This window comes from Clostridium oceanicum (assembly GCF_039521385.1).
GTDB lineage: Bacteria > Bacillota > Clostridia > Clostridiales > Clostridiaceae > Clostridium_F > Clostridium_F oceanicum.
Genome location: NZ_BAAACG010000019.1, coordinates 403,701 through 461,371 on the forward strand (window position 1 = coordinate 403,701; position 57,671 = coordinate 461,371).

Sequence of the window (57,671 nt, forward strand, 5' to 3'; positions counted from 1 at the left end):
TGTAATCTTTTGACCTTTAAATGTTAGTTGATTTAAAAGACCTACAGCATCTTTAGCTTTTTTTTCAGATATAAGATTTATAAGATCAAATATATCATCATCATTCACAGAATTATCATACATTATATTTATATGCTTTTTTTCTATATCTTTTTCTAATGTATATGAACAAATTTTTTCTACTTCATTTTCTATAATATTTAAATTATTATCTTTCATATTATGTACAAAACTTTTTAAAGGTACTCTTTCTATATTTCTCCCTCTACTACTAAACATCTTTTGAATTTTCTGTTCTAGTTTTGCACCTTTTATATTATCTACTTTAACTACTGTACATTTTTTATCCAATTTTTTTATTTTGCTTCCAATTTTATCTCTTTTATTATTCATAACTAAATACATTATAAAAACACAATGACTTGGTAATTTATCTATATATTTATTTATAGAGTTATATAATTTTGTTGTTTTACTGTCTGATTTATTATCACTTAAAAAATTAGCTCTATAAACTAAAACTATTTTCTTTTCACTCATAAAAGGCATTGTTTCACAAGCATTGTAAACTGGATCAAATTCTTCTAAATCTCCACCATCAAACTTAATGTAATTTAAATCTTTAAATTCTTTATCTAAACATTTGTTCATAATAATTTTAATATTTTCTTTCATAGTATACTCATCTTGCCCTACAAATATATATGAATTATTAATCTCTTTTTTCTTTATACTACTTTTAAAATCTAGTATATCTATCAAGTTTTCCACCTCTTTTATAAAACCTAAAACATTATAAGATATATACTATAATATCACAATATATAACTTATAATAAACTTTCTATTTAAAAATTAGAATTATAAAATTTACCTAAAATAAGAACATATTTAGATTGAAAATATGTTTTATCATCTATATTACTAGTCTTTTTTGATTTCAAAGGTCTCTTAAAATATTTTTCATAGCTTATAGGAATTCTATAATTTTTATAATATAAAACACTATTAACATTATATTTATTTTTATTAAATACTTTTATTTTAAAATCTTTATTTAAATTTATAGTTTTTTCAAAAGAAGGATTAGTTATTACTTTTGTTGGTTTATTTATCTCCTTTAATTTTAGAACTTCTTTCCCTAACTCTAAATCATAATTACATATCATTGTACACTTACCTTTGTATTTTACAGATATACAGCTTACCCCTTTATCTTTATACAAATTTATTTTAGGAAAAACATTATAATTAATCACAAAAAATATGATAAACACATACATGGGAAAATACTTTATCTTTTTATACCCTCCTTTATATAATTTATAACTTATATATACCAAAATAAAAGATATACCTTCAAAATAGGATACTTCTATTATTTCTGGAAGTATATTATCTAATATAAGATTTATTCCTTCTACTATTGTTAAAATAAAATATATAAACTTTGATAAAATACTAAAAACAAAAGATATTTTAATTAAAACTAGAGATAAGTTTCCAATAAGAACTATAATTCCATATATAGGTACTAAAATTAAATTTCCTAAAATAAATCCTAATCCAAATTTTTTAATACTAAAACATATATATGGAAAAGAATAAACTTGAGAACTTAAGGTTAAACTTAATGATTCATTTAAAATTTTAGGTATTTTATAAAAAACTCTTTGTATTTTCTTATAATACAAAATTATACCTAAAGTTGATAAAAAAGATAGTATAAATCCTGCATTTAATATATAGTATGGTTTAATTAAAAGTATTATAATGGCAGCTAAACTTAAAGCAGATACACTGTCATATTCTTTAAAACATATCTTAGATAATTTTAATACTATAATCATAACAAAGGCTCTTAAACAGGATGGTTTTATACCAGTGAACATTATATAAATAAAACACATAGGTAATGCTAAAAAGCTTCCTAATATCTTTTGTAATATACCATAGACTATCCCTACATGTAATCCAGACACACTAAAAACATGTATTATGCCGAATTTTTTCATCATATCCTTTTGGTTATTATTTATATATTTTGTTTCTCCAAAACATAGTGCCATAACTATAGCTGACTTTTCTTCTCCTAGTTCTGATTTAAATTTTTTATATACTTTTTCTTTTATTTCTGTAAATCTACTTATTAAATCTTTATTTTTTAATTTATATGTATCTACCTTAAGATCTCCTATTATCCCCATACCGTACACTGGGCGTTTTTTAAACTCACAATGGGTATATATTCTATCTCCTTCTTTTACTCCCTTTAATTTGCCTGTAATGTTTATATTTCTACCTTCCCATTCTCCTTTATAGTAATACTTGTCTTTCTCTGTTATTCTTACTTCACATTTATTAGAGACTCTTACATTGAAATAATTAAAATATCCAAAGATTCCAAAGACAAAAAAAATCAAGGTAAAAATCATAAATTTTCTATCCATAGTTATAAAAAAGAATATGAAAAAAGATGCAGTAAATGCTGCACCTAGCAATCTATTATTCATAATAATTAAGGCGGAAACACATCCTAAACAAAGAGAAATACAATAATAAACTAAAGGTTTATTCATAAAATCACCTGTTTAAAATATGAGGGTAATTAATATTACTACCTTCATTTTCAAAGGATTTATTAATTTTAGCTGTAATTTTTACTTTATTCTCATAATCATCATATTCTATATCAACTATGTCTGGTATAATATCTTTACCTTTATTAGTAAAATAATCAGTAGTCAAATTACTAGCACTATCTTTATCTAATTCATGGTATTTAGAAAAATAATCTTCATAAGGAATATCTAAAAAAACAATATTACTTCCTTTAATAATAGTTCCAAATACATTATTAACCATAAAGCTTCCACCTCCATATCAATATTTTACCCACTGTAGGAAAGGTTTAATCAATGACATTTGTGGATTAAATATATTTTTATAGCAACATTACAATTACTATAAAGAATATGATTTATCTTCATTATTATAAAAAATAAGAATTAAAATCCATATAGTGGATATCACTCCTATAATCTTAAAATATTTAATACTAAAAATACTTAATAGCACATTACTATTATATATATAAATAAATATAGTTGAGATTATAATATTTAAACAAATCAATATATTTGAAATTTTGTTTTTAAAAAATAATGTTCTATTAAAGCCTAAAGGTAAAGTAGTAATAAAGAAATTAAAAATAAATATTGAAGATACTGTAGCTATATTTTCATTAGAATAAGCTAAAGTTAGATAATATGAAATTCCACTAATAAATAATGTTGTTAAAATTATTTTTATTTTATTATTAGAAATTAACTTAATTAAACTATAATTATTTACTATATTATAATCTTGAACTTCATAATCTAAAATCATAGCAATAGAGGCTAAAACTACAGTAACAATTTTTATAAAAAACAACTCATCATAAGTAACTGTACCTGTATTAAATACTTGTGTCATAGCTGTAAACATAAATATTGAAGATACAGATATTAATCCATAAAGAATAATATTTATCATTGATTTCAATATTTTTTTAGAATGTATTAAACTTACAAAGAGTTTTTTTAAGCTACTATTTTTTAAAATAACACTTGAAAATTTCTTTAAAATACCGCAATTTTCATTTGTAATTCCTATGTCTGAAACTTCTAAAGATGGTAAATCTGTTACTTTAGAACCTTCCATAGCAATAGTATATCCTTTTTTCTTATAAAGCTCTGCTATTTTAACTTTATGTTTATAGTTTATCCTTGAAAAGACTTTTATTCTATCTACAATTTTTTCTAATTCTTCTTCTTTTGTATTGTCTATTTCTACACCGGATATAACTTGATTCATCCTTTGAAGTATACCTATTTTTTTTCCTACATAATAAGCTGTAAGTTTATCATCTTCAGTAATCATTATTGGAGAAACACATAAATATCTTGACATACTTATACCATCATCTAAATCATCCATCAAAGGATTAAGAAAACCTACAATTCCTATAAAAACCAGATTACTTTCTATATTTTCCTGAGTGCTAGGTTCATATTTAAAACTTCTATAAGCTAAAGCTGTAACACACAAGCTTTTTTTTGACATTTCAATATGAGCAGTTTTTAATTTATCCCTATCTTCTTCTGTAATTTCTACTTCTATACCATTTTTCATAATATGAGTACATCTACTTATTATAGATTCTAAATCGCCTTTTACATTAGCTCTATAATTATTATCAATTCTATTTATTGTAGTCATTATCCTCTTATCATCATCATAGGGTATTTTAAACAATCTACTATATGTATCTTCAAGTTGATTTTTATTAATATTATTTCTTAATGCAAATCTAGCTAATCCTATTTCCATAAAATCATTTTTTACATTTGTAATTTTATCTATTTTAAAATCACTATCATTACATAAAGTACCTACTTCTGTAAGTCTTATAACATTTAAATCACTTCTAAATTCTCTATCTATTTTTAAAGTTTCTTCGTTTAAAGGTATAAATTTACCATTAGTATATATCTTATTAACTATCATTTTAGGTTGTGATATAATTCCTATTTTATCCACTATACATATTGATGTTTTACAAAATTTATATATAGAAGAAATGTCTTTAAATAGTATGCCCTTTTTACTAACTAATTTAGTAAATATACTTAAAATTGAAAAAATTAAAATCATTAAACTTATAGGTATATAAGCTAATAAAATTCTACTTATTTTATCTAAAACAAGACTTATATTATTATATTCTAAATACATAATATAAGATAAAACTATAGTAATACTTGTACAAAATATAATTAGAAAATTATACATTTTCTCTAATTTTTTCTTAAATTCATTCTTTTTAGATTTGTCTTCTGAAAATTTATTTATTATATTATAAACTTCTGTTTTAGAACCTGTAGCAACAACAATTCCCATACCATACCCAGAAATCACCGTAGATGATTTGAAAACTATATTTTTCATTTCAGAAGGTGATATATCTTTGTCTTCAATCTTAGTAGAATATTTATCTACAGTTAGTTCTTCTCCTGTAACTACTGATTCATTAACTCTAAGTCTTTCACTTTCTATAAGTCTTATGTCTGCAGGTATTATATCTCCTGGTTTTAACTTTATAATATCACCAACTACTAAATCATCAGAACTTATATTATGTATTGTTCCAGATCTTAAAACTACACACTTAGTCTCACTAAGATTTTCAAGTATTTTTATATTCTTTTGTTCCTTATTGTCCATATATGAAGCTATAGAAATATTACATATATTCAAAAACAAAATTATTAAAGAATATATTTTATCTCCATTAAACCAAAATAATAAAGAACTTAAAATTAAAATCATAACCCAAATATGACTAATTTGACCTAGAACTAACCTAATAAAAGCTTTAGGTTTATTTATATTAATTATATTGCTTCCATATTTTTCTCTATGTATATCAATTTGCTCTTTTATTAATCCTGAAAGGTCATCACTACTTAATTTTTTAACAACTTCTGTCCACGTTAAGTTATACCAATTAACCAAAGCATTTTACCTCCAAATATAAAATATGTTTTATTGGATTACTTTTTTATAATCGTATATATTTACCTACTCTTTAATTTAACACTTTTAGGAAATATATACTTATTCTATATACACTCCCTATAAATTTAAAAATCAATTATACTAGTTTAATTTTAAAAATGGAATTTTTTTGTTAGATAAGATTAATTATATTTATTACAAATAAGAAGTGAACTTTATATTTTTAATTAAGCATTTTTTCATTTAAATAATACTCTATTTATGTTTAAACTAATAAACTTATTCTTCTATAAAATATAATTATTTTTATAAAATAAAAATGTTTTGAAATAAATACTATATTATTTCAAAACATTTAACTGGCGGGAATATGTGGGAATCGAACCCACCCATCATGGTCTTAGCACGACAACTCGGTTTTGAAGACCGGTAGGCACACCAGCACCTATCTACTCCCATATTATTTGGGCTGTTATTTCGTTTACATATGACATTATATCCTAAAATCAGTCATAAGTCAATGAATTATTCTACAAAATATAATAAATTTATTTTGTATTCCCAAAAAATATAAGAATTAAAATAATTTAATTCTTATATTTAAAGGAATTAATTTTTAAAATAATACTCTTTCATCTTCGATTCTTTTTGTAAATTTTATACCATCAAAATATTCTAATATAGCAAAAGAATATTTTCTACTAGTATCCATTATATCTCTAAACTGTGCAACTGTTATACTTCCATTTTTCTTTATAAAATCTTCAACTTTATTTTTACATTCTTCATAATCTGATGATAATAATACACATTCTTCATTAACTTTATATAAAATTTTTCTTTCAAGCAAAGATTCATAAACTCTTTTAAATTCTTCTTTATCCTTACAATTATCTAATAAATCATTGTATTTAGGCGGAGTATATCTTCCTTTTTTATATTCATCTCTAATATATTTAGATATTTTTTCTTGATTATCATTATAAACTACAAGGAAATCATATTCTGATATATATTTACCATGAATCTTAATTATTTTTTTGTTTTCAAATACTTTTAATATCTCATCATATGTCTTTTGTTTCAAAGTTTTACCAAATACTTTTATTCTCATCTCTTCTTTAGAAATACCTACTTTTAAAGGATTTTTGCTATGAAATTCACTAAGTAAATTACTTGTTTTATCTATCTTTTCATTTATATAATTAACATGAAAATATACTCCATCTAATGATATTATTTTGTTTTCATCTACAAGCTCTTTAATCTTATCTTTTAACTCTATCTCATTTTTACCTAATGCTTTTAAAATATCTTTTTCATTAGGAAATGTATTACTTAACTTTTCAATAGTTTTTTCTAAAATATTAGATGTATCTCCACTTTCTTTTAATTTTAAATCTTCTACATAACTTTGATTAAATCTTTTAGCTTTAGTAGCTACAGGTTCTATTACAGAACCTCCTCCAATAGTTATCATTGGAGAATAAGTTCTTATAACATATCTATCATTTCTTTGTACTGTTATTGGTTTTTCTAACCTGAATTGTATATATGCTTCTTCTCCTGGATTAACTATTTCTTTATCTAGTATTACCGCTCTACATATTATTTCATTAGTTCCACTATATAATCTTACTCTTTGTCTATTTTCTAAAGGTCTTGATGCACTTTTTAAATAATATAGCTTACAATCTATCATCATAGAAGGTTCCATAAGATTTTCTACTGATATTATATCTCCTCTTTTTACCTCAGTTTTCTTTATATTAGATAAATTCAAAGCACACCTTTGTCCTGCTTCTCCTACTTTAACAGAATTGTCATGAACTTGTATTCCTCTTATTTTAGTCATCTTTTTTGAAGGATATATCTCAGCTATATCTCCTTCTTTAACATTTCCACTTATTATAGTTCCTGTTACTACAGTACCAAATCCAGTAACTGAAAACACTCTATCTACTGGTAATCTAAAATGTCCATGTACATCTTTTGAATGTATTTCCTCTGTTAATTCGTCTATACCCTCTATTAATTCTTTTACTCCTTCTTTTGTTTTAGAAGAAACTCTATATACTGGAGCATTCTGTAAAAAAGTATCTTTTAGTTCTTCTTTTATATCTTCCTCTACCATCTCAGACCATTCTTTTTCTACCATATCTGTCTTTGTAATAACTATGATACCTTTTTTAACATTTAAAAGTTGAAGTATTTCTAAATGCTCCTTAGTCTGTGGCATTATACCTTCATCTGCAGCTATAACCATAAGAACTACATCTATCCCACTTACTCCTGCAAGCATATTTTTAACAAATTTCTCATGACCTGGAACATCTACAATTCCAGCTCTTTTTCCTGATGGTAAATCAAAAAAAGTAAATCCTAAATTAATAGATATCCCCCTATTTTTTTCTTCTTCTAAAGTATCTGTTTCTCTTCCAGTTAAAGCTTTAATTAATGTAGTTTTTCCATGATCAATATGTCCTGCTGTTCCTATTATAATATTTTTCATTCATATCACCATTTTCATTTATTTTAATAACTTTTCAAATTCTTTTACTATTATATCAAAATCTTTATCAAATAAAGTTCTTAAATCTAGAATAACTTCATTATTGCTAACTCTAACTACTATAGGATTTTCAGATAACCTTAATTTTTTTTCTATTTTTTCTGGAGAGATTTTATCACTAAAAGCTTTTACAACATAAGTTTCTATTCTTTCTGTAGGCATAGATCCTCCACCTACCATTGAGTAATCCCCTTCAACTTTAAATGTAAAATCATCTACGTGATTTTTAAGTCTTCTTTTTAATCTTTGAGCTCTTTTTTTATGGATTTCTTTATCAGTTAATATCATATTTAAAGTAGGTATCTTTTTTATAGCTTCTTCTTCTTCTATATAACTTTTTAACGTTCCCTCTAAAGCAGCTAGTGTCATTTTATCTATTCTTAAAGCTCTTGTAAGCTGATTTTTTTTCATTTTATCTACATAAGATTTCTTACCTACTATTATTCCAGCTTGAGGCCCTCCAAGCATCTTATCACCACTAAAAGTAACAACATCTGTACCTTTTCTTAAACTAGATTGAACTGTTGGTTCATAAGTAAAACCATATTTTGAAAAGTCTACTAAAGTACCGCTACCTATATCTTCCATTACAGGTATCTTATGCTTTTCACCAAGTTCTACTAATTCCTCTAATTGAACATCTTCTGTAAATCCCATAATTTTAAAATTAGAAGTGTGAACTTTTAAAAGTACACCTGTATTTTCATTTATATTATTTTCATAATCATATAGATGAGTTCTATTAGTAGTTCCAACTTCTATAAGACTTGCTCTACTAAACTTCATTACATCGGGAACTCTAAAAGAACCTCCTATTTCAACTAATTGACCTCTAGATACAATAGCTTCTTTATCTTCACACAAGGTATTTAATGCAAGCATTACTGCAGCTGCGTTATTATTTACTACCATTGCAGCTTCCCCACCTGTTATTTTTGTTATCAATTCCTCTATATGACTATATCTTGATCCTCTTTTTCCTAATTTTAAATCATATTCTAAGTTACTATAATTTTCACTAACTTTAGTAACGTTTTCTATAGCCTCATTAGAAAGTATAGATCTACCTAGGTTTGTATGTATTACTACTCCCGTTCCATTTATAACCTTTTTAAAATTAGTTCCTTTACTATTTATTAATATAGATTTATACAAATTTAATATATCTTCCTTATTAAAATCTTTTATACTGTCATTTAAAATATTCTTTCTATAATAATCTATAGAAGTTCTTATACTATTTGTTATTAAAGTTCTAGAAGTATTTTTTAAATCTTCAACTACAACACTCTCTTTTAAAAATTCATCAATCTTAGGAAGCTTCCTTAGCAAATCCTTTTTATCCATAATTAAATCTCCATTCTATATAAATTTATTCTACTATTATATATTTATCTTGTTTCTTAATTACTTCTCCTATTATTGAAGATTTAAGCTCTAGCTTGTCTAATTCTTCCATCATGTCTCCTGCAACCTCTTTAGGACAAGAAACCACTAAACCACCTGATGTTTGTGGATCAAATAATATATCTTGCATATAAGTTGGTACATCTTTAAACTCAAAATTTCCTTCTATATAATCTTTATTTGAATATGCTCCTGCAGGTACTAATCCCATCTCAGCATAATCTTTTGCTTCCTGTACATAGGGTATGTTTTTATAATCTATTTTAAAGGATACTTCCGAGGCAGATGCCATTTCATAGCAATGTCCCATAAATCCAAATCCTGTTATATCTGTACAAGCTGTTACTGGATATTTAGCAACAATTTCACCTGCATATTTATTTAAAGTACTCATTATATTCACAGCTTCTAATTTAGCTTCTTTTGATGCTATCTCTCCCTTTATTGCTGTATTTACAATACCTATGCCTAAAGGTTTAGTTATTATTAAAGCATCTCCTTCTTTACAGCCATAGTTTCTTAAAACTTTATCTGGATGAACCGTTCCAGTAACAGATAAACCATATTTAGGTTCGTTATCATCTACAGTATGACCACCGATTACAACTGCCCCAGCTTCTAAAACTTTATCTGCTCCACCTTTTAATATCTCCCCTAATACATCTATATCTAAACAAGATGGAAAACAAACTATATTTAGTGCTACCTTCGGTTTTCCACCCATAGCATAAACATCGCTTAATGAATTAGCTGCTGCTATCTGTCCAAACATATATGGATCATTTACTATAGGAGTAAAAAAATCTAATGTTTGTATTATTGCAGTATCTTCGTTTATTTTATATACTGCCGCATCATCTGAAGTTTCTAATCCAACTATTAAATTTTCATCTTCCATTTTAGGAAGTTTTGATAATATCTTTGAAAGAACCCCCGGTCCTATCTTAGCCGCTCATCCTGAAGTTCTTGATAGTTCTGTAAGTTTTACAGGTTTCTTTTCTATACTACATGAATCTCCTTCTTTTACACCATTTATATTAACTGTCAAATTTAGCACCTCATTTCTTATATCTAATATAATCTAATTTTATCACAATATATAATATACACTACATATTATATATTATTTTGTAAAAATTTTAAATAATTATAATAGTCTCTATCTAACCTCTGCCTTATCTTTTATTTTTTCTAAAGTCTTTTCTCCTATTCTATCTATTTTCTTTAAATCTTCTATTTTAGAAAAATTTCCTTTTTCCTCTCTATAATCTATTATCTTTTGTGCTGTTACCTCTCCTATACCAGGAATTGATTTTAACTCTTCTTTACTGCCACTATTAACATCTATCTTTTCTTTTAAATTTTGTGATGAATTACTAATATTGTTGTTACTGTTATTATTTTTTTTCTTATCATCTTTATTCTCAACAAAAATATAATCTTCGTCTTTTAGTTTTTTAGCCAAATTAAGTTTTAATACATTAGCATTTTTAGTATACCCACCAGCTTTATTTATTAATTCTTGTAATCTACTATCATCCCTTAATTTATATACTCCTGGTTTATTTACTTCTCCATTAATATACACTTCAATATTAGTTGAATTTTTCTTTTTATCATTTTTATCACATTTTTCTATAAATATATCATCATCTTTAGATACCTTAGCTGGTTTTGAAATTTCATATCCTATTAAAGAAAATACACCCAAAATTATTATTATAACTATAGATCCTATTATTTTCTTATTTTCCTTCATAAATACTCTCCTTAAACTAATAAATTCTTCATTTAAATTATTGACACATTATAGAATACAATTCGTAAACTATAATTTTTTTTGATATAATTAAATCTGATATGTCAAATTTATTACTTATATAATGGGAGGGTAACTTAGTGGTAAAAAAAATAACTTTTATACTTATATGCTTAATTTTCGCATTTTCTTCCTTTAACTCAGTTAATGCGAAAGAATCTCCTCCGAAGGTTTCCGCTGACGGAGTAATATTAATGGATGGTAAAACTGGTGAAATCATATACTCAAAAAATCCAGACAAACCTTATCCTCCAGCTTCTACAACTAAAATAATGACTGCTCTTTTAACTTTAGAAAAAACAAATTTAGATGATATTGTAACTATAGGTAAAAATCCACCTAATGCAGATGGAAGTAAAATCTATTTATTTAAAGATGAAAAAATCAAAGTTAAAGATCTATTATATTCTCTTTTGTTAGCATCAGCTAATGACTCTGCTGAAGCTTTGGCTGAACACGTAAGTGGTTCTAAAGAAAATTTTGCTAAAGAAATGAATAAAAGAGCTAAAGAACTAGGAGCTAAAAATACTAATTTTGAAAATCCTAGTGGTTTATATGGGAATAATCATAGAACTACTGCAAGAGATTTATCCTTAATATTAAAAGAACTTATAAAACATCCAGAATTTCAAAAAATAGCAAAAACTTTATCTTATAAAATACCTAAAACAAATAAATCTAAAGAGGCTAGACCCTTATGGAATGAAAATAGACTAATGCAAAAATACTCTAAATATTACTACAAGGATATAATAGGCGGAAAAACAGGATACACTACTGAATCTAAACATTCTTATGTAGCCGCTGCTAATAGAGATAATCAAACACTTATTACTGTTCTTCTTCATGACAAGAAAAAAACATTTTTTCCTGATGCAATAAAATTATTAGATTATGGATATAAAAATTATGAACTTAAACCTTTATATAAAAAAGGAGATTACATAACTACATATAACTCTGATAAATTAGAGGTTCCTCTTTATGCAGAAAAAGATTTTTATTATTTAAAAGATAAAAGCTCAAACTCTAAACCTAACTACACTATAAATAATAAAGATTTGAAAAATGTAAGTTTTAAAAAAGGTGACAATATTTTAACTGCTTCAATTGTTTACAACAATAAAAATATAGGAACTTTAAATTTAATAAGTGGTAAAGACCATGAACTAATAAAAGTTTTTAATTTATACATAAATAAACGTTATTTAACTAAAAAATACGTAATACCAATAGCCTCTGCTATATCAGCGATAACATTACTTTTAATAGTATTAATAATAAAAAAGAAAAAAAACTGATACATTATTCAGTTTTTTTTTCTTTTATATAATTTTTAAGTTCTTTCATATCTTTTGGTATATCACTTTCTAAACTTATAATTTCTCCTGTTCTAGGATGTGGAATTTGAAGTTTATAGGCGTGGAGTGCTTGTCTTTTTATAAGATGGCTATCCTCTTCTCCTTTTCCATATAAACTATCTCCATATAAAGCATTGCCTAAACTTTCCATATGAACTCTTATTTGATGAGTTCTCCCAGTTTCTAAAGTAAGTTCTACCACTGTTCCCTCTCCAAGTCGTTCTATAACTTTATATCTAGTTATACTTCTTTGCCCTCTAGAATCTACTACTCTTTTTATAGAATCATCTTCTTTTCTATATATAGGAGCATCTATAACGTCTTCATCTTTTTCTATGTTCCCATGTACAATTGCAATATACTTTTTCTTAAATATTTCTTTATCCATATCTCTTGCTAATGCCATATGAGAAAATTGATTTTTAGCTATCAATATTAATCCTGAAGTATCCATATCTAATCTACTAACTAACCTTACTATACATTTTTCTCCATTTTCTTTGAAATGATATAAAACACCATTAGATAATGTATTATAAGGATAACTTTTAGTAGGGTGGACTACTATGCCTGGCCTTTTATTTACAACTACAATATCTACATCTTCATATACAACATCTATATCCATTTTTTGTGGCTCTATATTTTGATGTTCTTCTAAAGGCATATAAACTTCTACAATATCATCTTTAACTACTTTAGTTTTTTTATTAGTTTTTTTACTATTTACAAATATTCTTCCTTCTCTTAAGGATTTTCTTACAAATCTACTAGACAAATCTTCGTTTTGTTTTAAGTAATCTTTTACTAACATCTTTTCTTTACTACATACTTTAAATATTAGTTTATTATCCATTATAACTTATTTCCTTTCTAATCTATGTAAATTTCATTTCAAATATATAAAATTAAATACTTATAGTATTATAACTATAATACTATTTTTATGCAAAAATAAAGAGCTTATAATAAGCTCTTTATGTATATATGTTTATAGTGCTACAACTAATTCTATTTCTATTGGTACATCTTTAGGTAATTTTGCAACTTGAACGCATGATCTAGCTGGTGGATTTGAAGTAAAATATTTTCCATATACTTCATTAACTGATGCGAAATCATTCATATCTTTTAGGAAAATAACAGCTTTTACTACTTTATCAAAAGAAGTTCCTGCTTCATCTAATACTGCCCTTAAATTTTCCATTGATCTTTCAGTTGCTTTTTTTATATCATCAACAACAAGTTCTCCAGTAGCTGGATCTAAAGGAATTTGTCCTGATGTAAATAACAAATCTCCTACTTTTACAGCTTGAGAATATGGACCTAATGCTGCTGGTGCTTTTTTTGTACTTACTATTGTTTTTTCCATAAGTAAATCCTCCCCATTTCTAGTAATTATTTTATATAATCTTTTCCTACGTATACTATTATATCAAAATTACCAGAAGTTTGGTCATAAAATTGAACATTATTAATATTAAGTTTACTTTGAACTTCTGATGCAGAAATATTACTTCCTTGCTTAACTATCATTTTAGTAGTTTCTCTTTTAGGTCCATTCCCTACTACTATATTAGAATAACCTAATTCCTGTAGCTTTTTAGAATAAGTTGCTGCAAGTCCGCTAACATTTGTACCATTTAGTATCTTAATTTTGAAATTTTCTTTATTGAAAGATTTACTTTCGCTTCCACTCCCATTATCACCGTTTTTTATTGAATACATTAAATCTCTATTTTTTTCTCTATCATACACAAAATATGATACTCCACCTATATATTTTGCTTCTCCTTTTAATGTAGTCATATTTAACTTATCACTATCTAGTTTTGAAAAGATATATCCATACTTAAGTATATCTTCTGGAGACATATCGGTAGTTACATAATCAGGGACTGTTGACATTATTTTTGGAATTTTAGTCACTATACTAGGACTTTTAAATTTAGCTATAACTTTGTTTATAAACTGATGTTGATTTTCTATTCTTCCTAAATCCCCATCTTTAAATCCAGTTCCATTATTGTTTTTTCTCCATCTAAAAAATTCTTCTGCCTTTTTGCCATCTAAATGTTCTTCTGTGCCTTTATCAAAATGTATATGAAGATCTTGAGAAGGATCATCATAGTGCATATTTCTAGTTATAGTCATATCTATTCCACCTAAGGCATCTATAACTTTTCTAAAACCTTCATAATTAATTTTAGCATAATAATTTATTGATACTCCTAATAAATTTTCTACTGCAGATATACTCCCATTTACTCCATCTACAGCATGTGCTGCATTAATTTTCATATGTTTTCCATTTAACATAATACGTGTATCTCTTGGTATGGATACTATATTAACTTTCTTTGTCTTAGGGTTATAGTTTGCAAGCATAATAGTGTCAGTTCTTTTTGGATCATTTTTAGACTGAGACTTAGGATCTCCTATATCTACTCCCATTACAAGTATATTTACAGGCTCTCCACTTACAGTTTCTTTTGTGTTTATATTACCTTCTCCTGCTTTTGATGGTCCAAATCCTAAAAGATAAAGATAACCTAAAGTTCCTCCAAGTATTATAAGAGCTATCAAAACTATAATAACTTTAGTTAACCTACTTAAGCCTTTATTAGATTTTGATCTTCTTTTTTTATTCCCCATTTTTCCTATCACCTACATTTTATCGTTTATTAAACAATTTCTAGCAATTACAGTGTTAGTATGTAACAATTCTCCTTTATCTAAAACATATTTTATAGTACATTCTAAAGATTTTATTAATGCTTCATCTATATTTTCAAATGCCAGCTTTCTAATATCATGAACCTCTTTAAAATCTCTAGAAATTTCAATAACATCTGAAAGATAAATTATTTTTTCAAGCATACTCATATTAGCTCTACCGGTAGTATGGTATTTCACAGAATTTAATATATCTCTATCTTTTATTTCCATTTCTTCTTTCATTATTATAGAACCAATAAGCCCATGAGTTATTTGAATGTTTTTTAATGATATCCAATCTAAATTTAAATTATGGTCTTTTATTATATTAAGCAATTCTTTCTCAGACATATTTTTAGCACAATCATGACATAAAGCTGCTATTTCAGCTTTTTTCTTATCTACATTATATTTTTCTGCTAATTTTATAGCCATATCTTTTACATTTATAACATGGTCATATCTTTTTTTATCTAGTTTCTTTTTTATATAATCCTTTATTCTATCTTCAGTCCACACGTTATACTCCCCCAACGAAATACATTTTAAATTTATAATTAATCGGTATTAAATAAGCTTAATCTTTATTTTTTATATAAATTATTTTGAGCTATGAAATCATAAACTTCCATAGGTACATAATCATAAATTTCTTTATTTTCTCTTACACATTTTCTTATTTTAGTAGAAGATATATTCAAAATAGGCTTATCTATAAACAGTATTTTATCAGTATATTTTTTTATTATATTTTCCCTCTTATGTATTATTTCCGATTTATTTTCAAATTCCTGCCTGCGAAACACTACAAATTTACACCTATTAAATATTTCTTCTATGTTTTTCCATTTTTCTAAATAAGAAAAACAGTCCTCTCCAGTTATAAAATACCATTCAGTTAAAGGCTCTAGTTCATTAAAATATCTTAAAGTTTTATATGTGTAACTAATGTCCTTATTTTTTATCTCATAATCACTTACTTCAAAATCTTTTTCTTTACTAATTGCCATATTAACCATCTTATATCTTATATTACTATCAGTTTTATCTATACCTAGTTTATGAGGAGGATTTCCTGCAGGAACAAATATAACTTTATCTAAATTAAATATATTTAAAGCATCATATGCAACATTTATATGTCCCTTATGAATAGGATCAAAAGTCCCCCCAAAAATAGCCTTCCTAACCATGAAAATTCCTCGTTTCTAAACAATGTATTATTAAACTTGTGGTAGTTCTATTCTAGGCTTTTTCTTAGATTCTCTATATAAAACAAATTTACTTCCAATACACTGAACGCCATCGCATTTTAATTCTTTACATATAGCATCAGAAGCTTCTCTAGCTGTATAAAAGCTATTCTTAAGTATAGCCAGCTTTATAAGTTCTCTTGCTTCTAAAGCTTCATCTACTTGTTTTAAAAAATTATCAGTTATTCCTTCTTTTCCAACTCTAAATATAGGATCCATTTTATTGCTTAAACTTCTTAAATAACTTCTCTGTTTATTTTTTAACATTATTTTCCTCCTAGTAAGCCTAATTAGTTTTATTTATAGTAAGAATTCAAATTCAAAATCATTTAATCTAACCATATCTCCATCTTCTATTCCCATCTCTTTTAGTTCATCTAAAATACCCTTATTTTTTAAAACTTTATGGAAATATCTTAAATGATCTGAATCATTTACGTTAACTGCTGAAAGTAATCTATCAACAAAAGATCCTTTTATAATATAGGTATTTCCTTCTTTTGTTATATCATAAGTAAATCTTTTTTCTTCTGGAATAAATCTTTCATCATCGCTTATTTCTAAATCTGTTATAGGTATAGTACTTAAAAGTCTTGCTGCTTCTTTCATAACGTCTTGTATACCTTTTTTTGTAGCTGCAGACATTTTAAATACTTTATCATATCCTAATTTCTTTAATTTATTTTTAAATTCTTCAAATTTTGATTCATCATAAAGCATATCTACTTTATTTGCAACAACTATTTGTGGTCTATCATTTAATTTCACACTATAGTTTTTAAGTTCTTCGTTTATTTTTAAGAAATCTTCATAAGGATCTCTGCCTTCAAGGCCTGATATATCAACTATATGAATTAATATTCTTGTTCTTTCTATATGTCTTAAAAATTCTAATCCTAAACCAACACCTTCTGATGCTCCTTCAATTATTCCTGGTATATCTGCTATTACAAAATTACTGATACCTTCAAGATTTACTACACCTAAATTAGGTTTTAATGTAGTAAAATGATAGTTTGCAACTTTAGGTCTAGCTTTTGAAACTACAGATAATAAAGTTGATTTACCTACATTAGGAAACCCTATAAGTCCAACATCTGCTAAAAGTTTAAGCTCTAACTTTATTCTTCTCTCTTCTCCTGGCATACCAGGCTCTGCAAAGTTAGGAGCTTGCCTTGTTGCTGTAGCATATTTGTAGTTTCCTTTTCCGCCTTTTCCGCCTTTAGCAACAATATAAGTATCCTCTTTATGTGATAAATCCGTCATTATTTTACCTGTTTCAGAATCTTTTACAACAGTTCCAACAGGTACTTTTATATATAAATTCTGAGCATTTTTACCATATCTTTTAGAACCCATTCCATTTTCTCCAGGTTCTGATACATATTTTCTCTTATAAGTGAAATCTAAAAGAGTAGTCATATTAGAATCTGCTACTAATACAACATTTCCTCCATCTCCACCGTCTCCTCCATCAGGTCCACCCATGGCAACGTATTTTTCTCTTCTAAAATGTATTCCTCCGTCTCCACCTTTACCTGACTTAACAAAAATTTCAACTGCATCTATAAACAAGTTGTTTCACTCCTCGTATGTAATCTAGTTACATTTTAATTATATCCAAACTTTACACCTTTTAATAGTAATTCATGATAATTTAATGATTTTAAAAAAGCACCCTAATATAGGGTGCCTTCTTTATTATTCAGCTAAAACTTTTTCTACTTCTACAGGATAAATGCTTGCTTTTTTCTTGCTTTTTCCTAGTCTTTCGTATTTAACTACTCCGTCTATTTTAGCAAATAGTGTGTCATCTCCACCTTTACCTACATTTAGTCCTGGATGAATTTTAGTTCCTCTTTGTCTTACAAGTATGTTACCTGCTAAAACGAATTGTCCGTCTGAGCATTTAACTCCAAGTCTTTTAGATTCACTATCTCTACCGTTTTTAGAACTACCTACTCCTTTTTTATGAGCAAATAATTGAAGGTTCATAATTAACATTACATTACACCTCCTCTACTTTTACTTTTATATATTTACCGTAATTATATTCAACGCTTCTTAATCCTAATAACATAGTGTCCATAAGGACTTTACATCTATTTATATCTTCTTTTGAGCAAGACGTTAAATCTATGCTTAAAAAGCCATCATTTTCTTTTATGTAAGGATTAACTTTTAAAACTTCTGTGATACCATTAGCTACAGTAAGTGATATAGCCGATACAGCGGTGCACACCATATCATATCCTTGGTCAACTGAATTTGCATGACCTGATAGCTGAACTGATACCAAATTATCATTTTTTTTAATAAATCTTACTAAAACCATAATTATGCTTCAATTTTTTCTATTTGAACTTTTGTATATGGTTGTCTGTGTCCTTGTTTCTTTCTGTAGTGTTTTTTAGGTTTATATTTGAATACTACAACTTTTTTAGCTTTTCCTTGAGCTAATACTTTTGCAGTAACCTTAGCACCTTCTACTACTGATTTTCCAACAACAACTTCACCATTGTCTTTTCCTACTAAAAGAACGTTGTCAAATTCTACTGTTGAATCTGCTTCAACTGGTAATTTTTCAATATATAATACGTCTCCTTCTGAAACTTTATATTGTTTTCCACCAGTTCCTATAACTGCGTACATTACAAAACACCTCCTCATTCCAGTCTCGCCGTTAAGGGCACATGCAAAACATGATTTAATAACCCCTTCAGAGCGGTCTACAAAGGACATTTTAACATAACAATACTTCTTTGTAAAGAAAATTATCCGTAAAACTTAAATTTTTCAACACTTTTTGAATCATCTTCAAATATAATAGATTGTACGTCGTAAAAATTCTTCTTCTCTACAAATTTTAAATATACCTTTTTATCATATGCATTTATATCTTCTATAAATTTTTTCTTTTCATTTTCTATATGTTTTTTATACCTAGAATCTATTTCTATGTATAATTTATCAGTATTTCTTTTATCTTCTATTTTCATAATTAAATTTCTTATAAGTAATTTAACATAAGAAAATTTAAGCATATATGCATTTCCATTACAACAAATACAAGGTTCTTCTATATGTTCATAAATACTTTTTCCTTGTCTTCTTCTTGCTATTTGTAATAAATTCAATTCAGTAAAAGGATATATAACTGTTTTACTTTTATCTCTTTTTAAACCTTCATTTAATTTATCCAATATCTTAATTTTCTCATCTTCATCTTCCATATCTATAAAATCAATAAGTATTATACCACTTAAATTTCTAAGAAGAATTTGTTTTGTTATCTCTTCTGAGGCTTCCATATTAGTTGTAAATACTGTTTTTTTCATAGATTTAAACTTTGTATTTTTACCAGTATTAACATCTATAACATACATAGCTTCTGTTCTATCTATAGTTATATAACCACCACATTTTAAAAATACTTTATATTTGGTAAGAGAAAGTATCTCATTTTCTATTCCATAATAATCAAATAAATTTCTTTTTTCTTTATAGTAAGTAAGTGAATTAGTTAAAAAATAATCTTTTGAAAAACCTTTTATAAATTCATAATCTTTTTTATTATCAACATATATTTTATATTCTTTATTAAAAAGCTTATCTCTAAGTAATTTTCCAACAGTTCCTCCATTATCAAAAACCATTCCTGGGTTCAATTTGCAATTACCTTTTTTACAAATATCATTATATATGTTATACAAATTATCAATTTCTAAATTTATATCCTCAAGCTTCGTCTCAGTAGAATTAGTTCTAATCATTAATCCTACATCTTTTGGTTTTTTAATCTTTTCTTCTATAATAGCTTTGAATTTATCATCTTTTATTTTCTTAGAAAATTTTATATTTTTATTTAAAGTTTCAATAACTGTATATTTCCCTGGAATACTTATAGCATTAGTAACTTTAGGCCCTTTTTTATTTATACCTTCTTTTAGGATTTGTACTAATATATATTCTCCTTTTTTTATAGATAAATTATTAAATTTTTTATCCATATATAAATAGGCGTTTTTATCAGTTCCTATATCTATAAAAGCACTTTTTATACCTGGAACTATATTTTTAACTTTTCCTATATATATTTCCCCTACACTAGGGGTAATATCATTTTCTTCTATGTAAAGCTCTTTCATATCTTTATCATGTCTTACTGCTATTCTTAAAAGATCTCTTTGCCTTTCTATAAATATTTGCTTCATTTAAAGGCACACCCCTTCTATTTGAAAACTAAAATCAAACTTTTCTTATACCAATTTTGCATAATCATAAAGAGAAACTGCTTTTTTATTATAGGTTCCAAACATCTCTAATCTTTGTATATCTACAAAGGAATTTTCTTTAACACTACTAGTATTTTCTTTTATAAATTTTGCAAAAACCTCTGCTGATAAGTTTTCTCTACTTCCACAAGAAAGTATAACTCCAAATAATAGCTCTTCATTTTTAATGCTATATTTTAGATTTTTAACCATAGGTTTTATATCTACAGTCTTTTCACTCTTCTTACTTTTCTTAATAGTAAACCACTCTTTTAAACTCAATATATTTTTTATTTCCTTTTCTAGCTTAGAAGAATCAGTATATTTTATCTTAATAACATACTTTGCATTTGTAATAGCAGCCATAGATTTAAATACTTTTTTGTTAACATCATCTTTAATTTTAAGTGCTTTAAAATACTTTATTCCAGATGGTGCAGTATCATTTAATTTATCTATTATTTCTTTTTCATCTGTTTCCTCATTAAATCTTACATCCATATATTCTCCCTTAGAATACATGCCTACTGCTAAAGGTTGTGCTACAGACATTAATATATGAGGATTGAAGCCTTTAGAATATTCAACATTTAAACCACTTCTTTTAAAATTTCTTTGAATAGTTCTTTGAATATCTAAATGAGATACAAATTTTATATTACTTTCTTTTGAAAATTTAATTAAATATCGCACCTTCAAAACACTTCCCTTCCAAGTTCACATTAACTCCACAATTTTTGCATCCTTGCCTACAATCCGGTGTCAATTCAGCTTTTTTAGCTCTTTTATCTTCTTCTATTAAGAAATTCTTATTTACTCCTATATCTATAAAATCCCATGGCATAATTTCATCATATTCTCTTTGTCTATATGCATAAAACTCTCCATCTACATTGCATTCTTTTAAAGCCTCTTGCCATATATCAAAATCAAAGTATTGAGACCATCCATCAAACCTAGCTCCTTTTTCAAAGGCTTTAATTAAAACATCACAAACCCTTCTATCTCCTCTTGCAAAAATAGCTTCCATATAACTTACTAAAGATTCATGCCAATTATATGTAATCTGTCTACTTTTTATAGTGTCTCTAAGGGTATTTATTTTTTCTTTTACACTATCCATTTTATCTTGTGGTGCCCATTGAAATGGAGTAAATGGTTTTGGTACAAATATAGAGGTACTAACAGTTACCTTTAATCCTCTTTTTCTTATCTCTTTTGGAACTTCATAATATTTATCTACTACCTTTTGAGCTAAATCAGCAATTCCTTTAACATCATCTATAGTTTCATAAGGAAGTCCAAGCATAAAATATAATTTTATAGTAGACCAACCTTCTTCAAATGCACTTTTTACAGAATCCATAAGATTTTTTTCAGTTACACCTTTATTTATAACATCTCTCATTCTCTGCGTTCCTGCTTCTGGTGCAAAAGTTAATCCAGTTTTCCTAACCTTTTGAATTTCTTTTATTAAATCAACAGAAAAAGAATCAATTCTTAATGATGGAAGAGTTACCCCAACTTTTTCATTTTTATATTTCTCTATCATAGAAAAAACTAAATTTTGTATATCTGAATAATCACATATACTTAATGACGATAAAGTAATTTCATCATATCCTGTATTTTTTACTAGTTTTTCAGAAAGCTCCATAAGCTTATCTGTTTTCTTCTCTCTTACTGGTCTATAAATCATACCTGCTTGACAAAATCTACACCCTCTAGTACATCCTCTAAAAGTTTCTAAAACAATTCTATCATGTACTATATCTGTATAAGGTACTATTAAATTATCTGGATAATCCACATTATTAAAATCAGTTATTATTCTTTTCTTTACTTTTTTAGGAACATCATCATAAATTGGTTTAAATTCTTTTATTGTGTTATCTTCTTTATAAGTAACCTCATAAAGAGATGGAACATAAATTCCTTCTAAATGACTTACAGCTCTTAAAAATTCTTTTTTCTTACCCTTATATTTCTTATAAAGATCCATTATTTCATGCATTGATTCTTCTCCTGCTCCTAAGGAAAAAAAGTCTGCTATATCATAAAGTGGTTCTGGATTATAAGCACAAGGACCTCCACACATAACTATAGGTTCATCTTCAGATCTTTCTGAAGCTCTTACAGTTACTCCTCCTAAATCTAACATATTTAATATATTAGTGTAACTCATTTCATATTGAAGAGTAAAACCAATAAAGTCAAAATCTTTTATAGCATCTTTGCTTTCTAATCCATATAAAGGTATATTTTCTTCTCTCATAAGTTTTTCCATATCAGGCCATGGTGCAAATACCCTTTCACAATATGTATCTTTTCTTTCATTTAATATATAATATAATATTTTCATTCCTAGATGAGACATTCCTACTTCATATACATCTGGAAAACAAAAAGCAAATCTTATGTCTATATCTTCTGGTGATTTTTGGTATTCATTCAATTCTCCGCCTATATATCTAGCTGGTTTCTCTACTCTATATAATATATCATCAGATATTTTGTTCATTAAAACTCCTCCTATTGGTTTATCACATTATTACATTTTAACATATAAGCACGGATAAAAACAATTAATTGTTTTACCCGTGCTTATTTAAGATATTAAATATTTTTTTTCTTTAAAACAAACTGCTTTACGGTTATATTACCATAAATTTTAAGACCTTTTACTACTTCACTTTCATACACTGTATCTACAATCTCCATATTGTCATCTAATATTGAAAATACACTGTATTTATTTTTATCAACTAAGGAAATAACATCCAACAAATTCATATTATAGTATACTGAAATACTTCTATTTTCCATGTATCCTTTTTTAAAAAATTTAGATTTTTTCTTTACTATATGAGACATAATAACATAAGCTACCCTTTCTTTTTCTTTTAAAGACGATATTATTATAAATATAGAAACAATTCCTAGAGTAAAATTATTTTTTCCTTTCATAAATAAGAATATATATATAAACATAAAAAAAATACTTATTACTATGCTTACATTTATAGTTATTTTATTTGCTCTTCTTTCTAACATTTTAAAAGATAATATATCTCTTAAAATTCTTCCTCCGTCTAATGGAAATGCTGGTATAAGATTAAATATCCCTATTATTAAATTACTTTGAATTAACATGTATATATATATATTATTATACTTTGTATATATAAAGTAAAAAATTAAAGTTGCAATTATATTAAAAACAGGGCCTGATAGAGATATTATTAAATCTTGTCTATTAGTTGCATCTTCTAAATCATCTAGATTTAAAACAAGTCCAAGAGGTAGAAATTCTATATCAAATCCATTAAACCCCATTGAACCTGCAACTAAATAATGAACACATTCATGAAAAAATACTACAAAGAATGCTAAGAAAAGGTTTCCTCTATAACCTATAAAAAATAAAAATATAAGGTATGGAATAAAATACTTATTTATCTTTATCACATTATACCTCTATAAATTACTTACACAATCTAAAATATTCAATTATGTAAAATTTATTCTAAATATTTTAAAATTCATCAAAATAATATTGAGGATTTTTGCTTTCCCCCATATATATAAGCTCAAAATGCAAATGTGGACCTGTAGATTTCCCTGTATTTCCACTTTTCCCTATAAGTTGTCCTTTTTTTACTGATTGCCCTTTTTTTACTGAAATATCATTTAAATGAGCATATTTAGTTTCTATTCCTTTTCCATGATCTACAATTATATATTTCCCAAAATCTTTATTTTCTCCACAATCTTTTACTTTCCCTTTAAAACAAGATAATATTTTTGTATTTTCTTTTACACTAATATCTATGCCATTATGTTTCTTTTCCTTTCCAGTAATAGGATCTTTTCTTTCTCCATATTTTGAAGTAATTTTCCCACTTACAGGAATAACAAAGTCTTTACTTATATGTGTATATACTGTATTCTCACCAGTTATTTTTGATTTAAGATTTTCAATAACCTTTAATCCGTCCTCTTTTATATCCTCATATTTTAAATTTTTTATTTTTGAAAGCAAAGGCTTATAATTATAATTTTGATTTACAATCTCCTTAGAATAATTATATGCCATTTTTGTTTTAGGAGTAGAAATAGCTTTAACCCCTATAACTAATATAGCTAAAACTAATACTCCTACTAAATCTATCATTATTTTTTTTACAAAAAAATTAGAACTTTTCTTTTTATTATTTTTATCATATCTCTTGTATACATCATTAGAAAATCTTCTCTTTTTTAAAGAACTATAATAATCTTCATATTGTGATTTATACAAAATTAAACCTCCATAATTATTTATTTCTATATATTTATATTACTTTCTACTACTAATTTATGACTGAATATAGAAGAAGATATTATAGTAATTAATCCCATAAAAATAAAGAACCATGAAAAACATGGTTCTTTATTATATATACTTTTTATTTTTTATTATTTCAATACTTAAAATATGTAAAAATAATATTAAAAGTTTATTTTTTTTCTTCTCATACCTATATTTAAAACTAATGCTACTGCCATAAAATTAGTTAAAACAGATGTTCCACCATAGCTCATAAAAGGAAGTGTTATACCTGTTATAGGCATTATTCCTATTGCCATTCCTATATTTTGTAGTATAGAAAATAAAAATAAAGAAGCTACGCCTGCTGCGACCATTTTTCCAAATACATCCTTAGACCTTTTAGCAATTTTAATAAATTTATATATAAGTATAACATATAAAAGTAATAGAACAATTGCTCCAACTAATCCCCACTCTTCTCCTACTACAGCAAAAATAAAATCTGTTTGAGATTCTGGTATAAATCCTCCAGAAATTTGAGTTCCTTTCAAAAATCCCTTTCCAAACACCCCACCAGATCCTATTCCTATTTTAGATTGAACTAATTGCATACCTGCATTTAATTCATCTGCCTCTGGATTAAGAAATGAAGTAAGTCTAATTTTCCAATATGGTTTCATAAGTGGTGTATTCCATATTATAGCTACAAGCCCTACTAATCCACTTAATCCTCCTAATATAGCTTTCCAATTTAATCCTGCTATAAAAACTATTCCTAATACTGAAAAAAAACAAACCATAGTCATCCCCATATCTGGTTGTATTAGTATAAGAACCATAGGAATTACTGCATAAAAAACTAAAATAAAGAAATTTTTAAAATTATTTATGTCACCTTCCATATCATCAAGTTTTTTTGCAAGCATTATAATGAGAGCTACTTTAGCAAACTCTGATGGCTGAATTTGTAAAGGTCCTATTTTCATCCAAGAACCAGCACCATTAACAACTTGTTTAAATATAGTATCATTTAATATTAATAAAAACACACTAAACCAATAAAGTATAGCCGCATAATTTTCAATAATTATATAATCAAAAATTAGTATTAAATAAGTAAGACCTAATCCAGCTCCAAGCCATACTAATTGTTTTATAAAATAAATATTACCAGAACTTAAACGAGTGGCACTATATACATTAACAGCACTAAATGCCATAATTACTATTTGAATTAATATTATTGAAAAATCTAGTTGTTTTAACATTTTTCTATTTATAATAAATTTTTCTAACATATTCTACCCCCTTAATACAAATATGATTATACCACATAAAGTTTAAAAAGCTATGTATAAATTTATACATAACTTTTAAATATTTATTTAATATTCTTTTTAACTTTCTTTATTGGAATGCTTGCTATTAATGCCGGCGCACATCCTTCTACCTCTTCTGTACTTGTCATTTTAATGTCAACTTCATGATCATCAATTTCCAGATATTTAGATATTACCTCAAGCATATCTTCTCTTATAGATTCTAAAACTTTAGGAGATATAGAGTTCCTATCTTGTATCAATATTAATTTTAGCCTTTCCTTAGCTACATCTTTTGAAGAAGGTTTTGAAGAAAATAATTTAAATAAATCCATTATATCACTCCTAATTTAACCCTAGTAACCTTTTAAATGATTTTAAAAACCCATGATTATTATTATTACTAAAATCCATTATGGGAACTTTTTCTCCTGTTATCCTCTTCGCTATGTTTCTAAATGCTTTTCCTGATGCAGCTTTATCATCTAGCACAATAGGTTCTCCTTTATTAGTTGATACAGTTATACTCCTATCATCTGGAACAACACCTATAAGTTTTATAGCTAAACTATCTATTATATCGTCAATTCCTAACATTTCACCTTTTTTAGTCATTTCATAGTTCAACCTATTTACTACTAATTGATGATCTTCTATACCTTTTGAATCTAATTTTCCTATAACCCTATCTGAATCTCTTACTGAAGTTACTTCAGGATTTACAACTACTAAAGCCCTATCAGCTCCTACTATAGAACTTTCAAATCCCCTCTCAATTCCAGCAGGACAATCTATTATTACATAATCAAAATCTTCTTTAAGATCATTAATTATGTTTAACATATGCTCTACTTTTACATCTTCTTTATCTCTAGTTTGAGCTGTAGGTAACAAATACAAATTACTTAACCTTTTGTCTTTTATTAAAGCTTGTTTTAATCTACACCTTTTTTCTATAACATCAAGAAGTGTAAATACTATTCTATTTTCAAGTCCCATTAGGACATCCAAATTTCTTAATCCTGTATCACCATCTACTATTACTACTTTGTTTCCCATAGAAGCAAGTGCTGTTCCTATGTTAGCAGATGTGGTAGTTTTTCCAACTCCGCCTTTACCAGACGTAACCACTATACTTTCTCCCATTTTTTACCCTCCTTAATACATATATTTATTAGGTATATACGGCTCAACTATTATTGTTTTTTCCCTTATTTTTGCAACTTCTGGGTATCTAGGTTTTACATTATCTTCCGGTGATCTTGTCATTATATTAGATATTCTGAGAATAGATGGTTGAAGACAAAGAGCTGCTACAATAGCTTTTGAATTACCTCTAAAACCAGCATGTACATACCCTTTAAGAATTCCTAGTACTATTACATTGCCATCAGCATATACTTCTGCTCCTGAATTTACATTTCCTATAATAACTAAATTACCACTATAACTAATTACTTGTCCACTTCTTATAGTTTTTCTAATAAACTTAGTCTTCCCTTCATATATGCCATCGAAAAACTTTTTCTTTTTTTCTTTTCTATCTTCAAATACACAATCTTTTATAGAAAATTCATCAAACAAAACTGTCTCTAATTTTTTTAAATTTTTTTCATTTAAACATTTCAGGTCTATAATTACATTAATGCTAGCTCCCTTATAAAAATTTTTGCCTTTTGATAATCTATCCATAAGTGCACGTAGCATTTGGTCAAAATCTCTGAATTTATTCATATTAATTATAGCATTTAGTCCTTCTCTGTTTCCTTTGATTACTATACCGTCACCAAGCATATCCAACCTCCAAAACAACCCTTTAAAGCTACTACTTTATGTATATTTCAACATATTTTTATTAAATCCTTCTAATTGCAAAGAAATTTAATAATATTTTACCAAACTACTTCTCATATCTTTTTATTTTTCGGTTTTTTAAAACTATACTTTAAAATTTTTAATCTTTTTTACAAAATAAACATGACTGAAATTTCACAGTCATGTTTACTATATTTTATATCATTTACTATTTACATTTATTTATTATCTTTATTATAACAGTTCTCTAAATTTTCATATTTTATAGAATCACCATATTATTTACTTTTAGTATCAGCTTTTTTACCTTTGTTAAAATATTGCTCAAATATTGCCTTTGCAACAGGTGCTACATATCCACCATGCTGTCCATCAAATACAACAACTGAAACTGCAATTTTAGGATTATCTATAGGAGCAAATGCTATAAGTGTAGCATAAGATGTCCTTCCAAATTCCCCTTGATTTTCACTAATATCTGCAGATCCTGTTTTAGCTGCTACCTTAACATTAAAACTTTTAAAGGTATTAGTTGCAGTACCTGCTGCACCTCTAGCAACTTCAGTCATACCGCTTCTCACTGCCGCAAGATTTTCCTTACTTACATTTGTTTTTTCTGCTATTTCTGGTTTTATATCTTGAATAACATTTTTATCAGAATCTAATATTTTTTTTACTAAATGAAGATTATATCTATCTCCTCCATTTGCAATAGTAGCTACATAATTTGCTAATTGAAGTGGAGTAAAACTACTTATACCTTGACCTATAGATGCATTATACATATTAGCTCCAAGCCTTAACTGAGAGTTAGCATCTGAAACCGTAATATATCTAACAACATTTATTATTGTACTAATTTCCTTATCAGATATATTTTTATTTTTCTGGGCTGAATCTTCTGTTATTAATTGTTTAAATAATTTTTTATATTCTTCAGAATTAAATTTCTTACTTCCCTCTTCTATGGATTGTTTCACTAAATCTTTTATAGAAGTTTTTATTTCCTTTACTTTTTCAGTATCTGAATCTCTATCATATAAATCTATAGATGGAAATCTATTTCCTCTAGAATCTTTACCTTCTTTTAATGTAGACATAGTTTGCCATAAATACTGCCTAGCATATATCTTAGTCATAGAATACTTATTAAATACTTGGCCAAAATTTTCAGGTATTTCTATACCTGTTGCAGGTTTTACATCAGAATTAGGTGGTACTCCTAATCCAAATTTCCAAGCATACTTAGCTAATATATCATCTCCACCAGTTTCTCTTAGTTTCTTACCTACTGTCATAAAATATGGGTTACTTGATACCTCTAGAGCCTTTGTTAAATCTACAGGGCCATATGCTCCTACATCAAATTTTCTAATAAAATTTTTACCATCATCAAATACTCCGTTATCATCCATTGAAAAGCCTTGTCCTATGGCACCACTTTCTAATCCCGCTATTGCAGTCATAGGTTTAAAAGTAGATCCTGGTGGAACTACTGACATAGTGGCATAATTATATAGTGGTTTTGGGTATACATCGTGTATATCTTCTCTGATTGTTTTATTATTTTTTATACGTTTATCTAATGGAAATAATTCATTTAATTTTCCCTCTGTATCTCCGCCAGATAAGCCTTTGCTATTTATATAATTTCTTCCAAACTCAGCTAAATTCGGATTAAAAAATTCTTTGTACTTTTCTGGAGTTAACTTACCTGGTGTTGAAAATATATTAGGATCAAAACCAGGTCTACTTGCTAAAGCTAATATTTCTCCAGTATTTACATCTACTGCCACTGCCGCTCCCCTAGTAGCATTTCCTGCTTTAGGATAAGTTGCTCTTATATATTTCATATTATCATCTAAAGCCTTTTCAGCAGCTGCTTGTATATCCTTATCTATAGTAAGCTGTAATGTTTGACCGGGATAAGGCTCTCTCCTTCCAAGTTCTTCAACAATTCTACCATTTTTATTTAATTTTACTATTTTTCCACCTTTAGAGCCTTTAAGTCTGTCTTCATAAATTCCTTCTATTCCATTTATACCTATGTAGTCAGAGCTTACATCATATCCTTTTTCTTTATACTTATCTCTATCTCCACTTATCTTAGAAATATATCCTAGTGCAGCTGCTCCTACTTCTTTATTAGGATAATATCTTACTGGCTGAGTTGTAACATCTATTCCAGGAAGATCATTAAGTTTTTGAAGAAAAATAGTAGCTGTTTCTTTACTTATATCATTAGCTATAGTTACTGGTTTATATCCTGAAAAACGTTGCATTTTAGCTGTATCTTTTACTATCATATAACGTCTTTTATCTTTAAGAGAATATCCTTTTCCATCTATTTCATACTGTTTAACTAAAAAATCAAAAACTTCTTTTGGTGTTATTTTAGCTAACTCTTCATCAATTTTCTCTTTATCTTTATCTGTAAGTTCTTCTTTATGTTTACCTTTAAAGAATTTTTTTCTTACTTCCTCATCAAGTCCTCTATCCTTTTTAAATCTAAGTTCTAAAACTTTTTTTACTTTAGGATCATCAGATTTAAATTCAAATCTATATGGATTTATTTTAAGTTCAAAATCATCTGTTTGTTCTTGCTTTCTTTCATCTAAAATATCAAAAACTTTATTCATAGTTTTAAAAAAATCTTTTTTACTTTCAGAGGTTTCATTATACACAAGCATATAATTTTGTTTATTAGTCGCAAGTACATTGTTATTTCTATCTAAAATTTCGCCTCTAGGAGCTGCCTCTGGTATTTCTCTTATAGATCTATTATTAGCTTTTTCTTTAAATTGTTGAGAATTTAAAACCTGAAGGTAAACTAACCTTGAAATAATTCCAATAAAGACCAAAAATATAATTATTACAAATGCAGTGAACCTGGTAAATTTTTTATTTTTATCTACTCTCATTAATTAAATCACCAATCCTTCAGAACTCATACTTTCACTTATTACAACTAATATTACTGCACTACAAATATTAGTTTATAATATATATAATGTATACTTTAAACTTTTTAATATTTTTATAAAATAAACATGACTGAACTTTCACAGTCATGTTTATTATACCTTATATTATTCACTATTTACATTCTTTTATCTTTATCATACAGTCATACTAAATATACACATTTTATATAACTACTCTATTATTTACTTTTAGTATCTGCTTTTTTATCTTTATTAAAATATTGTTCAAATATTGCCTTTGCAACAGGTGCTACATACGTACCATGCTGTCCATCAAATACAACAACTGAAACTGCAATTTTCGGATTATCTGCAGGAGCACATGCTATAAGTGTAGCATAAGATGTCCTTCCAAATTCACCTTGATCATCCCTGATATCTGCTGACCCTGTTTTGGCTGCTACCTGAATTGGAAGAAGATCTTTAAATGCATTAGCAGCAGTACCGCCTTCTCCTCCAGTAACTTCTTTCATACCTCTCATTACTGCATCAATATTTTCTTTACTTACATTTGTTTTTTCTGCTATTTCTGGTTTTATATCTTGAATAACATTTTTATCAGAATCTAATATTTTCTTTACTAAATGAAGATTATATCTATCTCCTCCATTTGCAATAGTAGCTACATAATTTGCTAATTGAAGTGGAGTAAAAGTATTCATTCCTTGTCCTATAGATGCATTATACATATTTGCTCCAAGTCTTAATTGAGAATTAGCATCTGAAACTGTTATATACCTAACTACATCTATTATTTTACTAATTTGTTTATCTGCTATACTTTTATTTTTCTGTGCTGAATCTTCTGATATCAATTCTTTAAATAACTTTTTATATTCTTCAGAATTAAATTTTTTACTTCCTTCTTCTATAGATTGTTTTATTAAATCTTTTATAGAAGTTTTTATTTCCTTTACTTTTTCAGTATCTGAATCTCTATCATATAGATCTATAGATGGAAATCTATTTTCTCTAGAATCTTTACCTTCTTTTAATGTAGACATAGTTTTCCATAAATATTGCTGAGCATATAACTTAGTCATAGAATACTTATTAAATACTTGACCAAAATGTTCTGGTATTTCTATACCTGTTGCAGGTTTCACATCAGAATTAGGTGGTACCCCTAATCCAAATTTCCAAGCATATTTAGCTAATAGATCATCTCCTCCAGTTTCTCTTATCTTCTGACCTACTGACATAAAATATGGGTTACTTGATACAGCTAATCCCTTAGCTAAATCAACAGAACCATAAGTATACTTAAATTTTTTATTAAAACCATTACCATCATCAAATACTCCATTATCTGTTATAGAAAAGTATTGTCCTATAGCTCCACTTTCTAATCCTGCTATTGCAGTCATAGGTTTAAACGTAGATCCTGGTGGTATTAATGGCATAGTAGCATAGTTATATAATGGTTTTGGATATATATCATGTATATCTTCTCTGATTGTTTTATTATTTTTTATACGTTTATCTAATGGAAATAATTCATTTAATTTCCCCTCTGTATCTCCTCCAGATAAACCTCTGCTATTTATATAATTTCTCCCAAATTCAGCTAAATCAGGATTAAAAAATTCTTTATACTTTTCTGGAGTTAGCTTACCTGGTGTGGAAAATATATTAGGATCAAAACCTGGTCTACTTGCTAAAGCTAATATTTCTCCAGTATTTACATCTACTGCTACCGCTGCTCCCCTTGTAGCATTTGCTGATTCTCCTCTATTCCTTAAGCTTTTCATTGTATCATCTAAGGATTTTTCAGCAGCTGCCTGTATATCCTTATCTATAGTAAGTTGTAATGTTTGTCCAGGATAAGGCTCTCTCCTTCCAAGTTCTTCAACAATTCTACCATTTTTATTTAGTTTTACTATTTTTCCACCTTTAGATCCTTTAAGTCTGTCTTCATAAACTCCTTCTATTCCATTTATACCTATATAATCAGAGCTTACATCATATCCTTTTTCTTTATATTTGTCTCTATCTCCACTTATCTTAGAAATATATCCTAATGCAGCAGAACCTATTTCTTTATTAGGATAGTATCTTACTGGCTGAGTTGTAACATCTATTCCGGGAAGATCATTAAGCTTTTGAAGAAAAATAGTAGCTGTTTCTTTACTTATATCATCAGCTATGGTTACTGGTTTATATCCTGAAAAACGTTGCATTTTAGCTGTATCTTTTACTATCATATAACGTCTTTTATCTTTAAGAGAATATCCTTTTCCATCTATTTTATATTGTTTAACTAAAAAATCAAAAACTTCTTTTGGTGTTATTTTAGCTAACTCTTCATCTATTTTCTCTTTATCTTTATCTGTAAGTTCTTCTTTATGTTTACCTTTAAAGAATTTTTTTCTTACTTCCTCATCAAGTCCTCTATCCTTTTTAAATCTGAGTTCTAAAGCTTTTTTTACTTTAAGATCATCAGATTTAAATTCAAATCTATATGGATTTATTTTAAGTTCAAAATCATCTGTTTGTTCTTGCTTTCTTTCATCTAAAATATCAAAAACTTTATTCATAGTTTTAAAAAAATCTTTTTTACTTTCAGAAGTTTCATTATACACAAGCATATAATTTTGTTTATTAGTAGCAAGTACATTGTTATTTCTATCTAAAATTTCACCTCTGGGAGCTGCCTCTGGTATTTCTCTTATAGATCTATTATTAGCTTTTTCTTTAAACTGTTGAGAATTTAAAACCTGGAGATAAACTAACCTTGAGACAATTCCAATAAAAACAAAAAATATAATTATTACAAATGCAGTGAACCTGGTAAATTTTTTATCTTTATTTACTTTCATTAATTAAATCACCAATCCTTTAAAACTTCCACTTTCGTTTAATACTTTTTGTAGTGCAAATTCTATATACAATATTGTATATTATAAGTATTAATACTGCATTATATATACTGGTAAAAAATATCAATTTATAATCCATATATACACCCATAGCATAAAATGTAATAAATACACCTATGCCCTTTAAAATGCTTAAGATTATACATGAAATAAAAGGTATAAATACTTTCCTTTTTATTATATTGGAACCAATCTCACTAGCTAAAACACATATTAACATATTAAATAATGCATTCACCCCAAATACATTAGTAAAATATATATCTTGAATAACCCCTGAAAACATTCCTATCCATAAGGCTTCCCATTTATTATTTATAATAGAATAACTTAAAACAAATACAAATATTAAACTTGGATATACCCCTTTTATTGATATAAATGGAATTAATGAGTTATCAAGTATAGATAATAGAAGAATAACCGCTCCTAATATAGCTGATTTTTTCATAATATACCACCTTAATACTCAACTTTTACTTTATTTTTAGGTACTACAATAAATATTTCTTGTACTTTTTCTAAATTTGCACTAGGTTTTATAACAGCTGTTTTCATTATTTTACCTTTGTCTTCTTGTACTAAAATTACTTTACCAATCCTTAAGCCTTTAGGATAAAACCCTCCAGTACCTGAAGTTAAAATATCGTCTCCTTTTTTCACTTTAGAATCCATAGGTAAAAATTCTAATCTAGCTAATAGATTATTAGAACCATCTTTATATCCTTTAACAATACCATTATTTTCACCAGTGCTTTCTACCATAGCACTTACTGCTAAATTTTCATTAGAAATAGATTGTACCTTTGACCAATTTGATCCTGCTTGAATGACTTTACCAAATAACCCTTCTGATGTTATAGCTATCATATCCTTACCAACACCATCTTTGGTACCTCTATTTATAGTAAATTCATCTATATATCCGCTTCCACTTTTACTAATTATATCGCATCCAATATAATCATACTGAGAATGCTGATTTTTGAAATTCAATGCTTTTCTTAATCTTTCATTTTCTTTTACAGCTAGTTTATTTTCAATTAATTTTTTTTCAAGTTCACTATTTTTCTTTTTTAAATCATTATTTTCTTTTTTAACATCCGGTATATTTAATACAAATCCTATGTAGTTTTTAATTTTCTGATTAGTTTTATAAAAGACTCCTTGAATAGGATTTAAAACACTGCCTACTCCACTTTCAACAAAAGATAACTTACTTCTCCCTACGCTCTGTGTAATTAATATTAAAAAGGTAACTGACAGTAAAATTATTGTTACTGCCAGTTTATTTTTGAAAATCTTCATAATTTATTACTTTTTCCCTGCTGATACTAATTTATCTATAGTTTCTAATGCTTTTCCTGCACCAATTGCTACACAGTTAAGGGGAGATTCAGCTATATGAACCGGCATATGTGTTTCTTTGTTTATAAGCTCGTCTAAACCTTTAAGAAGTGCTCCCCCTCCGGCTAACATTATTCCTTTATCCATTATATCTGAAGCAAGTTCTGGTGGAGTCTTTTCTAGTGTTGTTTTTATAGCATCTATTATTGCAAATACAGGTTCTTTTAAAGCTTCTCTAACTTCTTTTTCTGTAATTGTAACAACTTTTGGAAGACCTGATATTAAATCTCTTCCTCTTATATCCATTTCCTTATTTTCCCCTATATCATATGCAGAACCTAGTTCAACTTTTATATTTTCTGCTGTTCTTTCACCTATCATTAAGTTATATTCTTTCTTTATGTAGCTTATAATTGATTGATCTAATTCGTCTCCAGCAACTCTTAAAGATTTACTTGTTACTATTCCTCCAAGAGATATTATAGCAACTTCAGTAGTACCGCCTCCGATATCTACTATCATGCTTCCTGTAGGTTCATTTACTGGAAGACCTGCTCCTATTGCTGCTGCCATTGGTTCTTCCATTAATACCACTTCTCTAGCTCCTGCTTGTTTTGTAGCTTCATCTATAGCTCTTTTTTCCACTTCTGTAACTCCTGATGGAAAACATATAACTATTCTTGGATTTGTAAACCCACTCTTAGGACTTATTTTTTCAATGAATTTTTTAAGCATAGTTTGTGTTACATCAAAATCTGCAATAACTCCATCTTTTAATGGTCTTATTGCAACTATGTTACCAGGTGTTCTTCCTATCATTTGTTTAGCTTCTTCCCCCACAGCTAAAACCTTATTTATATCCTTATTTATAGCAACAACTGAAGGCTCAGCAAGTACTACTCCTTTTCCTTTTACATATACTAAAGTATTAGCAGTTCCTAAATCTATTCCCATATCTTTAGTTATACCAAAAAATCTCATATTTGTTGTTCTCCTCTCTATCTCTATTTATATTATACCCTTTTGGTTTAAACTCATATAGCTATTGCTTCCAATTATTGTGTAATGCAATAAATCTATGTCTATTAGTTCACTACATTTTTAATCTTAATAAAGTTTTTAAATCGTTATTACTAGACGATAAATCACCTAATGGATGATTATTACATATTACAACGATGAACTATTTTTCTTTATTGCTTCACAAAATATTTCTCTAGGATGTATTATAAAAAATTCAAAGTTCTTATAAATACATCTTTAATACAGATAACTACATTTTTGGTATTTAACATTAAAACTTTCAATGTTTCTTCCTTAGAATCTTTCATTTAATTCATAATTAAATCTACTACAGCTTTAGAATTATTAATTTTAAAGTCTATTTTTGATTTAAAACCCTTAATTCTTTTAAATATTTCTGATAAAGCTACTATTTGGATGCTTCCACAATTGCTATACTTTTGATTTTGTAAATTTTCTATAAACTGTCTAAAAAAGATTAAAATCATCGTTTTTCTTTATTAGTCTATTAGTTAAGCATCATAATATTTTCATTTTTTTGTTCCTGTTTAATATTATTGCTAAAAATTATAAATTTGAAAGTCCTTGTGCGCCATATTTAACAAATTTTTCTTAAGGCCTTTCAATTCCTGAGGAATCTTTAATTTTAAGGATATTATTCATTTTAAATAAAGTTCCTTTTTATAAATTCACACCTATCCTTTTTAACATATAATATAACTTATTTAAAGGTAAACCTACAACATTATAATAGCATCCATCTATTTTTTCAACAAAAACCCCTGCTTGACCTTGAATTCCATATGAACCTGCCTTATCCATAGGATCTCCTGAGTCTATGTATTTTTCAATTTGGTCATCTGTTAAATGAGAAAATTGAACTTTAGTACAGACATAATCACTAATACTATGTCCAGTATTACTATCTATAACAGTAATACCAGAATATACTTTATGAATATTTCCACTCAATTTTTTTAACATATGGTATGCTTCTTCTTTTGTTTTAGGTTTGCCTAATATGCTGTTTTCAAAAAATACTAAAGTATCACAACCTATAACTATAGCTGAATTTTTTAAACTGTTACATACATTCATAGCTTTACCTTTTGATAAATCCATAACGTAAGATTTAACATCCCCATTATACATTATACAGCTTTCATCAAAATTACTCACTATTATATCAAAATTGTTACAAATTATTTGCAAAAGGTCTTTTCTTCTTTCAGAAGCAGAAGCCAATACAATCCTCAATCGTATCTCTCCTTTTTTATTTTCTATATAATAGTATTGACACTATTATCCCTATTATAGTCATGATATTAATATTAATACTCAAACCTAAAGTTAAATTAAAAACTTTTAGGTTTAAAGCCATAGGTGAAGTAGTTCCTATTGTATATGAACTTTTTAGAAATGATAGTACACTAAAATTGTTTCCTATTATCTCTCCTGATATACTCCCTAAGATAGCTCCTAAAAGTATAAAAACGCCAAATAAACTTTTACTTTTTTCTATACCCTTCATTTTAAACCCACCTCAAAATTATATCTAATATAGTTTATCATTTTATAAAAACATAAACAAGTATATAAGTCATTTTTTGACTAAAAAATTATGACTTGAAAACAAATGGTTAACTATTGGTTTTAACAGCTTTCAATATATTATATATATATGAATAATTTTCATTTTTCTTATCTTTATTAAGTTCTTTAGGCATCTTACTTATATATGATTTCATCTTATTTAAAGTTTCTAAATTTTTATTTTTACCCTTAACTTGTTGGAGGGAAGCTACCCATTTTTTAAACTCATCTGTCTTTACTGATTTAACTCCATTTTCTGATAACTTGTCTACTATTTGTATATGGGCATTTAGTATTTCAACTATTTCTATATCGCACAAATCTTTCTTGCTTAAATCAAATTTTATAGAAGAATTTTCAATTTTTTTCTCTTTTAAATCTTTTATTAATTTTTCCGCATCTTTTTCATAATAAAAACCAAAACAAACTCTTGTTTTCCCACCTTCTTCTATTGGAAAAGATTTAGGATAACTTTTTATACTATTTAAAGTAGTCATAGCATTATTTTTATCAGCATATATTCCTTTTTGTATAAGTATAAATCTAGTATTATTATTTGAGCTATACTTTACATCACAAGATTTAGTGTTTTTATTTTTATTTGTACTATTAGTAATTTTAACACTATCTTTGTTTTGAAAAACTTTAAATATCACTGTTCCTAAAACAAAAGCTAAAACTAATACCAAAACAATTATAAGGACAAATACAAAATTACCTTTATTTCTCTTTTTAAAATCATACCTTGTATACTTCATTTTCTTTCTGTCCTCCTATTTTATTTTTACTCTTAAATATATATTAAAAATCAAATCATTTTATACATAAAAGGGATAAGTAGCATATAATACAAAAATAATTAAAATCATCTTAAAATCGTAATATATGCTACCTATATTTAAACAGCTTATCTGTATATTCTATTAAATTTTATATTTTTCTTTAGTATAATATTTAAATCCTCAGTTCTATCATTAATTAAAATATTACATGATCTTGTTGGAATAAATCCTTTATTTTTTAAAACACTATAGAATCTATTATTTTTTCCATCAATAACAATATAAAAATTATCTATAGCATACTGCTGAAAAAAATATATTTCTAATTTGTCTAATATTTTATCCCATATAATTGTATTTTCATATTCTTTATATTTTAAAAAATACATAACCCAAATTTCATTAGGATTTTTAAACTCTGCTCTTCCTTTTAACACTCCTATAATCTTATCTTTATATAGTATCTTCAAAAAAAATTCACATTCGTTTAAATAATATTCATAAAAAATATTATTTAACTCTTTTGAATTTATTAGGGGATCATACTTTATATTTCTTATAAATTCATTAGATTTAATACACTTATATAAAGTTTCTATATCTTCTTTTTCAATATTAAGGATCTTAATATTATCAAATTTAAGTTTAACATCTAGCATAATATCCCCCCCTATATTCTTGTTTTTATTCTACATGCTAAACTTAATATCCTTCATTTTCTTATAAATAAAATAAGATGCACTTAATATAATGTGCATCTTACTAGATAATTTTACTCCATTGCTATAAGCTTTACTTTTATTACATTATTAATAGCTCTTATAGTCTCTATTACCTCTTTTAATTCTTTAATCATTTTGGATATATCAAAAGTTATAGTAACATTTGCTGTATGATTTATAGGTATATCTTGATTTATAGTAAGTATATTACCTTTGGATTCAGCTATAATATCTAAAATTGTAGATAAAGTTCCTCTTTCATGTCCTAAAAGAAGTCCAATAGTAGCTCTTTGACATTCAACCCCTTCTGTTAGAGTAAACACAAAGTCTTTATACTTATAGTAAGTACTTCTACTAATCCCTACTTTTTTTACTCCTTCTGTTATATCCTTAACTTTTCCCATAGCCAATAGCTCTTTGACTTTTACAACCTTTTCAAAAGCCTCAGGAAGTATTTTGGTATCTATAACTAAATATTTATTAGACATATAAAACCCTCCTGTTTTCTATAATCCATTATATTATAGCATATTAAACATAAAATTACATAGCTAAGAATTTCCCACATTATAGAAAATTAAAAAACATGTCAAATATGAATATTCAACATGTTTTAAATAAAATTATTAAATTCAATAAAAGATCCAAAATATCGTAGCTCTAATTTTGACACCTATCTTTCGATAGGTGGGTGTTCTCACAAATACTTCTTTGTCCTTGCCAAAAGGTCTTATAAGTCAATTTCGTATTTAAATATCGAACTCCCTTATAAATACTGTAGGTTCAAAATAAGAGCCTGTCGAGTATTTCAGATTCTGGTGCAGAAGACGGGACTTGAACCCGTACGATTTTCACCACACGCCCCTCAAGCGTGCACGTCTGCCAATTCCGCCACTTCTGCATTTCATTTATTACATTGTACTTTGTTTTTTTATAATTGTCAATTAGTCATATAAAAATAAATAACAGCTAAATATCCTAAATATATTTTATCATATACAATTACTTAAAATTAATAGTTGTCCTACTAATACATCAAAAAAATAATTGGCAACTAGAATATTAGCTAATTATTTACTTTAAACATACTACTTATAATATATATTAAATAATAATATCCTACTTTCCATACAGGAACTTATATATCTTATAATTTAATTTAACTTTTTTTACATATTTATCTGTTTCTTTAAAAGGAATATTGTTCAAATTTTTTCCATCCTTAGAATGTTCTTGGTTTTTAAGCCATTTCTGAACATTTCCTCTTCCTCCATTATATGCTGCTAAAACTAGGTCTATATTATTTTTAAATTCAGTTTTCAAGTCATTTAAATACCAACAGCCCATTTCTATATTTATCTTTGGATCTTTTAACATATCAATATTAAAATCTTTCATTCCCATTCTTTCTGCAACCCATTTAGCCGTCTCAGGAGTTAATTGCATTAATCCTTGAGCATCCTTATTTGAAACAGCATCATGTCTAAAGTTACTCTCTGCCTTTATAACTGCCAGTACCCAATATACATCTAGTTTATATTTTTTAGAATACTCCATTACATAATCTTTATGTTTTATAGGAAAAACAAACTTTATTATATTGGTTATATTCATAGCAAAAATAATTAAAATTAATATCAGTATTAGTTTTTTAATAGATTTTAATTTCACCTTGTAGTTTTAGCCCCTACTATAAGAGCCTCCCCCTTTCTTGTCTTCTTTATTATTTAAAATTGTTATCTGTTATTTCTAGTATTATACTATTAACTTGTTTTTTAGTATAATTAATATCTTTAGAATTATCAATAACAAAATCTGCTAAATTAATTTTATCATCTATATCCATTTGAGATTTTATTCTACTTATTACTTCATCTTTAGTTAGATTGTCTCTTTTCATAACTCTTTTTATTTGAACGTCTCTTTGAACCCACACTAATATATTAAAATCCATTTTTTCATGTAATTTATGTTCCATTAATGTAGGTGCATCCAAAACGCATATTGCTTTTCCTTCTTTATGATAACTGTCCATCTCTATAAATATTTGTTTTATTATATAAGGAATTATTATTTTTTCATATTCCACTCTTTTTTCTTTATTTATGAATATATAATTTCCAAATATCCTTCTTTTTAAATTACCACTAGAATCTATAAACTTCTCTCCAAAACTTTTTTTAACCTTAACTAAAATTTCTGGATATATATCTAATACTTTTCTAGATATTATATCTGCATCTACAATTGGAATTCCTTTTTCTTTTAAAATAGAAGATACGGTACTTTTCCCACTTCCAATTCCTCCTGTAAGACCTATATTTATAGTTTTATTATTTAGTTTCATACCAATTTTCACCTACATGCATATCAATTTCAAGTAGTACTTTTAAATCTAAAACTTTTTCCATTTCATTTTTAACTATATTCTCTACTTTTTCTAATTCATTTTTATACACATTTAAAATTAATTCATCATGCACTTGAAGTATTATAGTGCTCTTTAATTTCTCTTCTTTTAATTTATTATAAACTTTTATCATAGCTAATTTTATAATATCTGCAGCACTTCCTTGAATTGGAGTGTTCATTGCAAGTCTTTCTCCTGCAGCTCTTACTATTTTATTAGATGCTTTAACTTCTGGTAAATATCTTCTTCTTTTAAATATTGTTTCTACATAGCCGTCTTCTTTTGCTTTATTTATTATATCATCTATATATTGTTTTACATTTGGATATCTATCAAAATAAGCGTCAATATATTGCTTTGCCTCTTTTCTAGATATATTAAGATCTTGTGATAAACTAAAATCTCCTATTCCATATACAATACCAAAGTTAACTGCCTTTGCATTACTTCTCATAAGAGAAGTAACTTCACCTAATGGAACTTTAAATACTTCGGAAGCAGTTTTAGTGTGTATATCGTCATGTTCATTAAAAGCATCTATTAAATTTTTGTCATCACCTATATGAGCTAATACCCTAAGCTCTATTTGAGAATAATCTGCTGATAATATTACACTGTCTTTCTCATTAGGTATAAATATCTTTCTTATCTCTCTACCTAATTCATATTTAATAGGTATGTTTTGCAAATTAGGTTCTGTACTTGAAAGCCTTCCTGTGGCAGTAACTGTTTGATTGAAATTAGAATGTATTTTACCATCCTCATCAATTACAGCTTTAATTCCTTCTATATAGGTAGAATATATTTTAGTTAACTGTCTATAATAAGTTATTTTGTTTATTATAGGATGTTTATCTTTTAATTTATCTAATACTTCTGCATTAGTTGAATATCCTGTTTTAGTTCTCTTTATCACAGGTAAATCAAGTTTTTCAAATAATATTTTTCCTAATTGCTTAGGAGAATTTATATTAAATTCTTCTTCAGATAAACTATATATATACTTTTTAGTACTCTCTATTTCTTTTTTAAACTTTTCTTCTAATTGTAAAAGTTTATCCCTATGAACTTTAAATCCTTCGGTTTCCATCATGGCAAGTATATTAGCTAAGGGTTCTTCTACCTTATGAAGCAAATATTCCATATCATATTCTTTTATTTTTTTATCAAATATTTCATATAACTTCGGTAACATATAGCACTCTTCTATATTTATATTTTCATCATCTTTATCAATATTTTTAAATAAATATTCTTGACATAAGCTATAAATTTCATATTCTTTTCTAACAGGATTAATTAAATAAGCACCTAACTTTATATCAAATAACAAATTTTTAAATCCAATGCCTGCTTTATTAAGTATAGTATAAAGATTTTTTGTATCATATGAAATCTTACTAACATGTTTATTCTCAAAAATACTTTTTAGAATTTCTATAAATTTAACTTTGTCTTCTTGTAAAAATTTAGAATATGGCACCTCGTATATTTTACTTTCATAATTAAAATACATATTTTCAATTGTTTTTTTAGAAAAAATATTTTGGTTTGAAATTTGAAAATATATAAATAAATTATTCTTATTAGACTCATCAGTTATTTTATCTTTTAATTTTTTCAATTCATCTAAAGAATCTATCTTAATATTATTAATTTTCTCTTTTAACTCTTTTCCATCTTTATTTCCATTAGATTTATCTATTTTATTAATTAAAGATTTAAACTGAAGTTTCATAAACAATTCTCTAACTTTATCTAAATCATAATCTTCTTTAGACTTTATATCTTCTATATCTATTTCTATAGGAACATTACACATTATAGTAGCTAATTTTTTACTAAATATAGCTTGCTCCCTATACTCAATTAAATTTTCTTTTAACTTCTTTCCTCTTAAATTATCTATGTTTTCTAATACCTTCTCTATACTTTTATATTCTCTTATAAGCTTAAAAGCAGTTTTCTTACCTATTCCCGGAACTCCTGGAATATTGTCCGATGAATCTCCCATAAGACCTTTAACATCAATAAATTCTTTAGGAGTAACTTCAAACTCTTTTATAAAACTTTCTTTGTCATATATATCTTTTTCTGTTATACCTTTTTTAGTTATAACAACTTTAACATTATCAGTAGCCAATTGAAGAGCATCTTTATCTCCTGTTACTATATAAGATTCTATCCCTTCCTTTTCTGCAAAAACAGATAAGGTTCCTATAAGGTCATCTGCTTCAAATCCATCTATTTCAAATATATTTATAGCTAAATATCCTAAAAGTTCTTTTACTATTGGAAATTGCTCACTAAGTTCTGAAGGCATTTTTTTCCTTCCAGCTTTATAATCTTTATACTCATTATGTCTAAAAGTTGGAGCTTTTTTATCAAAAGTTGCAGCTATATAATCTGGTTTTATCTCTTCTTTCATTTTTAAAAGCATATTCATAAATCCATATATAGCATTAGTATGTATTCCTTCTGGAGTTGTAAGATCTGGCAGTGCATAGAAGGCTCTATTTAACAAACTATTACAATCTAATATTAATAATCTTTTTTTCGTCATTATGTACCTCCATTTTCTTTGTGTAATCTTATTATCTCATTATACCATTTAATAATGTATTATTTTATAAAATAATATAATTTCCTATACAATAAAAAACCATACATAACATGTATGGTTTTTTGGTGCCGGAGGCGGGAGTCGAACCCGCATGGTATTGCTACCGACGGATTTTGAATCCGTTGCGTCTGCCAATTCCACCACTTCGGCATATATCTAATTAATCAACAAAAATATAATATCATAATATTCCATATCAGTCAACCAAATTTTTACCTATGTTATATAATCTGCATTATATATTTTTTAACCTTGTATAGAAGTTATTAATTTGAATGTGCCTTAATGTATTAATGAAAATTATCAATTAGTTAAATAAAAAAAGCGAGATTAAACAATCTCGCTTTTTTTTAGCTTAAATTATTTTAAGCTGTTTTCATAAGCTTCTACCATTCTTTTTGTCATTTCTCCACCTACGTTACCATTTTCTCTTGCTGTTAAGTTTCCTTTGTCTACGCTTTCGTAGTCAGACATTCCCATGCCATTTGCTACTTCCATTTTTAATTTATTTAATCCTTGTTTTGCTTCTGGTACAACTAACTTATTTGAACTTCTTGTTGCCATTTCAAATTCCTCCTTAGTAAAATTTTTTATTTACAAACTTTGTTTATTTAAGTTTGTAATATAAGTTTGTGCTTTTTTCGAATTATTAACCTAGTAAATTAAAAGAAAACACTCTAATTTTTATATTTAATACCATATTAATGAATATATTGTTGAATTTAGTGTAATTTATATATAAATTATAAAATTAAAGTTAATAACTAATCTATAGGATCTCCTTTAAAATTTTTATATTTACTTTTAACTTCAGGTTCTCTGTTATCAGCGTCATATTCGGGTCTATGTCCATCTAATTTTTTTGAACTCTTGTGTTTTTCGCCTTTATAAGGATCTGGATACATGTTTTCACTTCCTTTCTTTAATTATATTTTGAATATATATAATTTTTATTCCTATAATAATTTAAAATAATATAAACCCTATGAAAACAATTATTTTTAAATTTTATTTTATATAAATACTAATTAAGCCATTACATTTATAAATTTTAAAATAATAAAAAAGAACCTTATTATAGGCTCTTTTTTATTATTTTTCATTATTCATTCCAAATTTAGCTCTAGCACTTTCAGCTTGTGGATTATGTTTAATATTTTTCTTTTTAAAATTCCCATCTTCCTTTTTATCATTATGTGTTCTATTCCATTTTTCGTTCATATATAATCATTCCTTTCTCTTAATATATTAACTCAATATAATATATTTTATTCCACATAAAATTCTATAAATTCTTATTATTTCTTCTATACTTTTTTTTAATAAATATATATATTATAATTGTATATATCTAATAATGATTCAATTTTAATTTTAAAATAAATTATATAATTTATATGGGAGTTGATATTATGAAAGAAGTAGGATATATAAAATCAGTAGCTGATGGGTATGCTTCTGTTATATTTAAAGAAAAATCTGGTTGAGGAGATAGTTGTGCTGATTGTAAATCAAGCTGCAGTTCTTCTTCTATAGTTATGAAAACTAAAGACAATTTAGGCGTACAATCTGGAGATATGGTTGAAATTAAAATCAAATCAAAATCTTTTTTCACAGCTACCTTTTGGATCTACGTATTTCCTTTAATAATGTTAGTATTTGGATTAGTCGGTTCTCTTTTTATTTTTAAAAACTTAGGAATAAAACATTTTGAAACATATAGCATAATAGTAGGCCTTGTTTTCTTAGGAATTTCTTATTATATCTTAGGTCACATAGATAAAAAATTAAACAAAAATCAAAATTATAATATTGAAATGGTTAGAATAGTTAAATAAAAAAGCTGAAAGTACATATGTACTTTCAGCTTTTATTTTTAAAATTTAAAACCCACTATGCCGCCCCAAAAGTTATTCTTGAACCTGATAAATCAGGTGGAAATCGCCTTTTTGCTTCCTGTCCTCAATTTCAACTTTAAAACTGAGTCTCAATTCTACAAAAAGAGGTAAATTTCCTATTAAAATGTGTTGGCTCAACATAACTTTCTTACACGGACACAGCAGGTTATATATATATTATACTATAAAACAAATAATTTTACATATCATATCACTAATATATTGAAAAAATTTCTATTCTTCTTCTTTATTTTTTTATTTCCATACCTAATTCTTCTAATTGATATTCATCTACAATATTTGGAGCCTCTGTCATAGGACAAAAAGCATTTTGATTTTTAGGGAATGTTATTACATCCTTTATGTTATCTGTACCTGCTAAGAACATAACCATTCTATCAAATCCATAAGCTAATCCGCCATGAGGTGGTGGACCAAATTTGAATGCTTGAAGTAAAAATCCAAATCTTTCCCAAGCTTTTTCTTGAGTAAATCCTAAAACTTCAAACATCTTTTCTTGAAGTTTACTTTCATGTATTCTTATACTACCTCCACCTAGTTCTTCTCCATTTAAAACTATATCATATGCTTTAGCTCTAACTTTTGATGGATCTTCATCTAAATATTTTATATCTTCATCCATAGGTGCAGTAAATGGATGGTGTTCTGCTTGATATCTTTCTTCTTCTTCGTTATAAGATAAAAGTGGGAATTCTGTTATCCACACAAATTTATGGTCATCTTTATTTATTAATTCTAATTGTTTTGCTAAATGTAATCTTAAGGCACCTAAGCTTTCTAAAACTACATTATTTTTAGGATCTGCAACTATTAAAATTAAATCTCCTTTTTTAGCATTACATTTATCTAGTATATTTTTCATTTCTTCTTCACTTAAAAATTTAGCTATAGGAGATTTTATTTCTTCTTCTCTATAAGCTATCCAAGCTAATCCTTTAGCTTTATAAGTTTTAACAAAATCTTGTAATTTATCTATTTTCTTTCTTCCCATAGTAGCACACTCTGAAGCTTTTATAGCTCTAACGCTACCGCCTTCATCTATAGCATTTTTAAATACTTTAAATTCTGCATTTTTAACTTCTTCACTTAAATCAGTTATTTCCATTCCAAATCTTAAATCTGGTTTATCTGATCCGTACTTATTCATAGCTATTTCATAAGGCATTCTTTCTATAGGTAGCTCTATATCTATTCCTTTAACTTCTTTAAATACTTTCTTTAATAATTTTTCATTTAATTCCATTACATCATCTTGTTCTATAAAAGAAAGTTCCATATCTATTTGTGTAAATTCTGGTTGTCTATTTGCTCTTAAATCTTCATCTCTAAAACATTTTGTTATTTGGAAATATCTATCATAACCTGAAACCATTAATAATTGTTTAAATATTTGTGGTGATTGTGGTAATGCATAAAATTTTCCTTTATAGTTTCTACTTGGAACTAGGTAGTCACGAGCTCCTTCTGGTGTACTCTTTGTAAGCATAGGAGTTTCCATTTCTAAAAATTCATTTTCATCTAGAAAATCTCTAACTATCTTCGCTGCCTTATGCCTTATTTTAAATATTTTTTGCATATCCGGTCTTCTTAAATCTAAATATCTATATTTAAGCCTAATATTTTCTTGAGCATCTAATCCTTCTTTTATGTATATAGGTGGAGTTTCTGATTCTGAAAATATTTTTATGCTTTCCCCTTTAAGTTCTACAAGACCTGTAGGTATATCTTTATTTGGAGATTCTCTCTTTACAATTTCGCCTGTTACTGCTATACAGTATTCTGGTTTTAAATTATCTGATTTTTCAAAGGCTTCTTTGTTAATTTCATCTCCAAATACAACTTGTAAAATACCAGTTCTATCTCTTAAATCTACAAAAACTAAACCACCTAAATTTCTTTTTCTTTGAACCCATCCCATAACTGTAACAGTCTTACCTTCATGTTCTTCTCTAAGAAGACCACACATTATGGTTCTTTTCAATCCTTTTAACGCTTCTCCCATATCTATTCCTCCAAATGCAATTTCATCTCATTATTTTAAAATTTTAATAATGCCTTCTAAGTCATTTATATCTACTTCTATCTGAGTTCCATCTTCCATTTTTTTTATGTTAGCTTTCCCAGATTGAAGTTCATTTTCCCCTAATATAATTACATGTTTCACATTAATTTTATTAGCATATTTCATCTGTGGTTTTATATTTCTATTCATGTGATTTAGTTCACATTTAATTTCTTTATTTCTTAATGCTTTAGCTAGTTTCATAGATTTAATCTTAGCTTCTTCTCCTATATATCCTAAATATAAGTCTATATAAGGTTCTTCTGGTATTTCAATGTTATTTTCTTCTAGTGTAAGAAGTAATCTTTCAAGCCCCATACCAAAACCAACTGCTGGCATTGAAGGTCCTCCTATTTCTTCTATAAGATAATCATATCTTCCTCCACCACAAATTGTTATTCCATTATTTATAAATTCAAAAACTGTTTTACTATAGTAATCTAATCCTCTAACTATTAATGGATCTACTTTAAAATCTATATCCATAGCTTTTAAGTATCTCTTTAAATCTTCAAAGTGATCTTTACATTCATCACACAAATAATCTATTATAACAGGGGCACTTTTTACTATTTCTTTACATTTTTTTTCTTTACAATCTAATATTCTAAGTGGATTTTTCTCAAATCTAGTTTTACAAGTAGAACATAATTCATCATATCTACTTTTTAAATACTTCTTTAATGCCTCATTATATATTTTTCTACACTTAGGACATCCTATACTATTTATATTAAGTTCTACATCTTTAATTCCAAGTTCTTTAAATACAGTATAAGGAATACTAACAATTTCTGCATCTAATGAAGCATCCTTTGCTCCAAATACTTCAACTCCAAATTGATGATGCTGTCTTAATCTTCCTTTTTGTACATTTTCATATCTCAAAACTGGTGTAAAATAATACATTTTTGTAGGCTGGGCTTCATTGAATAATCTTCCTTCAATAAAAGCTCTAACTGCAGGGGATGTACCTTCTGGCTTCAAAGTAATACTTCTTCCTGCTTTATCATTAAATGTATACATTTCTTTTTGAACTACATCTGTAGTTTCTCCTACTCCTCTTTGAAATAATTCTGTATATTCAAACACAGGAGTTCTTATTTCTCTGCATCCATAAACAGCTGCTATATTTTTTAATTTTTCTTTTAAGTAATTCCATCTATATGCATCTTTAGGAAGCATATCTTTAGTTCCTTTAGGTGCTTGTAATAACATTCATCTTCCCTCCCAATCTATATTATACATATAAAGTATTAAGCATACTAATTTTTCTATTTACCATTTCTTCTACTCTTTTTATATATTCTCTTACATCTTTAACATTAGGAACTCTTTCTATTCTGTTCTCATCTAAAAATATAATTTTAGATACTGCATCTGCACCTATTGCTATTATAGTTTGTTTTTCTTCTATCATTTGAATATTATATAATCCTAAATTTTCACCTTTGCAATATCCTATATTCTCCATGTTACCTATCATATTTTTCTGTCTATACATATAATATGGATTCATATTCATTTTTTTAGATAACTCCAATGTTTCATTATACATAAGATTAAGTTCATTTTGTTCTGGAACTTTAAATTCTATATTATTTAATAATTTTTCATGTAATATAGATCCTCTTTTTATTGACATACCATGTACAGTAAGATTATCTGGTTTTAAGTTTAATATCTCTTTGCAAGTATTTTTTACTTCTTTTAGCCCTTCTCCTGGAAGTCCCACTATTATATCCATATTTATATCATCAAATCCTAATTTTCTTGCCAAATTAAATATGCTCTTGGTATCTTCTACAGTATGAGTTCTTCCTATATTTTTCAAAGTAATATCATTCATTGTTTGAGGATTTATACTTATTCTATTAACATTATACTTTTTCATAGATAAAAGTTTTTCAAAAGTTATACTATCCGGTCTACCAGCTTCAACTGTAAATTCTTCTATGTTATAATCTTTTAAAAAATTTAAATAAATATTTTTTAAAGTCTCTTCAAATTGATTATTATCTATAGACGTAGGAGTTCCTCCTCCAAAATATACAGATTGAACCTTTAAGTTTTTCTCTTTTATATACTTAGATAAACTTTTCATTTCATAATAAAGAGCCTTTAGATAGGGCTCAACTAGTTTACTACATTTACCTATAGGATTAGAAGCAAATGAACAATATAAACATCTAGTAGGACAAAAGGGCATTCCTATATATATGCTTATCTTATTCTTTTCTTTGTTTACTATTGATTTTTCCATATTAGCTATATTAATGCAAAGCTTAGCCTTATTTTCTGCAGCTAAATAATTTTCATGAAAATATTTTATTATTTCTTCTCTATTTTTTCCTTTTTCAATCAAACTCAATGCTATTTTACTAGGTCTTATTCCTATCAAAGACCCCCATGGCAGTTCTTTTTTAGTCTTATACTTTAAATAGGAAAAAAGATTCTTCTTAATCCATCTTTTATATTCTATATTAGTAATACAATAAGTTTTAACATTCAAACCATCATCTATAGACATTTCATTATCATATATATCCACTTTTACATTCCAATTATCATCTACAAATTTTATTTCATAAAGATTATAATAAATATTAAATATCTGGTAAACATCATATCTATATTTCATATTATTCAATTTTATTTTTATGTCCATAAGTAGCACTCCCAATAAGCCTTAAAACTATTTTTATAAGGATTAAATAAAAGGATTATTATTTCTTTCGTACTCTATAGTTGTTGCAGGGCCATGTCCTGGAAGCACTTTTATACTATCAGCTAATACCATTATTTTATTTTTTATACTTTCAATGATAGATTCAAAATTTCCTCCAGCAAGATCTGTTCTTCCTATAGATCCTTTAAATAAAGTATCCCCTGTAAATAAAATACCTCTTGTGTAAAAACTAACTCCACCAGGTGTATGTCCTGGTGTGTTAATGCATTTTACATCTAAATCACCTATTTTTATTATATCTTTATCATTCAAATAAATATCTGCTTTATTAGATTTGCCTAATTTCCCAAATATTTCTTCATTCTTTTGTATTAACTTTTCATCTGCAGCACTTATGTATATAGGTATATTAAATTTTTTTCTAAGCTCATCTGCAGCTCCAGTGTGGTCCATATGCCCATGAGTTAAAAGTATACATTGTGGTTTAGTTTTCATTTTTTTTATTTCATGTAATATTTCATCCCCATCTCCGCCGGGATCAATTATTCCAGATTTTTTAGTTTTACTATCCATAACTATGTAACAATTGGCACCATAAATTCCTACTGGTAAAACTCTAATATCCATTATATTAACACCTCTTATACTAAAATGTTTTTTTACTATCTACTAGAATAGTTACTGGCCCATCATTTTCTATACTAACCATCATATCTGCTCCAAATTTTCCTGTAGCAACATTTTTAACTTCTTTTTTCACCTCAGAAACAAAGCTTTCATATAACTTTTCTGCTTCATTTCCACCTAGAGCCCCCATAAAGTTAGGTCTTCTTCCTTTTCTACAATCTCCATATAGTGTGAATTGAGATACTATTATAATATCTCCATCTATATCTAATAAAGATTTATTAAGTTTTTCATTTTCATCTTCAAATATTCTCAAGTTAACAATCTTATCTTTTAAATATTTTATGTCCTCAAAACTATCCTCTTTAGATATTCCTAAAAGTACATTTAAGCCTTTTCCTATACTTCCTATTACTTCTCCATCAACTTCAACTTTTGAAGACTTTACTCTTTGAACTACAGCTCGCATACATTTCCCACCTTTATTTCTTTGTTCTATACACTTCTCTTACTGGTCTTAGTTTTTTGATACGTTTCATCACAAATTTTAAATCTTCTATGTTACTAATTTTTAGTTTTATATTTATAATAACTATATCGTTTTTTGAAGGCTTTGCATTTATAGCATAAAGATTAGTTTTACTGTCATTTATATTTTGCATTATATCTGATAAAAGACCATTTGCATTTTCTGCTATAACTTCTAATTCAGAAATATATTCTCCATTTTTGCCTTTAGGTCTTTTCCCCCAGCTTACTTCTATAATTTTACTTGGATCTTCTTGTATCAATTGCTGTATATTCTTACAATCTTTTCTATGAACTGATACGCCTCTTCCTTTAGTTATATATCCTATTATGTCATCTCCTGGCACTGGGTTACAACATTTTGAAAATCTAACTAATAGGTTTTCTTCACCTTTTACTATAACTCCTGGTGATTTAGTTTTTCTTGAACGTGGTTTATTTGTTTTAGTTAGTTGTTCTCTAACTTGGCTCCAATCAAGTTCCGGTTTGTGTTTCTTTAAATACTGTTCTCTTAATTTTAATATAACTGTTGAAGGCACAAGAGCACCTACACCAACTGCTGAAAATAATTCTTCTATGGTGTTCATATTGTATCTTTTTAATACACTATCTAATATATCACCTTTAGCAAATTCACCAAAATTATTTCCTTGCTTTTTAGTCTCTTTTTCTAATATTTCTTTACCTTTATTTATGTTTTCTTCTCTTTTTTCTCTCTTAAACCATGCTCTTATCTTACTTTTAGCTTGATTACTTTTAACAACATTTAGCCAATCAATACTAGGCCCTTTAGCTAAACTAGAGGTTAAAACTTCAACTATCTGTCCTGTTTTTAATTTATAATCTAAAGCTACCATTTTACCATTCACTCTAGCTCCTACACACCTGTGACCTATATCTGTATGAATTTTATATGCAAAATCAATAGGTGTTGCTTTATTAGGTAAACTTATAACCTTTCCTTTAGGTGTAAAAACAAAAACTTCATCTGAAAACAAATCAATCTTAAATCCTTGCATAAATTCTCTAGGATCTGCCGCTTCTTTTTGCCAATCTAAAATTTCTCTAAGCCATGTAAGCTTTAATTCCATATTATTAGAATTATCTCTTCCATCATTTCCATTAGGATTAGTCATACCTTCTTTATATTTCCAATGGGCTGCTATTCCATATTCTGCTGTCTTATGCATTTCATAAGTTCTTATTTGTATTTCAAAGGGTTTTCCTTGTGGGCCTATTACCGTAGAATGTAGTGATTGATACATATTAGGCTTAGGCATAGCTATATAATCTTTAAATCTTCCTGGTATAGGTTTATATATAGTATGAGTAATACCTAAAGTTGCATAACAATCTTTAACAGTATCTACTAATATTCTTACTGCTGTAAGGTCAAATATTTGATCTATTGTTTTATTTTTGTTTACCATTTTTCTATAAATACTATAAAAATGTTTAGGTCTACCATCTATTTCAGTATTTATACCTGATTTTTGAAGGTTATATTTTAAATGGTCTATAATTTCTTTTATATGATTTTCTCTTTCTATCCTTTTTTCAGAAATCTTTTTAACTAGAAAATAGTACTCATTAGGATTTATATACCTAAAAGCTAAATCTTCTAGTTCCCATTTAATTTTAGAAATACCTAATCTATGTGCAAGTGGAGCATATATGTCTAATGTTTCTCTTGCTTTCTCTTTTTGTTTCTCTACTCGCATATATTTTAATGTTCTCATATTATGTAGTCTATCAGCCAATTTTATAAGTATAACTCTAATATCTTTTGTCATAGCGAGAAGCATTTTTCTTACATTATCAGCTTGCTGCTCTTCTTTAGTTTTATACTCTATTTTACTTAATTTAGTTACACCATTTACTAAATCAGCTACTTCTTTTCCAAACTCTTTTGACACATCTTCATATGTATACTTAGTATCTTCTATGACATCATGCAAAAGACCAGCTATTAAAGTATTAGAATCCATACCCATATCAAATAATATAATAGACACTTCTTCTGGGTGAATTATATATGGTTCACCTGATATTCTCTTTTGCTTCTTGTGAGCCAAACATGCAAAGTCATACGCTTTTTCAAGCATTTTTTTTTCTTCATCATTAAAATGATTACCTATCTTTATCATTAAATCTTTTAGCATATTATGTTACTCCCGAAAATCAATGGCTGGTTTATAAAACCAGCCATTATTTTTTATTTCTATTATATTATATTCAAGTTAAATTTTCAAATTTTTGAAACTAATAAGTCAAATTTAATCTTAAATATTATATTCTACTATAGAACTAATATCATAACCTTCTAACTTATCTCTACCTTTTAAATCTGTAAGTTCTACAACAAAATTTAAACTTACAACTTCTCCGCCTAATTTTTCTATAAGATTAACTACAGAACAAGTAGTTCCACCTGTTGCTAATAAATCGTCTACAATAGCAACTCTTTCACCAGGTTTAATTGAATCCTTATGCATTTCTAATTCATCATTTCCATATTCTAAATCATATTTTTCACTAACAGTTTCATAAGGAAGTTTTCCTTTTTTTCTAACTGGTACAAATCCTACACCTAAAGCATAAGCTAAAGGAGCTCCAAATAAAAAACCTCTTGCTTCTGGTCCAACTATTTTATCAATCTTCTTATCTTTTAAACATTCTGCTATTTTATCTATTGTATATTTAAAAGCTTTTTTGTCTTGAAGCAAAGTAGTTACATCTTTAAAGCTTATACCAGCTTTCGGAAATCCTTCTATTACTCTTATATTTTCTTTTAAGTCCACCTTTATTCCCCCTAAATAATAATACAAAAACTCCAACATTTTCAATAAATAATTAAAGTTCACACAAAACATTATATATTATATAAATAATAACATTCAAGTAACTTTATATCATTTATTATACATATTGAAATAAATTTCATTTTTTAAATATTTTGCAATTTGATTCGCTCTATCTTCTTTGGAGGTAGTAAACAATTCTACTACAATTCGTGCATTATTTATTTTGTTTATAGGTAACGTTATTTGTGAAATATTATGTGTTAATTCTTTTAAAACCTTTAGATTTATATTTTCAATATCTATATTATTAGCTTTTAATAATGCTTTTAATCCATGATTATTTGTATTACTTAACTGTTTAAATCCTTTTTTAATTATATATGAATTTTCTCCAGTTAACAAAAAATCACTACTTATAGTACCTAGCATTACTAAATCTAAATATTTACTTATACAATTCATTTTGTAATATGTAGATATAGCTTCCACAAGTTTATATGCAATGCCTGATGCTGATAGATTATCAAAAGAATATACTCGATTTTTTTGATTTGTATTAATAACAGTAGAATTAGTTATCTTTTTATTATATTTATGATAATCAGTAATTATTATGTCTATACCTAATTTTTTGCACAGTTCCACTTGGGATACAGAATTACAGCCACATCCTACTGTGACAATTAAACCTGTACCTAACAAATTAATATGATTTTCTATGTAATATGAATCTATCCCTTTATTTTCATCAATATAATCTGGTATAAGGTACTCTACGTCTGCATTTAAGAATTTTAAAACCAATAAAAGTAATGATATAGCAGCTATACCATCAAAATCATAGTATCCATATATAACGATTTTCTCTCTTGAATTCACAGCTTTAACAATTCTATTTACAGCTTCATTCATACCTTTAAGCAAAAAAGGATTATTTCTACATAACATTTCATCACCTTTTATATTTATCGATAATTTTTCCATTTACGCATCCTCCACTTTTATAGAAAACACATATAATTATAATTGATATTATCATTTTTGACAAATACTTTAGCATATTATTCATAATAAATTATATAAAAAAAACAGAGTTTAAAATAAACTCTGTTTTTTTTATATAATTTATTAATATTAAGCAGTAGCTTTTTTATTTTTTTTCTTTTTAAGAATTACCCAGAATGGACTAGCTATAAATATAGAAGAATAACATCCTGAAAGAACTCCTATCATAAGTGGAATAGTAAAATCTCTAACTGATGGTACAAAATAGTAAACTGCTACTATAGTAAATAATGTTGTTAAAACTGTATTTATTGATCTTGAAATAGTTTCAGTTATTGAAACATTAGCTATTTTAGTTATATCTTCTCTTCTCATTTTCTTTTGATTTTCTCTTATTCTATCAAATATTACTATAGTATCATTTATAGAATATCCTACTATAGTAAGTATAGCCGCTATAAAATTAGAGCTAACTGGTATTTTAAAGATAACATACACAGCTAATGTTATAAGAACATCATGGGCTAATGCAACTATAGCTGACACTCCAAATTTAAATTCAAATCTTATTCCAACGTATATAAGCATAGCTATTATGGCCACTGCCATAGCTACTAAAGCTTTTCTTTTTAACTCATTTCCTATTGAAGGACCTATTCTTTCTTGTGAAAGTAAGTCTTTATCTTTTAATTTATATTTATTTTTAACATCTTTAAACAAATTTGATATTCCATCATCTGTTAAAGAATTACTTTTAATTTCAAGCTGAGTTTTTTCTACTTTATTAGTAACATAATCAGAAGTATACTTTTTAACTATAGAATCTAATTCTTGCTTTTTAAAATCTTTACCGATATTTATTTTAACAACTGTTCCACCTTTAAAATCTATACCATAGTTTAATCCATTTTTAGCAAAGAACCCTAGTCCTATTATTATTATTATTAATGATATTGAAAACCAAATCTTAGTTTTTTGTATTATCTTTAGCATACTATTCTTCCCTCCTCTTAACTCTAAAGCATGAGAGTTTACTAAGTATTCCCATATTATATCCTACTCTTAATAAAGTTCTAGTAATAATAACTGCTGTAAACATACTAAGAACTATACCAATCATAAGAGTTAATGCAAAGCCTTTAACTGCTCCAGATCCTAAATTATATAAAACTATAGCAGCTATTATAGTTGTTGTATTAGAATCAAGAATTGAAGAAAGTGCTCTGTGATATCCAGATTCTAAAGATGACTTTATAGATTTAC

At 26.6% G+C, this 57,671-nt stretch carries 57 protein-coding genes, 3 tRNA genes and 2 other RNA genes (2 of these 62 cut by a window edge); 2 read left to right on the plus strand and 60 right to left on the minus strand.

Features of this window, described 5'->3' with window-relative positions; genetic code table 11:
- The 9 genes from holA to ABDZ71_RS18385 all read right to left on the minus strand — a co-directional run.
- Positions 1–762, minus strand: the 5' portion of a protein-coding gene (holA, locus tag ABDZ71_RS18345) for a DNA polymerase III subunit delta (protein ID WP_343764109.1). It extends 273 nt beyond the left edge of the window; 762 of the gene's 1,035 nt are visible here — the first part of the coding sequence; the start codon lies at positions 760–762; the stop codon falls past the left edge of the window.
- Positions 763–847: 85 nt separating this feature from the next.
- Positions 848–2,578, minus strand: a complete 1,731-nt coding sequence (locus ABDZ71_RS18350; protein ID WP_343764110.1) for a ComEC/Rec2 family competence protein — start codon at positions 2,576–2,578, stop codon at positions 848–850.
- A gap of 4 nt (positions 2,579–2,582) precedes the next feature.
- Positions 2,583–2,864 (minus strand): hypothetical protein, encoded by a 282-nt coding sequence (locus ABDZ71_RS18355; protein WP_343764112.1) that lies wholly within the window; start codon positions 2,862–2,864, stop codon positions 2,583–2,585.
- A 99-nt stretch (positions 2,865–2,963) separates the two neighbouring features.
- Positions 2,964–5,558 carry a P-type ATPase actuator domain-containing protein gene (locus ABDZ71_RS18360; RefSeq protein ID WP_343764114.1) on the minus strand — a complete coding sequence of 865 codons (2,595 nt, stop codon included), beginning with the start codon at positions 5,556–5,558 and terminating at the stop codon, positions 2,964–2,966.
- Positions 5,559–5,921: 363 nt separating this feature from the next.
- Positions 5,922–6,018 (minus strand) — tRNA-Sec (locus ABDZ71_RS18365).
- A 159-nt stretch (positions 6,019–6,177) separates the two neighbouring features.
- A complete protein-coding gene (gene selB / locus ABDZ71_RS18370) occupies positions 6,178–8,073 on the minus strand; it encodes a selenocysteine-specific translation elongation factor (RefSeq protein WP_343764116.1) in 1,896 nt (631 codons plus the stop codon).
- 18 nt (positions 8,074–8,091) lie between these two features.
- On the minus strand, positions 8,092–9,480 hold the full coding sequence (gene selA / locus ABDZ71_RS18375) for an L-seryl-tRNA(Sec) selenium transferase (RefSeq protein WP_343764118.1): 1,389 nt from the start codon (positions 9,478–9,480) through the stop codon (positions 8,092–8,094).
- Positions 9,481–9,505: 25 nt separating this feature from the next.
- On the minus strand, positions 9,506–10,543 hold the full coding sequence (selD, locus tag ABDZ71_RS18380; RefSeq protein ID WP_343764576.1) for a selenide, water dikinase SelD: 1,038 nt from the start codon (positions 10,541–10,543) through the stop codon (positions 9,506–9,508).
- A 156-nt stretch (positions 10,544–10,699) separates the two neighbouring features.
- A complete protein-coding gene (locus ABDZ71_RS18385) occupies positions 10,700–11,299 on the minus strand; it encodes a helix-hairpin-helix domain-containing protein (RefSeq protein WP_343764120.1) in 600 nt (199 codons plus the stop codon).
- 140 nt (positions 11,300–11,439) lie between these two features.
- Here ABDZ71_RS18385 and ABDZ71_RS18390 point away from each other — a divergent pair, with 140 nt between their 5' ends.
- Complete coding sequence (locus ABDZ71_RS18390) at positions 11,440–12,660, plus strand: serine hydrolase (RefSeq protein ID WP_425544730.1); 1,221 nt, start codon at positions 11,440–11,442, stop codon at positions 12,658–12,660.
- A 4-nt stretch (positions 12,661–12,664) separates the two neighbouring features.
- On the opposite strand, the gene ABDZ71_RS18395 is transcribed toward ABDZ71_RS18390, so the two are convergent.
- The 40 genes from ABDZ71_RS18395 to ABDZ71_RS18590 all read right to left on the minus strand — a co-directional run bounded on the left by ABDZ71_RS18395 (position 12,665) and on the right by ABDZ71_RS18590 (position 46,389).
- Positions 12,665–13,576, minus strand: a complete 912-nt coding sequence (locus ABDZ71_RS18395) for an RluA family pseudouridine synthase (protein WP_343764121.1) — start codon at positions 13,574–13,576, stop codon at positions 12,665–12,667.
- A gap of 135 nt (positions 13,577–13,711) precedes the next feature.
- Positions 13,712–14,092: a RidA family protein gene (locus tag ABDZ71_RS18400; RefSeq protein ID WP_343764123.1), complete on the minus strand. Its 381-nt coding sequence runs from the start codon at positions 14,090–14,092 to the stop codon at positions 13,712–13,714.
- A 26-nt stretch (positions 14,093–14,118) separates the two neighbouring features.
- Positions 14,119–15,375 carry an LCP family protein gene (locus ABDZ71_RS18405; RefSeq protein ID WP_343764125.1) on the minus strand — a complete coding sequence of 419 codons (1,257 nt, stop codon included), beginning with the start codon at positions 15,373–15,375 and terminating at the stop codon, positions 14,119–14,121.
- Positions 15,376–15,387: 12 nt separating this feature from the next.
- Complete coding sequence (gene yqeK, locus ABDZ71_RS18410; protein WP_343764127.1) at positions 15,388–15,957, minus strand: bis(5'-nucleosyl)-tetraphosphatase (symmetrical) YqeK; 570 nt, start codon at positions 15,955–15,957, stop codon at positions 15,388–15,390.
- A 65-nt stretch (positions 15,958–16,022) separates the two neighbouring features.
- Positions 16,023–16,631, minus strand: coding sequence for a nicotinate-nucleotide adenylyltransferase (gene nadD / locus ABDZ71_RS18415; protein ID WP_343764129.1), 609 nt, complete (start codon positions 16,629–16,631; stop codon positions 16,023–16,025).
- Positions 16,632–16,661: 30 nt separating this feature from the next.
- Positions 16,662–16,958 (minus strand): ribosome assembly RNA-binding protein YhbY, encoded by a 297-nt coding sequence (gene yhbY / locus ABDZ71_RS18420; RefSeq protein ID WP_343764131.1) that lies wholly within the window; start codon positions 16,956–16,958, stop codon positions 16,662–16,664.
- Positions 16,959–16,991: 33 nt separating this feature from the next.
- Complete coding sequence (gene obgE, locus ABDZ71_RS18425) at positions 16,992–18,266, minus strand: GTPase ObgE (protein ID WP_343764133.1); 1,275 nt, start codon at positions 18,264–18,266, stop codon at positions 16,992–16,994.
- Positions 18,267–18,392: 126 nt separating this feature from the next.
- Entirely contained in the window at positions 18,393–18,695 is a 303-nt protein-coding gene (gene rpmA / locus ABDZ71_RS18430; protein WP_343764135.1) for a 50S ribosomal protein L27, read from the minus strand.
- A 4-nt stretch (positions 18,696–18,699) separates the two neighbouring features.
- On the minus strand, positions 18,700–19,026 hold the full coding sequence (locus ABDZ71_RS18435; RefSeq protein ID WP_343764137.1) for a ribosomal-processing cysteine protease Prp: 327 nt from the start codon (positions 19,024–19,026) through the stop codon (positions 18,700–18,702).
- Between the two features lie 2 nt (positions 19,027–19,028).
- On the minus strand, positions 19,029–19,343 hold the full coding sequence (gene rplU, locus ABDZ71_RS18440) for a 50S ribosomal protein L21 (protein ID WP_343764139.1): 315 nt from the start codon (positions 19,341–19,343) through the stop codon (positions 19,029–19,031).
- Positions 19,344–19,465: 122 nt separating this feature from the next.
- A complete protein-coding gene (locus tag ABDZ71_RS18445; protein WP_343764141.1) occupies positions 19,466–20,905 on the minus strand; it encodes a ribonuclease E/G in 1,440 nt (479 codons plus the stop codon).
- Between the two features lie 45 nt (positions 20,906–20,950).
- Positions 20,951–21,664 (minus strand): TIGR03936 family radical SAM-associated protein, encoded by a 714-nt coding sequence (locus ABDZ71_RS18450; protein ID WP_343764142.1) that lies wholly within the window; start codon positions 21,662–21,664, stop codon positions 20,951–20,953.
- A complete protein-coding gene (locus ABDZ71_RS18455) occupies positions 21,642–23,486 on the minus strand; it encodes a TIGR03960 family B12-binding radical SAM protein (RefSeq protein WP_343764143.1) in 1,845 nt (614 codons plus the stop codon). Before ABDZ71_RS18455 ends, ABDZ71_RS18450 begins: the two co-directional genes overlap by 23 nt.
- 95 nt (positions 23,487–23,581) lie before the next feature.
- The gene (locus ABDZ71_RS18460) at positions 23,582–24,433 is read right to left on the minus strand and encodes a M50 family metallopeptidase (RefSeq protein ID WP_343764145.1); all 852 of its coding nucleotides are present in this window, start codon (positions 24,431–24,433) and stop codon (positions 23,582–23,584) included.
- A 67-nt stretch (positions 24,434–24,500) separates the two neighbouring features.
- Positions 24,501–25,265, minus strand: a complete 765-nt coding sequence (locus ABDZ71_RS18465) for a peptidoglycan DD-metalloendopeptidase family protein (RefSeq protein WP_343764146.1) — start codon at positions 25,263–25,265, stop codon at positions 24,501–24,503.
- Positions 25,266–25,456: 191 nt separating this feature from the next.
- Positions 25,457–26,575 carry a rod shape-determining protein RodA gene (gene rodA, locus ABDZ71_RS18470; RefSeq protein WP_343764147.1) on the minus strand — a complete coding sequence of 373 codons (1,119 nt, stop codon included), beginning with the start codon at positions 26,573–26,575 and terminating at the stop codon, positions 25,457–25,459.
- 83 nt (positions 26,576–26,658) lie between these two features.
- On the minus strand, positions 26,659–26,931 hold the full coding sequence (minE, locus tag ABDZ71_RS18475; protein WP_343764149.1) for a cell division topological specificity factor MinE: 273 nt from the start codon (positions 26,929–26,931) through the stop codon (positions 26,659–26,661).
- A 10-nt stretch (positions 26,932–26,941) separates the two neighbouring features.
- Entirely contained in the window at positions 26,942–27,742 is an 801-nt protein-coding gene (minD, locus tag ABDZ71_RS18480; protein ID WP_343764151.1) for a septum site-determining protein MinD, read from the minus strand.
- Between the two features lie 12 nt (positions 27,743–27,754).
- On the minus strand, positions 27,755–28,390 hold the full coding sequence (minC, locus tag ABDZ71_RS18485; RefSeq protein ID WP_343764153.1) for a septum site-determining protein MinC: 636 nt from the start codon (positions 28,388–28,390) through the stop codon (positions 27,755–27,757).
- A 299-nt stretch (positions 28,391–28,689) separates the two neighbouring features.
- On the minus strand, positions 28,690–31,332 hold the full coding sequence (locus ABDZ71_RS18490) for a peptidoglycan D,D-transpeptidase FtsI family protein (RefSeq protein ID WP_343764155.1): 2,643 nt from the start codon (positions 31,330–31,332) through the stop codon (positions 28,690–28,692).
- 242 nt (positions 31,333–31,574) lie between these two features.
- A complete protein-coding gene (locus tag ABDZ71_RS18495) occupies positions 31,575–34,214 on the minus strand; it encodes a penicillin-binding transpeptidase domain-containing protein (RefSeq protein ID WP_343764158.1) in 2,640 nt (879 codons plus the stop codon).
- 19 nt (positions 34,215–34,233) lie between these two features.
- Positions 34,234–34,725 carry a rod shape-determining protein MreD gene (gene mreD / locus ABDZ71_RS18500; RefSeq protein ID WP_343764161.1) on the minus strand — a complete coding sequence of 164 codons (492 nt, stop codon included), beginning with the start codon at positions 34,723–34,725 and terminating at the stop codon, positions 34,234–34,236.
- A gap of 11 nt (positions 34,726–34,736) precedes the next feature.
- Positions 34,737–35,582, minus strand: a complete 846-nt coding sequence (gene mreC, locus ABDZ71_RS18505) for a rod shape-determining protein MreC (protein WP_343764163.1) — start codon at positions 35,580–35,582, stop codon at positions 34,737–34,739.
- Between the two features lie 6 nt (positions 35,583–35,588).
- Positions 35,589–36,602 carry a rod shape-determining protein gene (locus tag ABDZ71_RS18510; protein WP_343764165.1) on the minus strand — a complete coding sequence of 338 codons (1,014 nt, stop codon included), beginning with the start codon at positions 36,600–36,602 and terminating at the stop codon, positions 35,589–35,591.
- A gap of 350 nt (positions 36,603–36,952) precedes the next feature.
- Positions 36,953–37,132: a hypothetical protein gene (locus ABDZ71_RS18515; protein ID WP_343764167.1), complete on the minus strand. Its 180-nt coding sequence runs from the start codon at positions 37,130–37,132 to the stop codon at positions 36,953–36,955.
- Between the two features lie 193 nt (positions 37,133–37,325).
- Positions 37,326–37,901, minus strand: a complete 576-nt coding sequence (locus ABDZ71_RS18520) for a Maf-like protein (protein ID WP_343764169.1) — start codon at positions 37,899–37,901, stop codon at positions 37,326–37,328.
- A gap of 16 nt (positions 37,902–37,917) precedes the next feature.
- Positions 37,918–38,175, minus strand: a complete 258-nt coding sequence (locus ABDZ71_RS18525; protein ID WP_343764171.1) for a DUF4321 domain-containing protein — start codon at positions 38,173–38,175, stop codon at positions 37,918–37,920.
- Positions 38,176–38,284: 109 nt separating this feature from the next.
- Complete coding sequence (locus tag ABDZ71_RS18530) at positions 38,285–38,995, minus strand: hypothetical protein (RefSeq protein WP_343764173.1); 711 nt, start codon at positions 38,993–38,995, stop codon at positions 38,285–38,287.
- Between the two features lie 149 nt (positions 38,996–39,144).
- Positions 39,145–39,678: a GNAT family N-acetyltransferase gene (locus tag ABDZ71_RS18535; RefSeq protein WP_343764176.1), complete on the minus strand. Its 534-nt coding sequence runs from the start codon at positions 39,676–39,678 to the stop codon at positions 39,145–39,147.
- Positions 39,679–39,791: 113 nt separating this feature from the next.
- Positions 39,792–40,229 carry an ACT domain-containing protein gene (locus tag ABDZ71_RS18540; RefSeq protein WP_343764178.1) on the minus strand — a complete coding sequence of 146 codons (438 nt, stop codon included), beginning with the start codon at positions 40,227–40,229 and terminating at the stop codon, positions 39,792–39,794.
- Positions 40,230–40,378: 149 nt separating this feature from the next.
- Positions 40,379–40,559: non-coding RNA, 6S RNA (gene ssrS / locus ABDZ71_RS18545), on the minus strand.
- A tRNA-Leu gene (locus ABDZ71_RS18550) sits at positions 40,558–40,642 on the minus strand. Before ABDZ71_RS18550 ends, ssrS (ABDZ71_RS18545) begins: the two co-directional genes overlap by 2 nt.
- A gap of 218 nt (positions 40,643–40,860) precedes the next feature.
- Positions 40,861–41,355: a lytic transglycosylase domain-containing protein gene (locus tag ABDZ71_RS18555; protein ID WP_343764579.1), complete on the minus strand. Its 495-nt coding sequence runs from the start codon at positions 41,353–41,355 to the stop codon at positions 40,861–40,863.
- A gap of 109 nt (positions 41,356–41,464) precedes the next feature.
- Positions 41,465–42,088: a dephospho-CoA kinase gene (gene coaE / locus ABDZ71_RS18560; RefSeq protein WP_343764181.1), complete on the minus strand. Its 624-nt coding sequence runs from the start codon at positions 42,086–42,088 to the stop codon at positions 41,465–41,467.
- Entirely contained in the window at positions 42,075–44,714 is a 2,640-nt protein-coding gene (polA, locus tag ABDZ71_RS18565; RefSeq protein ID WP_343764184.1) for a DNA polymerase I, read from the minus strand. Before polA ends, coaE begins: the two co-directional genes overlap by 14 nt.
- Positions 44,715–44,837: 123 nt before the next feature.
- Positions 44,838–44,924 (minus strand) — tRNA-Leu (locus tag ABDZ71_RS18570).
- A 210-nt stretch (positions 44,925–45,134) separates the two neighbouring features.
- A complete protein-coding gene (locus ABDZ71_RS18575) occupies positions 45,135–45,338 on the minus strand; it encodes an alpha/beta-type small acid-soluble spore protein (protein WP_343764186.1) in 204 nt (67 codons plus the stop codon).
- A 200-nt stretch (positions 45,339–45,538) separates the two neighbouring features.
- Entirely contained in the window at positions 45,539–45,679 is a 141-nt protein-coding gene (locus ABDZ71_RS18580; RefSeq protein WP_343764188.1) for a hypothetical protein, read from the minus strand.
- A gap of 187 nt (positions 45,680–45,866) precedes the next feature.
- Positions 45,867–45,995 carry a CPC_1213 family protein gene (locus ABDZ71_RS18585; protein ID WP_343764189.1) on the minus strand — a complete coding sequence of 43 codons (129 nt, stop codon included), beginning with the start codon at positions 45,993–45,995 and terminating at the stop codon, positions 45,867–45,869.
- Positions 45,996–46,167: 172 nt separating this feature from the next.
- Positions 46,168–46,389 carry a hypothetical protein gene (locus ABDZ71_RS18590; protein ID WP_343764593.1) on the minus strand — a complete coding sequence of 74 codons (222 nt, stop codon included), beginning with the start codon at positions 46,387–46,389 and terminating at the stop codon, positions 46,168–46,170.
- On the opposite strand from ABDZ71_RS18590, the gene ABDZ71_RS18595 reads away from it, so the two are divergent.
- Complete coding sequence (locus ABDZ71_RS18595; RefSeq protein WP_343764191.1) at positions 46,313–46,612, plus strand: SoxR reducing system RseC family protein; 300 nt, start codon at positions 46,313–46,315, stop codon at positions 46,610–46,612. The two genes, ABDZ71_RS18590 and ABDZ71_RS18595, sit on opposite strands and share 77 nt — an antisense overlap.
- 45 nt (positions 46,613–46,657) lie before the next feature.
- On the opposite strand, the gene ssrS (ABDZ71_RS18600) is transcribed toward ABDZ71_RS18595, so the two are convergent.
- The 11 genes from ssrS (ABDZ71_RS18600) to secD all read right to left on the minus strand — a co-directional run.
- Positions 46,658–46,843, minus strand: a non-coding RNA gene (ssrS, locus tag ABDZ71_RS18600) — 6S RNA.
- A 76-nt stretch (positions 46,844–46,919) separates the two neighbouring features.
- A complete protein-coding gene (aspS, locus tag ABDZ71_RS18605; protein WP_343764194.1) occupies positions 46,920–48,695 on the minus strand; it encodes an aspartate--tRNA ligase in 1,776 nt (591 codons plus the stop codon).
- 30 nt (positions 48,696–48,725) lie between these two features.
- Entirely contained in the window at positions 48,726–49,973 is a 1,248-nt protein-coding gene (hisS, locus tag ABDZ71_RS18610) for a histidine--tRNA ligase (RefSeq protein ID WP_343764197.1), read from the minus strand.
- 22 nt (positions 49,974–49,995) lie between these two features.
- Complete coding sequence (locus tag ABDZ71_RS18615) at positions 49,996–51,423, minus strand: coproporphyrinogen III oxidase (protein ID WP_343764199.1); 1,428 nt, start codon at positions 51,421–51,423, stop codon at positions 49,996–49,998.
- Positions 51,424–51,465: 42 nt separating this feature from the next.
- Positions 51,466–52,071: an MBL fold metallo-hydrolase gene (locus tag ABDZ71_RS18620; RefSeq protein ID WP_343764202.1), complete on the minus strand. Its 606-nt coding sequence runs from the start codon at positions 52,069–52,071 to the stop codon at positions 51,466–51,468.
- Between the two features lie 19 nt (positions 52,072–52,090).
- Positions 52,091–52,540, minus strand: a complete 450-nt coding sequence (dtd, locus tag ABDZ71_RS18625; protein ID WP_343764205.1) for a D-aminoacyl-tRNA deacylase — start codon at positions 52,538–52,540, stop codon at positions 52,091–52,093.
- Positions 52,541–52,553: 13 nt separating this feature from the next.
- Positions 52,554–54,761, minus strand: coding sequence for a RelA/SpoT family protein (locus ABDZ71_RS18630; protein ID WP_343764208.1), 2,208 nt, complete (start codon positions 54,759–54,761; stop codon positions 52,554–52,556).
- Positions 54,762–54,881: 120 nt separating this feature from the next.
- A complete protein-coding gene (locus tag ABDZ71_RS18635; RefSeq protein WP_343764210.1) occupies positions 54,882–55,400 on the minus strand; it encodes an adenine phosphoribosyltransferase in 519 nt (172 codons plus the stop codon).
- A 111-nt stretch (positions 55,401–55,511) separates the two neighbouring features.
- Positions 55,512–56,387: a DHH family phosphoesterase gene (locus ABDZ71_RS18640; protein ID WP_343764214.1), complete on the minus strand. Its 876-nt coding sequence runs from the start codon at positions 56,385–56,387 to the stop codon at positions 55,512–55,514.
- Positions 56,388–56,537: 150 nt separating this feature from the next.
- The gene (gene secF, locus ABDZ71_RS18645; RefSeq protein WP_343764217.1) at positions 56,538–57,401 is read right to left on the minus strand and encodes a protein translocase subunit SecF; all 864 of its coding nucleotides are present in this window, start codon (positions 57,399–57,401) and stop codon (positions 56,538–56,540) included.
- A 1-nt stretch (position 57,402) separates the two neighbouring features.
- On the minus strand, positions 57,403–57,671 hold the end of the coding sequence (gene secD, locus ABDZ71_RS18650) for a protein translocase subunit SecD (RefSeq protein ID WP_343764219.1). It continues 1,000 nt past the right edge of the window; the window shows 269 of its 1,269 coding nt (coding positions 1,001–1,269); its start codon lies off the right edge, out of view — the gene reads right to left on this strand; its stop codon occupies positions 57,403–57,405.

Bases quoted from the DNA above. Each gene is read 5' to 3' on its own strand.
- ABDZ71_RS18350 (WP_343764110.1), bottom strand. From the start codon at position 2,578: ATGAATAAACCTTTAGTTTATTATTGTATTTCTCTTTGTTTAGGATGT.
- ABDZ71_RS18355 (WP_343764112.1), bottom strand. From the start codon at position 2,864: ATGGTTAATAATGTATTTGGAACTATTATTAAAGGAAGTAATATTGTT.
- selB (WP_343764116.1), bottom strand. From the start codon at position 8,073: ATGAAAAATATTATAATAGGAACAGCAGGACATATTGATCATGGAAAA.
- selA (WP_343764118.1), bottom strand. From the start codon at position 9,480: ATGGATAAAAAGGATTTGCTAAGGAAGCTTCCTAAGATTGATGAATTT.
- ABDZ71_RS18385 (WP_343764120.1), bottom strand. From the start codon at position 11,299: ATGAAGGAAAATAAGAAAATAATAGGATCTATAGTTATAATAATAATT.
- ABDZ71_RS18395 (WP_343764121.1), bottom strand. From the start codon at position 13,576: ATGGATAATAAACTAATATTTAAAGTATGTAGTAAAGAAAAGATGTTA.
- ABDZ71_RS18400 (WP_343764123.1), bottom strand. From the start codon at position 14,092: ATGGAAAAAACAATAGTAAGTACAAAAAAAGCACCAGCAGCATTAGGT.
- ABDZ71_RS18405 (WP_343764125.1), bottom strand. From the start codon at position 15,375: ATGGGGAATAAAAAAAGAAGATCAAAATCTAATAAAGGCTTAAGTAGG.
- nadD (WP_343764129.1), bottom strand. From the start codon at position 16,631: ATGGTTAGGAAGGCTATTTTTGGGGGGACTTTTGATCCTATTCATAAG.
- yhbY (WP_343764131.1), bottom strand. From the start codon at position 16,958: ATGTTAAAAAATAAACAGAGAAGTTATTTAAGAAGTTTAAGCAATAAA.
- rpmA (WP_343764135.1), bottom strand. From the start codon at position 18,695: ATGTTAATTATGAACCTTCAATTATTTGCTCATAAAAAAGGAGTAGGT.
- ABDZ71_RS18435 (WP_343764137.1), bottom strand. From the start codon at position 19,026: ATGGTTTTAGTAAGATTTATTAAAAAAAATGATAATTTGGTATCAGTT.
- rplU (WP_343764139.1), bottom strand. From the start codon at position 19,343: ATGTACGCAGTTATAGGAACTGGTGGAAAACAATATAAAGTTTCAGAA.
- ABDZ71_RS18445 (WP_343764141.1), bottom strand. From the start codon at position 20,905: ATGAAGCAAATATTTATAGAAAGGCAAAGAGATCTTTTAAGAATAGCA.
- ABDZ71_RS18455 (WP_343764143.1), bottom strand. From the start codon at position 23,486: ATGAACAAAATATCTGATGATATATTATATAGAGTAGAGAAACCAGCT.
- rodA (WP_343764147.1), bottom strand. From the start codon at position 26,575: ATGTTAGAAAAATTTATTATAAATAGAAAAATGTTAAAACAACTAGAT.
- minE (WP_343764149.1), bottom strand. From the start codon at position 26,931: ATGGATTTATTTAAATTATTTTCTTCAAAACCTTCTTCAAAAGATGTA.
- minD (WP_343764151.1), bottom strand. From the start codon at position 27,742: ATGGGAGAAAGTATAGTGGTTACGTCTGGTAAAGGCGGAGTTGGAAAA.
- minC (WP_343764153.1), bottom strand. From the start codon at position 28,390: ATGCTTGGTGACGGTATAGTAATCAAAGGAAACAGAGAAGGACTAAAT.
- ABDZ71_RS18490 (WP_343764155.1), bottom strand. From the start codon at position 31,332: ATGAGAGTAGATAAAAATAAAAAATTTACCAGGTTCACTGCATTTGTA.
- ABDZ71_RS18495 (WP_343764158.1), bottom strand. From the start codon at position 34,214: ATGAAAGTAAATAAAGATAAAAAATTTACCAGGTTCACTGCATTTGTA.
- mreD (WP_343764161.1), bottom strand. From the start codon at position 34,725: ATGAAAAAATCAGCTATATTAGGAGCGGTTATTCTTCTATTATCTATA.
- mreC (WP_343764163.1), bottom strand. From the start codon at position 35,582: ATGAAGATTTTCAAAAATAAACTGGCAGTAACAATAATTTTACTGTCA.
- ABDZ71_RS18510 (WP_343764165.1), bottom strand. From the start codon at position 36,602: ATGAGATTTTTTGGTATAACTAAAGATATGGGAATAGATTTAGGAACT.
- ABDZ71_RS18515 (WP_343764167.1), bottom strand. From the start codon at position 37,132: ATGATTTTAATCTTTTTTAGACAGTTTATAGAAAATTTACAAAATCAA.
- ABDZ71_RS18525 (WP_343764171.1), bottom strand. From the start codon at position 38,175: ATGAAGGGTATAGAAAAAAGTAAAAGTTTATTTGGCGTTTTTATACTT.
- ABDZ71_RS18530 (WP_343764173.1), bottom strand. From the start codon at position 38,995: ATGAAGTATACAAGGTATGATTTTAAAAAGAGAAATAAAGGTAATTTT.
- ABDZ71_RS18535 (WP_343764176.1), bottom strand. From the start codon at position 39,678: ATGCTAGATGTTAAACTTAAATTTGATAATATTAAGATCCTTAATATT.
- ABDZ71_RS18540 (WP_343764178.1), bottom strand. From the start codon at position 40,229: ATGTCTAATAAATATTTAGTTATAGATACCAAAATACTTCCTGAGGCT.
- ABDZ71_RS18555 (WP_343764579.1), bottom strand. From the start codon at position 41,355: ATGAATATAACCAATATAATAAAGTTTGTTTTTCCTATAAAACATAAA.
- coaE (WP_343764181.1), bottom strand. From the start codon at position 42,088: ATGAAACTAAATAATAAAACTATAAATATAGGTCTTACAGGAGGAATT.
- polA (WP_343764184.1), bottom strand. From the start codon at position 44,714: ATGACGAAAAAAAGATTATTAATATTAGATTGTAATAGTTTGTTAAAT.
- ABDZ71_RS18575 (WP_343764186.1), bottom strand. From the start codon at position 45,338: ATGGCAACAAGAAGTTCAAATAAGTTAGTTGTACCAGAAGCAAAACAA.
- ABDZ71_RS18580 (WP_343764188.1), bottom strand. From the start codon at position 45,679: ATGTATCCAGATCCTTATAAAGGCGAAAAACACAAGAGTTCAAAAAAA.
- ABDZ71_RS18585 (WP_343764189.1), bottom strand. From the start codon at position 45,995: ATGAACGAAAAATGGAATAGAACACATAATGATAAAAAGGAAGATGGG.
- ABDZ71_RS18595 (WP_343764191.1), top strand. From the start codon at position 46,313: ATGAAAACTAAAGACAATTTAGGCGTACAATCTGGAGATATGGTTGAA.
- aspS (WP_343764194.1), bottom strand. From the start codon at position 48,695: ATGGGAGAAGCGTTAAAAGGATTGAAAAGAACCATAATGTGTGGTCTT.
- hisS (WP_343764197.1), bottom strand. From the start codon at position 49,973: ATGTTATTACAAGCACCTAAAGGAACTAAAGATATGCTTCCTAAAGAT.
- ABDZ71_RS18615 (WP_343764199.1), bottom strand. From the start codon at position 51,423: ATGGACATAAAAATAAAATTGAATAATATGAAATATAGATATGATGTT.
- ABDZ71_RS18620 (WP_343764202.1), bottom strand. From the start codon at position 52,071: ATGGATATTAGAGTTTTACCAGTAGGAATTTATGGTGCCAATTGTTAC.
- dtd (WP_343764205.1), bottom strand. From the start codon at position 52,540: ATGCGAGCTGTAGTTCAAAGAGTAAAGTCTTCAAAAGTTGAAGTTGAT.
- ABDZ71_RS18630 (WP_343764208.1), bottom strand. From the start codon at position 54,761: ATGCTAAAAGATTTAATGATAAAGATAGGTAATCATTTTAATGATGAA.
- ABDZ71_RS18640 (WP_343764214.1), bottom strand. From the start codon at position 56,387: ATGGAAAAATTATCGATAAATATAAAAGGTGATGAAATGTTATGTAGA.
- secF (WP_343764217.1), bottom strand. From the start codon at position 57,401: ATGCTAAAGATAATACAAAAAACTAAGATTTGGTTTTCAATATCATTA.